General features: G+C 63.5%; 39 protein-coding genes and 6 pseudogenes (1 of these 45 running past the window's edge). 16 read left to right on the forward strand and 29 right to left on the reverse strand.

The genetic code is table 11. The annotated features are described in order from the left end of the window. Positions 1-148 precede the first annotated feature (148 nt). Entirely contained in the window at positions 149-2,839 is a 2,691-nt protein-coding gene (locus DC522_RS19150; protein WP_116530267.1) for a CARDB domain-containing protein, read from the reverse strand. Positions 2,840-3,456: 617 nt separating this feature from the next. On the opposite strand from DC522_RS19150, the gene DC522_RS19155 reads away from it, so the two are divergent. From DC522_RS19155 to DC522_RS19165, 3 genes are read left to right on the forward strand one after another with little or no spacing between them, the layout of a single operon-like run. Further along, positions 3,457-7,800, forward strand: coding sequence for a fibronectin type III domain-containing protein (locus DC522_RS19155; protein ID WP_116530268.1), 4,344 nt, complete (start codon positions 3,457-3,459; stop codon positions 7,798-7,800). A 13-nt stretch (positions 7,801-7,813) separates the two neighbouring features. Then, positions 7,814-10,435: a hypothetical protein gene (locus DC522_RS19160; protein WP_116530269.1), complete on the forward strand. Its 2,622-nt coding sequence runs from the start codon at positions 7,814-7,816 to the stop codon at positions 10,433-10,435. A gap of 18 nt (positions 10,436-10,453) precedes the next feature. Continuing rightward, positions 10,454-19,555 (forward strand): hypothetical protein, encoded by a 9,102-nt coding sequence (locus tag DC522_RS19165; RefSeq protein WP_116530270.1) that lies wholly within the window; start codon positions 10,454-10,456, stop codon positions 19,553-19,555. Positions 19,556-19,805: 250 nt separating this feature from the next. On the opposite strand, the pseudogene DC522_RS19175 reads toward DC522_RS19165, so the two are convergent. Further along, positions 19,806-20,515 (reverse strand): annotated as a pseudogene (locus tag DC522_RS19175) (IS6 family transposase). A 112-nt stretch (positions 20,516-20,627) separates the two neighbouring features. Beyond that, positions 20,628-20,849 (reverse strand): annotated as a pseudogene (locus DC522_RS37305) (GIY-YIG nuclease family protein); the annotation flags it as partial. A gap of 163 nt (positions 20,850-21,012) precedes the next feature. Here DC522_RS37305 and DC522_RS19185 point away from each other — a divergent pair. From DC522_RS19185 to DC522_RS19200, 4 genes and pseudogenes are all read left to right on the forward strand, one after another. Further along, positions 21,013-21,381: a DDE-type integrase/transposase/recombinase gene (locus DC522_RS19185; RefSeq protein WP_116530273.1), complete on the forward strand. Its 369-nt coding sequence runs from the start codon at positions 21,013-21,015 to the stop codon at positions 21,379-21,381. After that, positions 21,338-21,984 (forward strand): annotated as a pseudogene (locus DC522_RS36035) (IS5 family transposase); the annotation flags it as partial. The gene DC522_RS19185 and the pseudogene DC522_RS36035, both read left to right, overlap by 44 nt. A gap of 157 nt (positions 21,985-22,141) precedes the next feature. After that, complete coding sequence (locus DC522_RS19195) at positions 22,142-22,765, forward strand: TetR/AcrR family transcriptional regulator (protein WP_116530274.1); 624 nt, start codon at positions 22,142-22,144, stop codon at positions 22,763-22,765. 673 nt (positions 22,766-23,438) lie between these two features. Then, positions 23,439-23,723: a hypothetical protein gene (locus DC522_RS19200; RefSeq protein ID WP_116530275.1), complete on the forward strand. Its 285-nt coding sequence runs from the start codon at positions 23,439-23,441 to the stop codon at positions 23,721-23,723. An 89-nt stretch (positions 23,724-23,812) separates the two neighbouring features. On the opposite strand, the gene DC522_RS19205 is transcribed toward DC522_RS19200, so the two are convergent. The 15 genes from DC522_RS19205 to DC522_RS19275 form a co-directional block, all read right to left on the reverse strand. Further along, the gene (locus tag DC522_RS19205) at positions 23,813-24,577 is read right to left on the reverse strand and encodes a ZIP family metal transporter (protein ID WP_116530276.1); all 765 of its coding nucleotides are present in this window, start codon (positions 24,575-24,577) and stop codon (positions 23,813-23,815) included. Between the two features lie 87 nt (positions 24,578-24,664). After that, positions 24,665-24,931 carry a four-helix bundle copper-binding protein gene (locus DC522_RS19210; RefSeq protein ID WP_205769687.1) on the reverse strand — a complete coding sequence of 89 codons (267 nt, stop codon included), beginning with the start codon at positions 24,929-24,931 and terminating at the stop codon, positions 24,665-24,667. A gap of 192 nt (positions 24,932-25,123) precedes the next feature. Continuing rightward, a complete protein-coding gene (locus DC522_RS19215; protein ID WP_116530278.1) occupies positions 25,124-25,876 on the reverse strand; it encodes an FAD-binding oxidoreductase in 753 nt (250 codons plus the stop codon). 2 nt (positions 25,877-25,878) lie between these two features. Continuing rightward, positions 25,879-26,484 (reverse strand): sulfite oxidase-like oxidoreductase, encoded by a 606-nt coding sequence (locus DC522_RS19220; RefSeq protein ID WP_116530304.1) that lies wholly within the window; start codon positions 26,482-26,484, stop codon positions 25,879-25,881. A 25-nt stretch (positions 26,485-26,509) separates the two neighbouring features. Continuing rightward, the gene (msrA, locus tag DC522_RS19225; RefSeq protein ID WP_116530279.1) at positions 26,510-27,040 is read right to left on the reverse strand and encodes a peptide-methionine (S)-S-oxide reductase MsrA; all 531 of its coding nucleotides are present in this window, start codon (positions 27,038-27,040) and stop codon (positions 26,510-26,512) included. A gap of 156 nt (positions 27,041-27,196) precedes the next feature. Next, positions 27,197-27,898 (reverse strand): isochorismatase family protein, encoded by a 702-nt coding sequence (locus DC522_RS19230; RefSeq protein ID WP_116530305.1) that lies wholly within the window; start codon positions 27,896-27,898, stop codon positions 27,197-27,199. Positions 27,899-28,102: 204 nt separating this feature from the next. Further along, complete coding sequence (locus DC522_RS19235; RefSeq protein WP_116530280.1) at positions 28,103-28,357, reverse strand: DUF2171 domain-containing protein; 255 nt, start codon at positions 28,355-28,357, stop codon at positions 28,103-28,105. A 57-nt stretch (positions 28,358-28,414) separates the two neighbouring features. Beyond that, positions 28,415-29,095, reverse strand: coding sequence for an NAD(P)H:quinone oxidoreductase (wrbA, locus tag DC522_RS19240; protein WP_116530281.1), 681 nt, complete (start codon positions 29,093-29,095; stop codon positions 28,415-28,417). Positions 29,096-29,176: 81 nt separating this feature from the next. Continuing rightward, on the reverse strand, positions 29,177-29,551 hold the full coding sequence (locus DC522_RS19245; RefSeq protein ID WP_205769688.1) for a hypothetical protein: 375 nt from the start codon (positions 29,549-29,551) through the stop codon (positions 29,177-29,179). A gap of 14 nt (positions 29,552-29,565) precedes the next feature. After that, positions 29,566-31,452 (reverse strand): amidohydrolase, encoded by a 1,887-nt coding sequence (locus DC522_RS19250; RefSeq protein WP_116530306.1) that lies wholly within the window; start codon positions 31,450-31,452, stop codon positions 29,566-29,568. A gap of 136 nt (positions 31,453-31,588) precedes the next feature. Beyond that, positions 31,589-32,230 carry a pyridoxamine 5'-phosphate oxidase family protein gene (locus DC522_RS19255; protein WP_116530282.1) on the reverse strand — a complete coding sequence of 214 codons (642 nt, stop codon included), beginning with the start codon at positions 32,228-32,230 and terminating at the stop codon, positions 31,589-31,591. 49 nt (positions 32,231-32,279) lie between these two features. After that, positions 32,280-33,269 (reverse strand): MBL fold metallo-hydrolase, encoded by a 990-nt coding sequence (locus DC522_RS19260; protein WP_116530283.1) that lies wholly within the window; start codon positions 33,267-33,269, stop codon positions 32,280-32,282. Between the two features lie 15 nt (positions 33,270-33,284). Next, positions 33,285-33,752, reverse strand: a complete 468-nt coding sequence (locus DC522_RS19265; RefSeq protein ID WP_116530284.1) for a nuclear transport factor 2 family protein — start codon at positions 33,750-33,752, stop codon at positions 33,285-33,287. Between the two features lie 49 nt (positions 33,753-33,801). Beyond that, entirely contained in the window at positions 33,802-34,770 is a 969-nt protein-coding gene (locus DC522_RS19270; RefSeq protein ID WP_116530285.1) for an MBL fold metallo-hydrolase, read from the reverse strand. A 66-nt stretch (positions 34,771-34,836) separates the two neighbouring features. Then, positions 34,837-35,655 carry an alpha/beta fold hydrolase gene (locus DC522_RS19275; protein WP_116530286.1) on the reverse strand — a complete coding sequence of 273 codons (819 nt, stop codon included), beginning with the start codon at positions 35,653-35,655 and terminating at the stop codon, positions 34,837-34,839. A 967-nt stretch (positions 35,656-36,622) separates the two neighbouring features. On the opposite strand from DC522_RS19275, the gene msrB reads away from it, so the two are divergent. The 4 genes from msrB to DC522_RS19295 all read left to right on the forward strand — a co-directional run bounded on the left by msrB (position 36,623) and on the right by DC522_RS19295 (position 42,610). Continuing rightward, positions 36,623-37,081, forward strand: a complete 459-nt coding sequence (msrB, locus tag DC522_RS19280) for a peptide-methionine (R)-S-oxide reductase MsrB (RefSeq protein ID WP_116530287.1) — start codon at positions 36,623-36,625, stop codon at positions 37,079-37,081. Continuing rightward, on the forward strand, positions 37,078-37,593 hold the full coding sequence (gene msrA, locus DC522_RS19285) for a peptide-methionine (S)-S-oxide reductase MsrA (RefSeq protein WP_116530288.1): 516 nt from the start codon (positions 37,078-37,080) through the stop codon (positions 37,591-37,593). Before msrB ends, msrA (DC522_RS19285) begins: the two co-directional genes overlap by 4 nt. Before the next feature lie 312 nt (positions 37,594-37,905). Beyond that, the gene (leuS, locus tag DC522_RS19290) at positions 37,906-40,416 is read left to right on the forward strand and encodes a leucine--tRNA ligase (protein ID WP_116530307.1); all 2,511 of its coding nucleotides are present in this window, start codon (positions 37,906-37,908) and stop codon (positions 40,414-40,416) included. A 559-nt stretch (positions 40,417-40,975) separates the two neighbouring features. Further along, complete coding sequence (locus tag DC522_RS19295; RefSeq protein WP_245444318.1) at positions 40,976-42,610, forward strand: amidase; 1,635 nt, start codon at positions 40,976-40,978, stop codon at positions 42,608-42,610. A gap of 199 nt (positions 42,611-42,809) precedes the next feature. Here DC522_RS19295 and DC522_RS19300 read toward each other — a convergent pair. Then, positions 42,810-43,343 (reverse strand): annotated as a pseudogene (locus DC522_RS19300) (IS630 family transposase); the annotation flags it as partial. Between the two features lie 44 nt (positions 43,344-43,387). On the opposite strand from DC522_RS19300, the gene DC522_RS19305 reads away from it, so the two are divergent. Next, positions 43,388-44,571 (forward strand): IS3 family transposase gene (locus DC522_RS19305; protein ID WP_116530290.1). Its coding sequence is split into 2 segments (ribosomal slippage): positions 43,388-43,685 and positions 43,685-44,571, totalling 1,185 coding nucleotides; the frame shifts between segments, so codons are not numbered across the junction. A gap of 80 nt (positions 44,572-44,651) precedes the next feature. On the opposite strand, the gene DC522_RS19310 is transcribed toward DC522_RS19305, so the two are convergent. Beyond that, the gene (locus DC522_RS19310) at positions 44,652-45,035 is read right to left on the reverse strand and encodes a helix-turn-helix domain-containing protein (protein ID WP_165820215.1); all 384 of its coding nucleotides are present in this window, start codon (positions 45,033-45,035) and stop codon (positions 44,652-44,654) included. 300 nt (positions 45,036-45,335) lie between these two features. Between DC522_RS19310 and DC522_RS37310 the strand changes: the two genes are divergently transcribed. Both DC522_RS37310 and DC522_RS36045 read left to right on the forward strand, forming a co-directional pair. After that, entirely contained in the window at positions 45,336-45,569 is a 234-nt protein-coding gene (locus DC522_RS37310) for a hypothetical protein (RefSeq protein ID WP_371679996.1), read from the forward strand. A 176-nt stretch (positions 45,570-45,745) separates the two neighbouring features. After that, entirely contained in the window at positions 45,746-45,922 is a 177-nt protein-coding gene (locus DC522_RS36045) for an isochorismatase family protein (protein WP_256369876.1), read from the forward strand. Positions 45,923-46,212: 290 nt separating this feature from the next. Here the strand turns inward: DC522_RS36045 and DC522_RS19320 are convergent, their stop codons facing one another. The 6 genes and pseudogenes from DC522_RS19320 to DC522_RS19345 form a co-directional block, all read right to left on the reverse strand. Continuing rightward, a complete protein-coding gene (locus tag DC522_RS19320; protein ID WP_116530293.1) occupies positions 46,213-46,398 on the reverse strand; it encodes a hypothetical protein in 186 nt (61 codons plus the stop codon). Between the two features lie 69 nt (positions 46,399-46,467). Beyond that, complete coding sequence (locus tag DC522_RS19325) at positions 46,468-47,259, reverse strand: SDR family NAD(P)-dependent oxidoreductase (RefSeq protein WP_116530294.1); 792 nt, start codon at positions 47,257-47,259, stop codon at positions 46,468-46,470. 52 nt (positions 47,260-47,311) lie between these two features. Then, positions 47,312-47,773: a RidA family protein gene (locus DC522_RS19330; protein WP_116530295.1), complete on the reverse strand. Its 462-nt coding sequence runs from the start codon at positions 47,771-47,773 to the stop codon at positions 47,312-47,314. Between the two features lies 1 nt (position 47,774). Next, on the reverse strand, positions 47,775-48,809 hold the full coding sequence (locus DC522_RS19335; RefSeq protein ID WP_165820216.1) for a zinc-binding alcohol dehydrogenase family protein: 1,035 nt from the start codon (positions 48,807-48,809) through the stop codon (positions 47,775-47,777). Positions 48,810-48,867: 58 nt separating this feature from the next. Then, positions 48,868-49,474 (reverse strand): annotated as a pseudogene (locus tag DC522_RS19340) (NAD(P)-dependent oxidoreductase). A 43-nt stretch (positions 49,475-49,517) separates the two neighbouring features. After that, positions 49,518-50,483, reverse strand: a complete 966-nt coding sequence (locus DC522_RS19345; RefSeq protein ID WP_116530297.1) for an alpha/beta fold hydrolase — start codon at positions 50,481-50,483, stop codon at positions 49,518-49,520. A gap of 414 nt (positions 50,484-50,897) precedes the next feature. On the opposite strand from DC522_RS19345, the gene DC522_RS19350 reads away from it, so the two are divergent. Next, positions 50,898-51,680, forward strand: coding sequence for a winged helix-turn-helix domain-containing protein (locus DC522_RS19350; protein WP_245444322.1), 783 nt, complete (start codon positions 50,898-50,900; stop codon positions 51,678-51,680). Positions 51,681-51,716: 36 nt separating this feature from the next. On the opposite strand, the gene DC522_RS19355 is transcribed toward DC522_RS19350, so the two are convergent. Then, on the reverse strand, positions 51,717-52,415 hold the full coding sequence (locus DC522_RS19355; protein ID WP_116530299.1) for an IS6 family transposase: 699 nt from the start codon (positions 52,413-52,415) through the stop codon (positions 51,717-51,719). A 69-nt stretch (positions 52,416-52,484) separates the two neighbouring features. On the opposite strand from DC522_RS19355, the pseudogene DC522_RS19360 reads away from it, so the two are divergent. Next, positions 52,485-53,027 (forward strand): annotated as a pseudogene (locus DC522_RS19360) (IS6 family transposase); the annotation flags it as partial. A gap of 419 nt (positions 53,028-53,446) precedes the next feature. On the opposite strand, the gene DC522_RS19370 reads toward DC522_RS19360, so the two are convergent. Beyond that, positions 53,447-57,049 carry a hypothetical protein gene (locus tag DC522_RS19370; protein WP_116530301.1) on the reverse strand — a complete coding sequence of 1,201 codons (3,603 nt, stop codon included), beginning with the start codon at positions 57,047-57,049 and terminating at the stop codon, positions 53,447-53,449. A gap of 31 nt (positions 57,050-57,080) precedes the next feature. Continuing rightward, positions 57,081-57,671, reverse strand: the 3' end of a protein-coding gene (locus DC522_RS19375; protein ID WP_116530302.1) for a hypothetical protein. 4,164 nt of this gene lie beyond the right edge of the window; 591 of the gene's 4,755 nt are visible here — the last part of the coding sequence; its start codon lies off the right edge, out of view; it ends in the stop codon at positions 57,081-57,083.

Raw genomic sequence — 57,671 nt, forward strand, 5'->3', positions numbered from 1 at the left:
TCTCGTTGAGCCTGAGGCGTGCCGCAACTATTTCACCGCCGCCGGATACGGATTCGTCTGAATGCCCGATGCTCTAGACCAAGCTCGCCGATGCCATGGGGCTGACAACGGTTCATGTCAGAAGTTAACATGGTAACGTCCGAATATCTCACTGTAGGAAAATACAGCTTCCGAGCGCGGTGTTGTTCGACTCGTTTGACTCAGTCACTGTTCCGCCCTGGTCCACGGTGATCCGGAATGGACAACTCTCTAGGCCGCCTGTGCAGCCATTTGGCGGGAAAGCGAAATGGAGATCGATCTCGTTGCCCGGTGATAGGGGTGGAGTGGGCCGCACCACGGAGGCATTTACATGCGTAAACAGAACCTCCGCCACTGAAGCGTCCGCACTGGCTTCTCCCTGGTTCCTGACGGTAATTAAAAGGCCCCGGTCCTTAATGCGGCAGAAAGCCTCCGGAGGATACGGGCGGTCGGCTTTCGGCACAGGGATGAGATCTGGCAGTCTTGGATCGTCAGTCTCATCTGTGATTCGTCGCTCGTGGATCTGTTCCACATGGATGCCACTGTGGCTGCCTGGCATCATGGGCCTACCTCCGTTGGCCGGATGGTCCTGGGACCCGCAGCAATCGCCTTTGCCGCTACAGCAGCCCTTTCCATTCTGACTTTCACAGCATGTATGTACCGTCTGCGGACAGCAGGGGGCGTCGAGGCTGCGGGTGGTGTAAACCCCCGTCACATCGAGACTGGCGTTACTCTTGATGACGATGAAGCCCTTGATGTACTGCGTAGGCAGATTATTGTGGAAGAGGTTGCGTTTCAGATCTTCGCAGTCGACCTCCAGTGCCTCGTCAGGTTTCAACGTATCTGTACTGATGTTGTAAACCGCACCAGGTTCCTGTGCGTCTGGCGGATAAGTCAAAGACAACTTCTTGGTGAATTTGGCCGGCTTGCTGTTCGGATTGTGAATGTTGATGGCGGTGGCATAGAAACCGCGGGCAAGACGGAGATTTCCAGGCTCATCCTGAACGCCACAGACAATCTTCGCGGCATATTTGAAGGCCACGCGCGGCTTCCCACAATCGGGATGTTTGAAACTGGCCACGCGTGTTCGCCAGCCGGCAACTGAGGTGGTGGGATAGTACTCGCTTGTGTACCAAAAGGTGCAGTCATCAGTCGGGTCAAGATCCAGCGAGCTGTAATTGCCCCAGCGCCCACTGCCGTGCGTCTGAGCGCCGCTACCGGCAATAATCGTTGCTTCGCCTTGGCCCAAGGTGCCCGGAGGATCGCTCGGCACCCGCATAGCATAGCGGATACTGGGGAAGACCTCAGGACTCGACACGCTGTAGCCCAGCGCAATATTGCCTGTGCTGTCCATGGCGGCACTGCCCATCCAGCGATGCTCCCTGTCGGGAGCATGATTGCCTTGCTGGAAAATCGACCACGAACCGCCGCTGGTGCGTCGCAACTCGTACCATCGGATCCCAGCATGGTCCTGACCATTCTCGTCAACCGTGTGATTTACCACGAGGCTCTCGTGCGATCCAAAGTTGCGATACTGGAGCCGCCACATCAACCAGACAGTCAACGACTCCAACCTGACGTCAGTGGCCGGCTGCGGAATGCAGCGCCCAATAAGGCTCGGCTCGCAGAGTACTGTATCGAAGGGTGCCGTCGGCAGTGTTGCCGTAAGCGCAAAAGTCGAGTTCGCCGGATTGCCCCAGTCGACGCGAAAGTCGAAAAGCTCCAGGCGATCACCACCACCGAACCGTTCACCATCGACATGACGGGCAAAGGTGTTGGGAGTGTTGGTTGGCGGAGCAGGGCCATTCAGGTCACTGGGGATCAGGATCAGGGAGGGCGGCCGGACATGGAATTGGATTTGGCCCGCTGGCTGACCAGCGAGCATGCGCTGCCGGTCAAAGGCCCAGACATCCAGGCCGCCATTCGGGAATCCACGCTGCGTGCCCATATAGTATGCATCCGGCCAAACCCCGATCTTCGGGTAGTCGGGAAACACAAACCCGCCAGTGCTCGTATCGATGGTGGGGAAGTCGTAGAGAAACCACCCGCCCGTTACAGGATCGCCAGTACGGGAGATAGCAATGCACTCGTGCAGATCTGGTCCGGGAAGCGCGAACTGACTGATCAGCCAGCGATCGGCCAAACGATCGTAGCGGACAATTGGATCACCATTGTTTTCGCTCTCGCACGCACCACCAAAGCCAGTCCACAAGGCGTTGATCGGCAGCGGCCCGGCGAGGAGATTGCCCGCTTTATCGAAGATCGCAAAGGCCGTGTTGACCATCTGGATATAATGGTTGCGGCCAACATCGCCGACTGTGTCAGGGGGCAGGAAGCCTGTAGCCGGGATGCCGTCGAACGTGACCTGAACAGGTGGCGGCGCCGCTGTGGCCGGGGACAGAGGCATGATGGCTCCTCGCGGGGGCAGCCCTGGAGGTGCCGCGGCGGGAGGAGTTGCCTGGATAGGCGGCAGGCGCGTTCCGCCACTCTGGTCCGAGGGAGTGCCTTGGAGCTGCTCCCTCTCCGCCTCACCACCGCCGGGCTGGAGACGTTCCTTCATGTCTTCGATGACTTTGACCGGGTCCCCGGGACGCCATTGCTGCACCCGGGAGCGAGGGGTCAAGGCATTCAGGTTTTCTTGTCTGACCTGCGGCGTAACCGGGGTGCGAACCACAGGGCCGGCGATTTCTGGAGGCTTGCTCGGCCCCGGCTGAGCCGAAGCTGCTTGGGACAAACCGCTCAGGAAAGTGGCAACAAAAAGGGATAAGGCATAGAGACCGCAACGCTCGATTCCGCGTTTGTGCTGAACTCGCATATTCATCGTTACCTCCCTCAAAGAGACAACGTTGAACTCCTCAACTGACCCGATGCACGGGCTACGCCATCAGCTTAGAAGCTTGGATGCCTTCTCTCATCGAGAGGTATTCCGGTGATGCACCGTCCGAAGGCAGTGTCACATGCTGGCCCTGACACCCACTATTCCATGCTGCACTGTGCCTAGGCCATGTATAGGAGGCAACCTTACTTATTATAGTATATACTTGGTTGAACGATGTGCCAAACGTGATTTTACCTGACATAACTTCAGGTGTTGTCACGTTCGTCCCGATTGAGAGCGAGCCGTGTAGATGGGCGGTGTTCTGAACCCACCTTACCATTATGTCTCTTATGTCTCTGAGCAGCGAGACTGACGATCTCTGATTTGGGATCGTTTTGTGTCGATGGTTGACCATATGCTTGAGCCGCCCCGGCCCGTACCGACGGTTTATATGCCAGCCTTCACGTTCGTGCGTATGCACCTTGCATCTGAGCGGCGAGAAGGAGATAATCGACTAATGAATCCGCGCCGGGGCATCCACGAAGTCAGGCCGTGAAGTCAGGCCGTTTCCCGAGAAGTCCTCAGGCTGGCGTCAAGCTTATCCATGGAGCGGGCGCTACATGGCACTGCAGACGGACCGCCTGGTGTTGGCTGCCCTGGGGGTTCTCGGCGACATCCCGCCGAACGCCATCCAGCCGCCCCTTAGCGACGGCATTCATCTCCGGTGGAGCTTCCGCACCGACGTTGGCTTTCCGTGGTACGGGTTCTTTCTGTTCCGGCGTCCACACTGGCCGAGCCGCCCAGTGTGCTTCGGACAGATCCTTCCCAACATGCCGCCCGGTCCGTGGCCGTCCGCAGTGCTCAACACGCCGTTTGGCCAGGTCCGCAGCGACCGGCCGCTCGTCTTCACGGACGACTTCCCCGCGGGCGGCGTCGCGGAGTTCGATCTCCGGGCGCGCGCGTACATCCGCTTCGCTCTCGATCCTGTGCACTCGGCCTACCGGGTGGAGGCACGCATCGGTTTTCGCAGGCGGCAATGCGGGCAAAGCTGCATTGACTTCCGCCCACGTGCCGGTTTCGTCGGAACGAATCCCCTGGTCGAAGCGGGGGCGACGTTCGAAGTCTACAGGCATGACGGCACCCTGGCGCCGCACACGCAAGTCATCCAGATGGGCAATCTCGTTGGGCTCAACTGCGGGCACCGCCTGGATATGTCGCTGCCATGCAAGGCAAGCGCGGTCGAGCTGACCCTCGCGCACTTCTCGAGCCCCGGCAGGGTTCGCGCCCTCGATTCGGCCGGCGGTGTGGTGGCCACGGCGAGCATACCGGTTCAGCAGGGCGTCTCGCACCTGCTCAAGCTGCCCGGGCAGGACATCGTCCGCATCGTCGTCGATGCGCCGCAGGATGAAACGCTGCTGCAACAGCTCTGCTTCAGCTGCGGTACGGCCGATTGCGGTGCCGCCGACGTGGTCACCGTCAAGGTGCTGCACGGCGATCTCGTCCTCACCCAGACCACCGCGCAGGCGGCGCCTGGACAGGTTCTCACGGTGACGCTGGACGCAGACACGATCACGGCGGTCGAGCTGAGTGGGGGAGAGGCGGCGCTGATCGAACTCTGCTTCTACTTCGTGTCGCAGAATGCGGGCAGGGGATGGGAACCAGTACCGGATTGCGAGGCGCCGATGTGCCTGCCGGTCATGCACCCGCAGTATCCATGCAGCCCGCAGCCGACGAGCGAGGCGGCCTCAGAGGCGCTGGCGCTCGGCCGCATCGGGTATGGACCGGCGGCTGCATGGGCGGGCGAACCGTTCTCCGAGCTTCATGCGCAATTGCTCGATCTGGTGGAGGACGGACCGGCTGGCGTCCCCATGGCCCTGCAGCAATCAGCCGTCGAGGGCACCGCCACCCCGCCTGATCCGGACGTCGGCCCGCCGGAGATGCTGCAGCAGTACCCGCTTCAGCTCGTCCTGTTCGCCTCGCTGCACCCTGCGGTCGCGCAGATGCTTGGACTCTACTGGGCCGATAAGCTTGTGCAGCAGAACCAGCCTTACGACTACCTCATCGTGGCCGACCACACAGGCGTGGGCAACAGGGATGCGGCAACGGTGCTCGGTGTCATCGAGGCAAGTGGGTTCGTGGACCTCGACGGCTATATCGTCTTCAACAAACGACTCGAGCCGGCGCCGCCGTTCAATCCGCCCAGTGACGTGCGCGCCTACGCGCTGCCGGGCGCGGCCATTGGCGCGTTGGACGGCAGCTCCGTGGATGGTACGAACAACGCTGGCCTGCGCTGGGACCTCGATCTGCTTGCGCCGGGTGTCCTCGCGCCTGGCGCGGCGCTCATGTACCACGTCTGGCGTGACAACCGCGGGAACGCGGCGGCCCCCGCACCGTCCGGATCCTACGCACTCGTCACGACCGAGCCGGTGCTCGTTGCCGAGCCGGAGCTGCTACCCGGGGTCGAGCCGGTCCGCCCGCTCGACTGGCCGCCGTTCCCTATGCATCATATCGACCGCGCGCTGGGGGAGGGTTGGTACAGCTACCGGATCAGCGGCATCGACATCTTTGGTCGGCACACCCCGGCGAGTCTGGATGCGCGCTGGTTCCAGTGGGCCCCGGCGCCAAAGCCGCGTCCGTGGTATTACCAGGATCCGCCCGCCGACAGCGCGATCCACCCCTCCGCGCTTCGCCTGCTCGACAAGTCCGGCCCGCCGCCGCCTTACGCGGTCGAAGCCTCAGCGCTCGATCCGGCCGATCCGACGCTGCTCAAAGACGCTCCCTACAATACGTGGTTCGACGCGCTCAGCGCTGCGGAGCAGCAGGACCTAGTGGGGCTACGCGTCCGCTGGCAGTGGACCGACGCACACATGCGGCAGGCGCCCGATACGCGCGAGTTCAGGATCTACCTTCAGTCCGGCTTCTTGAACGCGCTTCCGGGCCGCATCACTGCCGTCGCTCCGGCCGGCGCCACCGAGAGCGATGTACAGACCGATCTCGCGAACGTCCACGGCGCCGATGCCTGGGTGGGCGCCTGGCTGCGCGTGGGCGCGAACGCCTTCCGGGTGACCGGGAGCGCGGCCGGGACGCCGCTCGCGCTGCGGGTGAGGAACATCGGCGCGGCCGAAGAGATCGCGCCAGCCTCCGGCTCGGCATGCACCTTAACGGTGCCGCAGGTCTACAACACCGGCACCGTGTCCGTGACGAGGGGGCTGCCGCTGGTCACGGGGACGAACACGCACTGGACCGCGCACCTGGTCGGTATGACGTTCAAGGTCGTCGGCCCGTTCGACACGTTCGTCATTGCGGCCGTCAACTCGCCGACCGAGCTCGTGCTCGACAGGGCGTACGAGGCGCCTGACAAGGCCGCGGCGCCATACGGAATCCGCTTTCCCCTTTATGTCGATTTCCTGAGGTCGGCCTCGTGGCGTGACCGCTTCTACGTTGTCCCCTTCGGCGATCACGTCACGCTCGCAACTGACGACGCCGGGCGCCCCCTGCGCAAGTACGACGTCATCATCCCCGCCGCGGGCGACGCGGTGCGCACTGGCTTGCAGCTGGCCACGTCCCTGGAACAGCCCGTCGCATACGCGCACGTCGGCATCAGTGCGGCCGACGACAAGCAGCACACGGCTGACGACCCGAAATGGGCAACCGGCGACTGGGGCGGCCGTTTCGGTAACGAAGGGCCGGTCAGCGCACCGGCCAAGATCTTCGTCGTGCGCCGCACGCCGCCACCGGCACCAGTGGCGCCGCCGGATTCCGAGCGCGTCTTCGCCTCGGCGGCGGACTACCACGGCCGCTCGTTCTACACCTTCCGCTGGGTGCCTTCCGCGGGTCTCAGGACGCACGTGTTCCGGGCGCTCGACGACGCGCTGTTCAAGACCGACTGGGAGCGCCGCGGCACGGACAACGCTGCGCTTGATCCGAACCAGGCGGAACGCTTCCCGTCGGAGTGGAACGCTGCCAAGCGTCAGCAGGTCGCAGCGGAGCTGAATGCGCTAACCGACTTCGTCCACGACAGCGGCAAGGCTGCGGCGATGGAATACTACCGCGCGCTGTCGAACGACAGCTTGCGTGCCCTGGCCGGGTTGCCCGGCAACGAGCGTGCGTTCACCCAGCTGACAATCGAGCCGCTCGACCCCGCCGATCCTGGCAACGCCAACCGGCTCGGCCCCGACAATCCCCCGGACTTCGTGATCGATCCCGGGCTGCGCGCCACGATCGACACACTCGACGGCCGCTCCCGCAATCGCTACTTCTATCGCGCTGCCTACGTGGATGGGGCGCACAATCGCGGCCCGCTCGGCTTGGCGAGTCCTCCGGTCCACTGCCCCAAGGTCGTGCCACCGCGCACGCCGGCGATCGCCAAGGTCCTCGGCGGGGACCGCCAGGTCACGCTCAAGTGGAGCTCCAACCGTGAGCCCGACCTGGCCGACTACCGCGTGTTCCGCGTCGAGGGCGCTGCGCTGGCGCGCGATTTGCGTTTGATGACGCTGGTGCACGTCGAGACCGTCGCGACGGGCGATCCAGCCGCACGGCCGGCGCAAGTCGTCTGGATCGATCGTGATGTGCCTGCGGCAGTCGACCTGTCGTACCGGGTCACGGCGCGCGACGACGTGGGCAACGAGTCGGTGGCTTCACCGCCCGTGACCGCGCGCGCGTACCGCGCCGGCGCGGCGGCCCCGCCATATTCTGTGGTCGCCTCGCGCGAAACACACGGCGCGGATTCGTTGGTGCGCGTCACGTGGGAAACCGCCGAGGCGCTGGAGATCCTCGTCCAGCGGCGCCAGGCGGGCCGCACGATCTGGGTCAATCTCGGCGACTGGCTACCGGCCGGGACCGCAGCGTTCGAAGACGCCACGGCGCAAGCGAGCGTGGGCTACGACTACCGGCTCAAGGGGCGCGATCGTTCTGGCCGGCAGAGCGCCGCCAGCGAGGTCGTCTCCGTTCCAACAGGTGTTTAACTGGAGTGATGTCATGGGCGATACTTTCGCGACGCCGATCGCGCACCAGACGGCCGGCCCCTATCCGGCTTTCACCAACGCCCTGGTGGTGGGCCGGCCGTTCCGGCAGCCGTTGCAGACGGCCGCTAACCCAGCCAGTTTCTCGCGCGGCCTGGAATTGTTCATGTCGTCCGCGGGAGACGTGGCAAACATTTTCTGCTGGCTGGACGGCAAGTTGCGATGGGAACGCCTGACCTTGGCCGGAACGGTCTCCGTGACGAATGGCTCGGACACGGTCAACGGGGCCGGGACCGCGTGGGACGCCACGCTCGAAGGGCGGACCTTGCAAGTGACCGGCACGGCCGACGCCTTCATGATCCTGCGGGTCGACAGCACGACCCGGCTGACGCTCGCGCGCACCTTCACCGGGACCACCGCGGCCGGCCGGACCTATTCGGTGACGCCATCTGAACGCCTGGCGTTGCAGACCGAGCAGGCGGGGGGCGTAACCCGTGTGCGGATGATCGAGGCGCTGCCGCACTTTGCCTTCTACGAGAACGTCGAGCGGACCGCGGTGCAGACGGCGCTCGAGGCGCTGTTGACCAACGCCTATGCCCATGCGACGACGACCAATGTCCGGCGCAACTGGCACCGTTCGATGCGGATGGTTGTCGGCCCGGGCACGCGCACGCTGAAGGCCCACCTGGACCGTCATCTTCCGGTGGCGGCCGAGGTGACCCGGCTCGTGACCGACTTCTTCAGCGCCACGCCGGCGGCGCAGCTGCGCGGCGGACTGGACGTGAGCGCGGGCGACGCCATCGGGCGCGCCGCGCCTTTCCTGGCCTCCGATCCGCTGCCCGCTGCCGCGCCGTTCGACCTGAAGACGGCGGCCGATGCCGATCGCGCCAGGCGCTTGACCTTCCACGTGCAGGACCGCTGCGAGCAAACCATCAATCCCGTCTATTACCTGCATCGCTTCATGCGGCAGATGCTGCTTCCCGCCGCCGACCGCAGGATCACCTCGGTGACCGACGTGGTCAGCGGCGCCGCGCTGACGCACCCGCTGGCGATCTTGTTCCCCGCGCTCGCGGCGGCGGCCCTTCCGCGCGCGCGCGAGCAGATCGCGGCGCAGTCGCGCATCCCACTGGGCCGGCTCGCCAATTTTCACGGTCATCCGCACACCGCGCCGGTCTCGCAGCGCGAGTGGCACTACACCGACGACAGCGTGTTCGAGGCGCGCGCGCGCGGGGGCGGGGCGGCGGTGAACCTCGGCCCCAGCCCGGCGCAGCAAGCCGCCGTGAACGCCTTCTGGGCAGCCGAGGGCGCGACCGTCGCGCCAGCTTGCGACGCGCTCCAGGTGCCATGCGAGCTGATGATTTTCTTCGCTGGCGCCGAGAGCGTGAACTTCGACCCGCGCTTCACCCGGCTCGAGCCGTTACGCCCGCAGAACCGAATCGGGCTGCGCGCGGGCGGTGTCAGTGCGGCCCTGGAGCTCGAGTACGATCACGCCACGGGCATCGGCGGGACGGTCACCGCCGTCGCTCTCAACGCGAACAATACGTCGCGCATCAGCGTCACGCTGAACAACCCGAGAACGTTTCGCCAGGATTTCCTGACGCGAGTCAACTCCTCTGTGCTGGTGGAAGATGTCGATCGTCTGCGCGTCGTGGGCCACACCTCTTCGGCGGCGGCCATCACCAACTACGACATCACGGTCAACGACTTGCCGCTGGCGGGCGGCTTCCCGAACGGCGGCGTGCAGGCGCCGGCGGTGACGCGGTTCTATTCCGCTGCGACGCGCGCCGCGGGGGCCGGGACGCACGGAGCCGTGGCGCATGCGGCGACGCGGGCGGGAACCCTGCGGCATTTGGGGGTTGCCGCCGCGGCAAATACGCTGGACGGCGCCACCACCGTCACCGTGTTTCTCAACGGGGCCGCGAGCACGTTGAGCGTGACGCTGGCCTCCGGGGGCAGGAACGGCGTGAACAACGCCGCCACCGTTGCCGTCGCATCGGGCGATACCATCAGTGTCCAGGTGCAAACCGCTGGCGCGGCCGGAGACATCCGCAACCTGACGTGCTCACTCCAATTCGCGCCGGCCAATCACGCGGCGGTGTTCGTCCTCGACGGGTTCTCGCGTTCCGTTCCCAATCCGTGGAACGGTGCCGCCGCAGTGCGCGCCGCCACCAGCACGCTGACTTGGGACCAGCTGGTGACGATCGTGGACGCCACGGGCGGCGCGCGCATCAGCCCGGGCCTGACCCAGAACCTGATCAGTTCGGCGATGGAAGCGGTCACGCGGCTCGGCTTACGCGACCATCTCGCCGCCGCCGGCCTGCCGGCCCTGCCGGCCAACGCGGGTGGCTACCTGAACGACTGGCTGCTGCATGCGGCGCACTCCATTTTCCTGTCGGGAGGGGAGATCCGGGACAGCTACAAGTCCGACATCACTTTCCTCGACCTGCCGCTCGTCGGCTGCGCCTACAACACCGGCGGGTACCGGGCGAGAGCGGGCACGCCCTGGGGACTACGAGGACCGAGGGGCGGCCCGTTTGACAATGCCTACGTTCCGCGCGGCGCGCCGTTTCTCAACGCCGCGGCGACCCTGTTCAGCGGCGCGCCGGCGACCGCGGCGAGCGTGCGCTTCATGCGCTAGGAAAGCAAAAGTGAGAGCATGCCTGATCCTGTTTTCTACACGCCGCTGAGCGAGTACCTGTCGCAGGAGTTGTGGCCCTCCGACCTGTTCGTGCCGAGCGACGGATCGTTCCTCGATCGCATCGCGTACGAGGACGGGATGATCCTGGCGGAAGAGGGAACGTTCTCGGCTCAGCTTGCGATGCGCATTATGGACGAGGTGGTTTTCCAGCTGCCCCTGGGCTTCGCCTTCGTGCTCGGCTCGGGGCCGGTCATCGCGTCCGCGCACAGCGGCGAGGACGGCCTGCTGGTCGAACTCTTCGCGGAAGTGCTCAAGCTGCGGCTGCCGCGAACGCTGTTCAAGCCGGTCATCGAGCAGGACGGCAAGCCGGTGGCGGATCCCGATCCCGAACATTTCGTCGACATCCCACTGCCGTTGGCGATCTCGGTCGACGGCGACTTCAACATCGACGTCGAGTGGCCGGGAGAGTCGCCGGGCCAACTCAACCTGCCGCGCTGCATGGTCGGCGACAGCGGCGTGATCATCTCGGCCGAGAACATCGTGCTGCGCCTCTCCAGCAACCAGGAACTGCCGGAAGCGGCGGCCGCGATCGGGCTCGACACCGACTGGAAGGGCGTGTTCATCGGCGCGGCGACGGTCGAGCTGCCTGAAGGCCTCGGGTCGGCCGTACCAAGCGACATCAAGTTCAGCAATGCCTTCATCGGCGACGGTGGATTTTCCGGCGAAATCGATGCAGATTGGACGCCGGCCTTTGCCGGCGAAGTCTTCGGCGTGACGTTCGGCCTCGAACATCTCGGATTGACCTTCGTCCAGAACAGCCTCGAAGATTCCGAACTCGCCGGCACCCTCACGCTTCCGTACTTCGACGAGGAGGTCAAGGTCGCGATCGGCCTCAATCTCGACGGCACGTTCAGCGCCGCGTTGAGCGGCGAGAGCGGCCTCGTCACGCTGACCAAAGCGGGCGTTCTGCGCCTCGACCTGGACAGTATTGGCTTCGAATACACCGGCGGCACCTTCATCGTAAAGCTGAGCGGCCAGGTGACGCCGCTCTTTGGCGGTCTCGACTGGCCGGCCTTCCAGGTCAAGGAGCTCGCGATCGACTCGAGCGGCAACGTCCGCTTCGAAGGCGGGTGGATGGACCTGCGCGACCAATACAGCCTCGACTTCCACGGCTTCAAGCTCGAGATCACCAAACTCGGCTTTGGCAAGACGGACGACGGAACGGGCAAGTGGATCGGCTTTTCCGGCGCGATCAAGCTGGTCGACGGGCTGAGCGCCGGGGCATCCGTCGAGGGACTGCGCTTGAGCTGGTACGACAACGGCGACGTCAAGGTATCGCTCAACGGGATCGCGGTCGAGCTCGCGATCCCTGATGTGCTCTACTTCAAGGGCGAAGTGTCCTACCGCGAGTTGCCTGGAGACATCCACCGCTTCGATGGCGACATCACGCTCGATCTCATCTCGCTCGACATGCGGGTCGACGCCCAGCTCGTCATCGGCACCGCCGGCAGCGGGGTGGACCGGTACAGCTTCATGGCCATCTACCTCGGCCTCGAGCTTCCCGCCGGCATTCCGCTCGGCGCGACCGGACTTGCGCTGTACGGCATGGCCGGCCTGTTCGCGCTGGAGATGGAGCCGGACAAGCTGCCCGAGGAAGCGTGGTTCGAGAACGACGATGCATCGCCCGGCTGGTACCTGCGGCCGACGGAAGGCGTGTCCGATCTCAGCACGAAATGGCGGCCGGCCGAGGGAAGCCTGGCGCTGGGCGCCGGCGTGACCCTGGGCACGCTCTCGGACAACGGCTACACTTTCTCGGGAAAGCTGCTGCTCGTCATCGTCTTCCCGGGCCCGGTCCTGCTGATCGAGGGGCGCGCCAACCTGCTCAAGGAGCGCGCCAAGCTGGGCGAGGAGGCGATGTTCCGGGCGCTCGCCGTTCTCGACGGGCGCGAGGGCACCTTCCTGCTGAACGTCGCCGCGCGGTACAAGTATGGCAGCAGCGCGGAGCTGATCGACATTCGCGCCAACGCGGAAGCGTTCTTCGACTTCAGCGACGCCGATGCATGGCATCTGTATCTCGGCGAGAACGAGCCGCGCGAGCGCCGCATCTGGGCGGAGATATTCCAGCTGTTCGAGGCCAACAGCTACTTCATGCTCGATGCGCGCCAGCTGGCGATGGGCGCGTGGGTCGGCTACGACAAGAACTGGAAGTTCGGTCCCTTGCGGGTCACGGTCGAAGCCTGGATCGAAGGGAATGTCGTGGTCAGCTGGAAACCGGTCTACCTGCATGGCGACCTCTGGCTACACGGCAAGGCGGGCCTGAAGGCCTTCGGCTTCGGGCTCACGCTCGGCGTCGACGCGCAGTTTGCGGCCAACGTCTTCGATCCGTTCCACCTGCTCGCCACGTTCAGCGTCAAGATCGGGCTGCCGTGGCCGCTGAGCGACATCAAGAAGACCATCAAACTCGAATGGGGGCCCGAGGGGGACGTGCCAGCGCTGCCGATGCCGCTCAAGGAGATCGCGATCGAGCACTTCAAGACAACGGTCAGTTGGCCGTTGCCGCGCGCCGCCGTTCTCCTGCCAAACTGGGACCCGGACGGCGACGGCTTTGTCAACGAAGGCGCGGTCACGGCGGCGGATATCGTGGCGCTCGATACCGCGCTGCCGCCGGCCGGCGTGCCCGTCGTGCCGCTCGACTGCCGGCCCCACATCACGTTCGGACGCGCGGTCCACGACAAGCCGCTCGTCGGCAGCAACGTCAACTTCGTCGAGCCGCCGCGCGAGCGGATCGGCGATCCGGCGACGAACGAAGGCCCGCTCGAAGTCGAATATGCGCTGCGCAGCATCGAGCTGCACAAGCTGGCGGGCGGCACGTGGTCGCTCGTTGCGCGCAGGAGCGATGCTGGCCCGCCGGTAGGCGACCTGTACGGCTCGTGGGCCCCAGTGGCCGGGGCGGGCACGGGCGGCATCGCCCAGGTCAAGCTCTGGCTGTGGTCGAAGAGCGCGTTCGACTACACGCGCCACAGCGGCGGGGCCTGGGACGAGTGGTTCACCGACCAGTTCGACGACTACCCATGCGTCCCTCAACCGCCTGACCGGGTGATCTGCTGCGATTTCGAGTCGGTTCCCGCCGGCCAGGTACTTAGCCCGCCGTACCACTGTCCCGCCCACGACTGGCTGGCGATCTCCTGGCTGTATCCGCCGCAGACCACGGTGACGGTGCTCGAGCCCGCGTTCCGCACCTTCAAGCATGCCTTGTGCGTGCCCGCCACGATCCCGGTCGGCGCGGCCGGGCCACAGCCCAACAGCATCCTTGTCAGCCTGCGCAAACCGGCGAGGGCGGTTCGCATCCTGGTCGCCGGGCGCGAGGGGGTGGGCGACCGGGTCGGCACCTGCATCGACTTCCGCGACCGGCCGGGGAGCCGGTCCTCGAATCCCCGTACCGAAGAACAGGTCGTTTTTGAGCTCCAGGATGCGGCTGGACACCGTCCGCCCGAGACGACGGTGGATACGCGCGGTGGCGCCGCAGGCCTGCACTGCGGCCACACGCTCGACGTGTCACTGCCGCTTGCCGTGGCCTGCGTCGACCTGTCCGTCTCGCTGTTCTCGCAGGGTGCGACCATCGTCGCATATAGCCAGGACGGGAGTTTTGCCAGCCAGGCGCGCCTACCCCATGCCGTCAATGGCGCGCCGCAGACGATCCGGCTCACCGGTCGCTCGATCAAGCATGTGCGGCTCACCGCGCCGCAGGACGAGATGCTGCTGCACACGCTGTGCTTCCCCCTTGCCGATGGAGTCGCGGATGCGCAGTCGCAGGTCACCGGCATGGGCTTTACGACGGATGGCCAGGTAATCGGCCCGGTGGCGCCGGTCGCTGGTGTCATCGATATCCAGGGTCCCGGCCTGGTCCGTATCCTGGTGAGGGGACAGGCCTGCATCGTCCAGGTGTGCGTCAACATCGGTCCCGACCCCGCGCAGGTGGAGCTGCAGCAAGAGATGGCACAGCACCTAAGCGACGAAATGGCCCGCTGGTCGCGCCAGGGCGACGTGCTCGAGCCGCACACCGACTACCGGCTCAAGCTGGTGACGCACATCTCGGCCAGTGGCATCGCGTCCAAGGACATCGACCTCACCGAGTTCGCCTACTTCCGCACCGAGGGGCCGCCGGGACTGACGGCGCTCTCAACGCCCGCCGGCCAGGACGCGGCCACCTTCGACAGTGGCCTCGACGATCTGGCCCGCTACGTTGCCTACACGGTGCCATCCACCGTTCCGGCGGCCGGCGAGAAGCCGCCGCTGCCGCGGCCGGTCTACCGTGCCTACGACATCGGCGTCGCGTTCAACGAAAACTACGTCGACCTGATGTACCGGATAGCCGGGCGCGATCTCGGGCTTTACCTCTACGACAACAACAACCGGCCCGTGCGTGACGTCAGCGGCCGCCTGATTGATGTCAAAAATCGCTGGGGTGTGACCGAGGACCTGACGCTGACAGAAAGCGACAACTACTGGGTCACTACCGTCAACGGTAGCGACTGCGCCGTCATCGATACGACGCTCATCCCTCACAACAGTACGCTCGGCGCAGCCGACGCGGGCCAGGTGCTCGACGGCGACACGCTGTACGAGGCGCGCCTCGTCCCGCTGCTCCTGCACGAGGCCTTCGCCGCGCATCTCGTCGGGGATGCGGCGACAGGCTCCGGGGCGGCCCTGGGGCGCTGGACCGTGTTCGACGAAGGCGCCAACGGTGGGCCCTCGCACTGGGAGGTGCGCGAGGAGGGCACGCCGCCCAGCCGTTACGTCATCCAGACGTCGAACATCTGGGGAGGTACGGTCAATGCGAACGACCCGGTCAAGCCGGGAACGCTGCTGGTCTGCGCGGACACGCCGCTGCTTGCCCCCGACCATCCGGAGCAGCCTTCGAACTGGACCGACTACCGCGTGAGCGTGTACCTGCGGTCCGGGGACGACGACGCCATCGGCGTCGCCGTCCGGTACGCCGACCCGGGCCATCACTACCGATTCGTCATGGACAGGGAACGCAGGTATCGCCGCTTGCTGAAGGTCTACGAAGGCGTCACGAACGTCCTGGCCGGCGATGAGTTCACCTACACACAGGGTCGCGACTATTTGCTCACGGTCGAAGCCGTGGGGACCTCGCTGCGGGTCTACCAGGATGGCGAACTCGTGTTCGACGCGAGCGACGAGTCCATGTCCGGGGGAACCGTCGGGCTGTATTGCTGGGCGAATACCGGGGCACGCTTCAGCGACGTGCGCGTCGACGACTTCAGCCTTGCCGCCTCCGTCGTCTACCGCTTCCAGTTCACGACCTCCAGGTACGTGAACTTCTTCCACCACTTGCACAGCTACCGTGACGAGACCTGGCGCGCCGCCCTGTCCGACGCGGTCGCCGTCGCCGCAGCAGTGGGCGCAGCCGTGGCGCCGGCCGCTGCGCCGTCAGCCGACGAGGGGCGCGCATTCGAACAGCTTGCCGCCCTGGCCGGTGTGGGCTCGCAACCGCCGCCGGCGGAAGTCCAGGTAACCCGTCTCGAGATCGCCCAGCCGTTCGCGCTGCTCGTGCACAGCCCCGAACCGATCGCGTGGAGCCGCACCGCAATCGAACTGCTGCGGGCAACCAGGCCCGGCGCGCCGGTCGTGGCGCCACGCAGGGCCAAGCTCACCGACGTTTCCTTTGCGACCGCCGAGCCGAACGAGGAGTCGGTCACGCTGCTGCTGCAGGAACCGGGCAGCACCACCGGCTTGCGTATCGACTACAGGACATTCCCGGGGGCGCTTGCTTCCTCTGGCCCCAGCAATGTCCTGTTCGCCGAGGCGTTCGAGGTCACGGCCGGCCTGCTCATGCGCGAGGACTTCGGCCCCAACGCGCTTGACCACTACACGATTGTCGACGAGGGCATCTCGTCAGGTCCGTCCGCCTGGTCGGTCCTCGCTGGAGCCATTGTGCAGACGAGCAACATCTACGGTGGCAGCACAGCGGGCGCGGCGCCGGAGAAACCGGGTACGCTGGCAATCGCCAAGGACGCGCAAGGATGGACGAATGTCCGTATCCGCGCCAGGTTCAGCACCGTCGACGACGATGCCATCGGAGTGGTATTCCGCTTCGTCGACCGGGACAACTACTATCGCGTCTCGCTGGATCGGGAGCTCAGTTACCGGCGACTCGTTAAGAAAGCCGGCGGGGTCGTCACCGTGCTGTGGGAGGACGGCGGGAACTACGACATCGGGCGGTCGTATGAACTTTCCATCGACGCTCACGGTGAGCACCTGATCGGCTATCTCGACGGCGTCCCGCTGTTCAATGTGCGGGACACGGCCCTTGCCCGTGGCGCGGTCGGCTTTTACTGCTGGGCCAACACCGGCGCGCGCTTCGAGGCGCTGGAAGTCGAATCGCTCGACACCGACCCGGTACTCTGGGCGCCGGCCTTCACGGGCCTAGACGAGGTCGGGATCGTCGACAGCGGCGGCGCTGTCGCCGGGCCGTCACTGTGGGAGGTGGACGGCGGCACGCTGCGCCAGACCTCCGACATCAACGCGCCGGAGGATGGCGTGCACTTCCCGGGCACCTATGCATACGCCGGCAATCCGGAGTGGCGCGATGTGCAGATCCACGCGCGGCTGCGCTCCGATGACGACGACGCCATCGGCGTCATGTTCCGCTACGTGGACGACGACAACTACTACCGCTTCTCCATGGACTCCGAACGCGGCTACCGCCGCTTGATCAGGAAAGTGGCGGGCGTAGTGAGCACCCTCTGGCAGGATCCGGTGGGCTATACAGTCGGCCAGGGTTACGACCTCTCGATACGCGCGCTCGGTACAGAACTGCGCGCGCACTTGGACGGCACGCCGCTCTTCACGGTCCATGACAGCGCGTTGCGCGCGGGCGGGATCGGGTTCTACTGCTGGAACAATACCGGCGCGCACTTCGACCGCGTGCTCGTGAGCGACGCGACACGGCGCATTGGCGCGTGGACCGTGACCGACGAGGCGAGCGCATCAAGTCCTTCGGTCTGGGCACTCGGCGGCGGAGCGCTCGTTCAACAGTCCGGCATCGGCGACGACGCCGGTCCCGACTATCCTGGAACCTTCGTTGTCGCCCGCGGGCAGTCGTGGATGGACTCCCGCCTGCGCGTGACGGTGCGCGCCGACGCCAGCGGAGCGGTCGGCGTCATGTTCCGCTATACAGACGAGGACAACTACTATCGCCTGACGCTGGATCACCAGCACAATCGGCGCAGGCTGGTCCGCAAGCAGGGCGGGGCGACCACGATCCTGTTCGACGCGGCCGGCAGTTACGCAATCGGGGGGCAAACCGTCCTCACGGTCGACGCGGTCGGCTCCCATCTTGTCGGGTACATCGGGGCCGAGCGGCTCTTCGACGTCAACGACACCGCCCACCCCGGCGGGCAAATGGGTCTCTACTGCTGGAGGAACACCGGTGCACGCTTCGAAGGTGTCGAGGTCCGCGTGCCGCCCATCGAGGCACACGCGCTGCTGTCCGACCGGTTTGCCGAAGGGGACACCAGCGGCTGGACTTTCATCGACGAAGGCACATCAGACGCACCATCGGTATGGAGCACCGTCGGCGGTGCGTTGCGCCAGACCAGCAACATCTTCGAGTTGCCGATCGACAGGGACACGCTCGGCAAGCGCGGCACCCAGGCCCTCGCGGGCGACCCGGCCTGGACCGATGTCGTCGTGAGCGCGCGGCTCCAGTCTTTCGACGACGGCGCCATCGGCCTCCTGTTCCGGTATGCCGACGACGCGAACTTCTATCGCTTCTCGATGGATGCGCAGCACGGATACCGTCGCCTCGTCAAGGCAGTCGCAGGCGTATTCACCCTGCTGTGGGAGGATGCGGTCGCTTACGAGCTCGGGCGCCCGTACGAGATGACGCTGACCCTTGTCGGCAACACGCTGCGCGGCCACCTGGACGGGATCCCGCTGTTCGTGGTCGAGGACGCCGACGTGCCGGCCGGCCGCATCGGACTGTATTGCTGGGGGAATACCGACGCGCGGTTCTCCCGCGTCCACGTCTACCCGGCGCAAATGGCATTTGACGAATGGCTGCTCGACGAACCGTTCAACGCCCTGGCGCCGGCCACCTGGACCATCGTCGACGACGGGACGGTGGACGGGCCATCGGACTGGCAGGCGACCGGCGGATTGCTGCGCCAGGCGGGCGCCATTCACGATGGGGATCTCTCCGCCGCGGCGCCGGAGAAATTCGGCACGTTTGCGGCTGCCGGTTCGCCATCCTGGACGGACTACCGGCTGAGCGTACGACTCGTTTCAGGCGAGGACGACGCGATCGGCGTAATGTTCCGCTATGCCGATGCGGACAACTACTATCGTCTTTCAATGGACGCGCAGCGCGGGTACCGCCGTCTGGTCAAGAAGGTGGGAGGTGCCGTATCGGTGCTGTGGGAAGCGAACGCGTCCTACGAGGTAGGGCGCGAGTACCTGATGACGGTCGAGTGCACGGGAACCCACCTGAGCGGCTATCTCGACGGTGTCCGCCTGTTCGCGCTGGACGATCCCGATCTCGCCATGGGCGGGATTGGCCTGTACTGCTGGGGTAACGTGGACGCGCGCTTCGCCGAAGTGCGCGTCGCCCCGATGACCTGGGAAACCTACCATGCTTTTGCGGCCGGCGATCTGCTGCCGGCGGGAACACGCGTGCAGGTATTCTCGGGCAACGAAGCGCAGGCCCCCTCGGCAGCGGGGCAGGCGGGACTGGTACGGCACTTTGTCGCGATGCTCGCCGACCGCGGAACGATCCGGCTGCCCGCCACGGGCGTGGCACTACGACTCGTCTCCGGGCGTGACGATGTTGTCCACGCGCGCTCGTTCCTGCCCGAGGCGGCGTATCAGTCTATCGATGATGTTCGCGTGCTGCGCAAGGATGATGGCACGGCCTTTGCCGTGATCGTTCCGACAGCCGCCGCCCCAGGTTCGCATCTCGAGCCCGCCGATTACCGGCTGCGCCTGACCTATCGGCGGGATAACCAGGCCCTCGATCCTGGCAGCCTGGTGTTCAGCCAGGCAGGCGTGACTGCGGACGAATTGGTGACGCTTGACGTACCGTGGAGCAGCCATTGAGGGCATTGGCCGCAGCACGGACCCGGAGGGATGCGATGTTCATGGAGGACATCTTCGGGAACTGCACCGCCTTGTTGCAGGGATCGACGATTTGGCAGCCGAAGCTGGATGGCATAGGAGGACTGCGGGCTTTGTCGCAAACACTTTGTTTCAGAGTTTCAGCTATCGTGACAGAGGTCTCGATAGCGGAGGATGGAGGGCACCGTCAATTTAACGAGCTGAAGGCAAAGCGCCTCCCTGGGTCGACAGATCAGGCGGCACTCGCGATGCCAGTCACATCAGTCCAGACATGAAAGGCCTGAGCGCGGGCATGGCGATAAACTGCAGCATCGGTCTTGGCAGGACGGCGGAAGAGATTTGCGACCTGATCGTGGACTGAGAGAAAGCGCTGGGCTGCCCTACTGACTTGAAGCGCTTCATGATGCGCTCGCGTCGTCGGGTGGGCTGGTGACTGTTCTCCGCACGATTATTCAAACCCCTATGCTGGCGATGCTCAACACCGGGCATGATCTCTCGCTTGGCCGCGCCGTAGCTGGCCAGCTTGTCCGTGATCATCACACGCGGAGCGATGCCCTGCTTCTTGAGCAGCTTCCGCAGCAGGCGTTTGGCGGCTTTCGCATTGCGGCGGCTCTGAACCAGGATGTCGAGCACGACCCCATGCTGATCCACGGCTCGCCAGAGCCAGTGCTTCCTGCCCACGATGCTGATGACAACCTCATCGAGATGCCACTTGTCTCCGGATGCCGGAAGACGGCGGCGGATCTGGTTGGCAAAGCTCTGGCCGAACTTCAGCGCCCACTGCCGGACCGTCTCGTGGCTGACCTCAATCCCTCGGGCCGCCAGCATCTCCTCCACCATCCGGAGGCTGAGCGGAAACCGGAAGTAGAGCCATACGGCGTGGCTGATCACTTCAGGCGGGAACCGGTGGCGGGCGTAGCGGGAATGGCGAGGCGGTTTCATCCCTTATGTGTGCCCCGATCCGATCACCCCCTGGTTAATTTGACGGTGCCGCTAGACCTGCCACGACCCGCTCCTCCGAAGATACTGAGTACGGAGCCACATACGTTTTGGATCATTCCAATGATCCATTCTGTACGGCGTCCCTCATACTTGTCGCTTCCGCAACGCAGGCTCTTCGAAAACGCTGGACCAGCGGCTTCTCAGGGTTCTTCCAGCCCTTGAGGTTCAAAGGAGGGCTGAGAGCCTTGATCAGAGCCGCCTCAGTCCGCTCAACATCACCGACTAACGGCACGTGTCCGTACCGCAGATTCTGGCGCATCCAATCCGTTAACCGAGCCTCTCCGTCCGGTTCTGTCGCAAACTCGAAGTATTACCATTTCCAGCGCCATTTTGGCATTACAGCAGCGGCGCTAAGCCGTTGATTCCACAGCACAGGGCCACAGCAGGCCCACTAGTATAGGCAAGTAAAAAACGAGTTTGCGACAGAACCAACTTATGTGCGGGTCGGTGGGCGATGGAAATACCTGTTCAGGGCCGTCGACAAGCATGGGCAGTTGGTCGACTTCATGCTGTCAGACCGCCGTAACACCAAGGCCGCCTATCGCTTTCTGCGCAAAGCCCTGAAGACGATGAGCGACTATCCGCCATCCTCAATTACAACCGACAAACTGGCGTCGTATCCCAAGGCAATTCGGCGCCTGCAGCAGGAGAGCCTGCTGTCGGAAAATGTTGAGCATCGGACTTCGAAATATTTGAATAACATCATTGAGGCCGACCATGGGGCGCTCAAGCGCGTGATCCGGCCGACGCGCGGCTTGGAGCGTCTATGTGATCCGCAACGGCCTGCAATGGAAGGATGCGCCTAAGGCGTACGGGCCCCACAAGACGCTCTACAATCGGTTCATGCGATGGAGCCGGCTGGGCGTGTTCGACCGCATCTTCGCGGCGCTGGCCAGCGAGGGGCCCAAGCCCGAGCGGATCATGATTGATGCCACTCACCTGAAGGCGCACCGCACGGCGGCGAGCCTGCTCAAAAAGGGGATGTTCCCCGCCACATCGGGAGCACGAAAGGCGGGCTGAACTCCAAGTTGCATGCCGTCTGCGACGAGGTTGGCAGGCCCATCATCCTCCTGCTGTCGGAAGGACAGATGAGCGACCATAAGGGCGCACGGCTCGTCTTGGAGGCGCTGCCGGCGGGCTCCACGCTGATTGCAGACCGAGGCTACGACAGCAACTGGTTCCGGGAGGCTCTTGCTGACAAGGACATCACACCCTGCATTCCGCCGACCCGGAACCGCAAGGTGCCGATTGCCTATGACAAGACGCTCTATCGCCAGCGCCACAAGATCGAGAACATGTTCGCCAAGCTCAAGGACTGGTGCCGAATTGCCACCCGCTATGACCGCTGCGCTCACACCTTCTTCTCGGCCATCTGCATCGCGGCTGCCGTAGCTTTCTACCTCAATTAACGAGTCCTGAGCCTAGTTTGGAGGCAAGACGTCCCGGGCGCCGGCTTCATGCGCCGCGCCCACGATCATCTCGACAGCGGCAGCCAGCTCGTTCTCGTCAAACTCGTAGCACCCGACACTATCAACGGAGGCCTGCTGCGGCCAGTCGAAGACCTCGATCCAAAACGGCGGCAGACCAAGAGAAATCCGGGATCACCTGCTCGAGACCGCGCTCCGGCTGTTCAACCAGCACGGCTATCATGCGGCCGGCATCGACCTGATCATTGCCGAGGCCGGCGTCGCCAAGACGACGCTGTACCGACACTTCGAGACGAAGGAGGACCTGATCCTGGCCGCCCTCGAACGGCGCGACGAGGAGGCCCGTGACGCCATGCGGGCCTTTGTCGAGCAGCGCGCGAGCGATCCGGTCGAGCGCCTGCTGGTGACCTTCGACTGCCTCGAGGCTTGGTTCCGCGATGAGGGGTTCCGCGGCTGCCTGTTCGCAAGTGCGGCCGGGGAGCATAAGGACACCGCCAATCCCGTGTTCCGCGCGGCGGTGCTGCATAAGCGCCTGACGCTGGCGTATTTTGAGGAGCTCGCTCATGCGGCCCGGTTTGCCGAGCCGAAGCGGATCGCGGCTGAGATCAACCTGCTGCACGAGGGCGCGATCGCCGTCGCCCAGATGAGCCGCACCGCCGAGCCTGCCTGGCAGGCCAGGCGCATGGCGGCCCAGCTTCTCGCGGCGGAAGAGCAGGGCGCCGAGAAACCTCCCCTGCACCGGCAGCCAGGAGAAGGGGCATGAGCCGTCGCGCACATGTGTCGTGAACCTCGCCTGTGATCAGACAATGAGGGGAGGCAACTCGATGTTTCGAAAAGGACCGCCGCCAGTAGATCCAAACCCCGGTCCAGCACAGGCCGGTTCCGGACCCTGCCGAGAGAAACATGTTCGTGATCCGAGTGGCGCCATGATGGTATGAATGCAATGACGTCATTGCGCCCGTCGGGTTGGGTTCGGGCTGTCCAATCACCACATAATGATCAACACTCAATGACAGGAAGGGCTGAATGGGGCTCAACGAAGTTGTTGCTTTTGTCGGACGTCACCTGATCAATTGCGTCACCGTGCAGGAGTTGAGGGAGGCAATCCATGAACTCCGAAGCGAGGCAGCAGAAAGTCGCCGCTCTTGAGACCTGGTGCAGACGTATGCGCCGTGAACTGTCTCTTCAGCTGGAGATGGCATAACCTCCCGCCGATCAACGGGGAGCTGTCGTCTCCGACATAAGGCGGATAGGTAGGAGCTGGCTCTGATCCAGGCCATGCATCCTGTTAGCGAATTGGTGGGCTGAACGGCGACGAGGGCTTACCTGAGGGAGTTCCCCTCATCCGACTCTCCTAAGTAAGGCACATTTGCATAACAGCCTCGGGGATTGAGGAGAGGTGTTCGTTCTGCAAAAATAGAAGATCTGGTGGGGCAATGAACGAGCTTGATCGATTTCTTGAACGGTTGGAGCTGCTTCCGCTCGGGTACAGCGCGGGTCACTATCATCGGCGGCGCTATGGGACGACCTTGCAGGTCTCTGAGGATGGGCGGAGAGTCCAGCTTTATGCCCGAGAGCTGGGCGGTCGCGACTTCATCAGTTTCAATTTGTTCCGCCTGCATTCCGGGGAGACACGGCTGAAGCCCTGCGAAATGGCAGACCAGAAAGTGGTCGCCTTCGTAAACGGCTACATACCGGAGTCCACGGTTCTGCCAGGTTAGATGACCAAACCCTCTTTGCCATAGCCCGAGAGTGGCTGTTGCCGTTGGAATGCCCGACCTGACGCGATGCATATCCGATAGCACCAGCCTCACCTGGCGAATTCACTGAGAAGGATCAGGGCCGCAAAGCCCGCAGCGGCGAGAACACCGGAATAGCGGGGTCCATTGTGGAAGGCCTCAGGGATCATGGTTTCGGCAGTCATGGCGATGAGCGCCCCGGCTCCATAGGCCTTAAGGATGGCCGTCGCGTCAGGGCCAAGGTCGCTCAGGAAGTAGAAGGCAAGAGCCGTCGTCGCCGCAGTGCCGAACGTAGTGCCGCTCCATAGGCTCAGCACGTAAGTCGATGAGCGCGATGCAAGGCGCATTCCGGCCGTCCCGGAAATGGCCTCCGGCAGGTTCGCGAGCGCGAGCGCCATGACCAGTGCCAGATCGGGACCACCGGTCCGCAGAGAGACGCCCAGGACCAGCGCCTCCGGCACCGCATCGAGCGCGGTGCCGAGCGCAATCGCGGTGCCGCTGCCCGGCGCGTCGGCTTCGGAGGGCTGCGACTTGCATTCCCCGCAGCGCTTGCGGTCCCTGGCGGTTACGAGCGCTGCGTTCGCGATGCTGAACGTAGCGGCACCGGCGAGGATGCCACCTACCGTGGATGCTGCGCTGGCCAGAATGAGCGCCTCGGACGCGACCTTGAACGAGGCGGCTGAGAGCAGCACGCCCGCGCCAAGTGACATGAAGGCGGCGATGGACCGGTGCCGGAGGTTGGTTATGAGTCCCAGAATAGCCCCGACAAGCGAGCCGGACGCAGCAGCCACTCCCCAGCAGAACGCCCACACTGCTCCCATGACCCCTTCGGGCATTGCGTGCTCCTCATCGTCATAACCCAAGGCCATCCGGGCGCACGGATTGGCACCGCATGACGGATGCGGCCATCGCCGTGCGGTCTCTCACATCAAGGACGCGCCATGGAGCAGTGCACGGCACGCCTGCTCGCAGCTACGGCAGGCCTCGGCGCAGACACGACAGTATTCATGCATGGCGGCATGATTCTCACATTCATCTGCGCAGATGCGACAGGCCTCGGCGCAGGCCATCAGCTGCGCCTCCACCAGCATCGGGCTCGGCTGCGTGAGACGTGAGATGATGCGGGCCGTGGCGAGGCACACGTCCGAGCAGTCGAGGCAGGTTCGGATGCAGCAGACGAAGTCGGCCACGTGAGCCTCGCCCAGACATGCGTCGGAACAGCTGACACACAGGCTACAGCATTCATAGCAGGCCGTAGCGCACGCCTCGATCAGTGATGGGTTGGGAGGACGCTGAGGGTGAGTTGAGAAGAGTGCGTCGATGCTTTCCATGATCTCCTCCACAATCAGTCGTTCAAATGTCCAAAGCGGCAGTCGATGCCGTTAGCCGCCAAACCGCTCGGTTCGGATGGTCTGCGGGTCCAGACCCAGATCCAGAAGATGACCGGTAACGGCCTCGACGAAAGCGTTCGAGCCGCACACGAAGATCAGTCGCGGCGCAGCGCCAAGCCTCGCCAGCGTGTCTTCGAGCAGGGGCGCATCGACCCTGCGCCCAACATCTTGCGGACGGCGCGCCGTGTCCCTGGACAGGCTCAGCAGAAGAGTGAAATCGGCCTCGGCTGCATCCCGTGCGATCAACTCTTCCCGGAAAATCACGTCATCCCAGGTTCGGGCGGCGTAAAGAAGAATGGTAGAGATTTCGCCACCGACCGCAGCGCGATGGCGCAGGATCGACATGAGCGGTGCAACCCCGGACCCGCCGCCGACGAGCAGGAGAGGTCCGCCGTCCTCAGGACCCCACGCGAAGTGGCCCCCGATCGGGCCGCGGATCTCGATCACATCGCCGACCTCGGCCACATCGTGGAAGAATGGGGATACCTCGCCGTCCTCGAGGCGCTCGACGACGAGTTCGTAGAGCCCCTCCAGCTCGGGCGCAGACGCAACCGAGTAGCTTCGCTGGACCTGATAGCCATCCGGTGCCGTGAGCCGGACATCGAGGTGCTGGCCGGCCCGGAAGGAGCGCCAGTCCTGGGGACGAAGCAGGAAGCTCTTCACTCCTGCCGTTTGGCGCTCGACTCGTTCGATCACAGCCTCCTGCCAGTGTACGTGATCTGCCGGTAGGGTCGCGTCCGTCATGGTCAGTCGCCTCTGTAGCGCTGCTCGCGCCAAGGATCACCATAGATGTGATAGCCCCGCAGCTCCCAGAAACCGACCTCTTCGCGTTCGAGAAACTGGAGCGCGTTGATCCACTTCGCCGATTTCCAGAAGTAGAGATGCGGCACGAGGAGCCTTGCCGGGCCGCCATGCTCGGGCGTCAGAGGCTTGCCTTCATAATGGGTAGCGACCATGGCTTTGCCGCCGATGAGGTCGGCCGTGGGCACGTTCGTCGAGTAGCCATCAAAGGAGTGCGCCAGTGTATAGGCTGGTGGAGACTCGATACCGGCCTCGGCGAGGATGTCGTCGATCAGCACACCGGTCCACGGCGTGTTCAGTTTCGACCACTTGGTCACGCAGTGAATGTCCCGGGTCATCTTGGTCTGCGGCAGGGCTGTGAACTCGGCCCAAGTCCAACGCATCACCGGGCGTGGACCGATCTTGAGGGTGAACGACCAGTCCGCGAGCGAGACCCGAGGCGTCGGGCCGGCGGTGAGGACCGGGAAGCCCTCGGTGAGGGATTGTCCAGGCGGGATACGATCCGCGTAATCTGCGGATGACGTTTTACGGGTGAAACCACGTGTCGCCATGATCATGCTCCTTTGTCTCAGCCTGTTACGTTTGCCTGCTTTCGGGCGGTAGCCGCTTAGCTGGAAGCTTCCAGCCAAGCCGGACGGAGTGGCAAGTGTACCCGCCCGGATATCGTTCAAGATAATCCTGATGCTCGGGTTCGGCCTCCCAGAAGTCGCTCGCTGGAGCGACTTCGGTCACCACCTTGCCCGGCCATAACCCTGAGGCATCCACATCGGCGATCGTGTCTTCGGCAACCCGCTTCTGTTCATCGCTGGTGTAGAAGATCGCTGATCGATAGCTCTCTCCGATGTCGTCTCCTTGGCGGTTCCGCGTGGTCGGATCGTGGATCTGAAAGAAGAATTCGAGAATCTTCCGGTAACTGATGGTGGCGGGATCAAAGATGATCTCGATGGCTTCTGCGTGGCTTCCATGATTACGGTAGGTGGCGTACGGCACGTCGCCTCCCGTGTAGCCGACGCACGTGGAAACCACGCCCGGATAGCGGCGGATCAGATCCTGCATTCCCCGAAAGCATCCCCCGGCAAGGACCGCACGTTCGGTTGATGTCGTCATGCTCTTCCTCCTTCAAATTTCTTCGACTGGTCCCGGCTGCAGGGATATTCGTTGGAGAGGCCGCCTGATGGCTGCTGCTTTCCCACATGGATCGGCCTCCTCCACACGTGTCTCTGTAGCTTATCCATGGTTGCAAAGCCGAACGTTACGCCGACCTCACTTGGTCTGCTTAGCCACGTCCTGGGCCTTCTGGTAGCTCTCGGCAACAGCCTGGAAGTTGGGCGCCACGAGAGCATACAGTTTTGCGAGTTCGGCTGCTTCAGGCCGGTTCCACGTGCGGTGGGTCTCGGATAGCACAGCGTTCGTCGATGTAGGAATGACACCACCCTGCACGAAGCGAGCGATGGTTGCTCGCGATGCCAGTTCGCCCGGGTCGCCCGAGGCATCAATGACCGCATAGACTTTGAACCCTGCGGCTTTGGCATCCAGCGCCGGGAACATCACGCAGACGCTGGTCCAGACGCCGGCGATGATCAGCGTCTTTCGACCCGTGGTGCGCACGGCTTTGACAAAGTCTTCGTTGTCCCAGGCGTTCACTTCACCTTTTCGCGGCACGTAGGTCGCATGGAGCGCAAATTGCTGGATCTCCGGCATGAGCGGTCCATTCGGGCCGTTCGGCTCGGAGGCGCTCGTGATGACGGGGATCTTCAGAAGGGACGCCAGCTTCGCAAGCATGATGGTATTCGACCGTAATTCGGAGATACTGATGTCTTTGACGGTCTGAAGCAGACCTGTTTGATGATCAAGCAGCAGGATCAAGCTATCGTTGGTATCGAGCAGAGTCTGCCCGCCACCTGTGGGCAGCACGCTTGAAGGAGGAGTGCCTGCCGTCTGAGCTATGGCGCTCAAATTGGGCATGCAGACGCCAATCGCCAGAACGGTGGCAAGACAACGGAAGGCTCTCTTCAACATGTTCAAAGTTCGGTTGCCGTTCATGATAATCTCCATCGGAATAATCTCCATCGGATTGAATGGCTGCCCTCTCGCGGGACGGCGGAGGGCCTAGGCAGTTCAAGTGGAGGGATGGCCACCGGCGTCCCTCCAATCTGATGACGATGGTGTCTAGGTGCTGCCATCCGCCTCCTCTTCGAAGGTGACGGCAACATCGGCATTCGCCGACAATCGCACCTTGTCGCCCTCAACCTGTGCAACGAGGGCCGTTGGAATGTAGTGATGGTGGCCTTGATGAGAGCCTTGGCCGCTGTCCTTCTTCGTCAGCTTGATGCGGTTTCCCTCCAGTTGGTCGACAGTGCCGATGTGAGCACCATCAGCCCCGATCACCTCCATGTGCTCTCTGATTGCGCTAGTACCTGTCATGTGCCTTCTCCTGCTTTTATCGTGATCACAGCATTAAGAGCCCCGCGTCCTGTTTCTCTACGGCTGACCGGCGGTGCCGCCCGTCGTCTCGGTCGGGTTCCGCAACTCCGGTGGCACTGGTCCCCGCTCACCGGCACCTCGTTCCAGCCGGCCTGCGATCTCGGCCACATGCCGGCCTTGGAAGCGGGCGCCCTCGAGCTCGTTCTGGCTCGGTCGGCGGGAGCCGTCGCCGCCCGCGATCGTGGTGGCGCCATACGGGGCGCCGCCGGTGATCTCGTCCATCCTGGTCTGGCCTGCAAAGGAATAGGGCAGGCCGACGACGACCATGCCGTGGTGGAGAAGGGTGGTGTGGAACGACGTGATCGTGGTCTCCTGCCCGCCGTGCTGGGTTGCGGTGGAGGCGAAGACGCTGCCGACCTTGCCCACCAGCGCGCCTTTCACCCAGAGCCCGCCGGTCTGGTCGAGGAAGTTGCGCATCTGGGCCGCCATGCCGCCGTAGCGGGTCGGCGTGCCGAAAATGACGGCATCGTAGTCGCCGAGCTCGTTCGGGCTCGCGATCGGCGCCTCTTGGTCGAGCTTCATGCCAGCTTCGCGGGCGATGTCCTCGGGCACGAGCTCCGCAACCCGCTTGATGGTGACGTTTGCTCCGGCGACCGAGCGAGCGCCGTCCGCAACCGCCTGGGCCATCTGCTCGATATGTCCGTAGGAGGAGTAGTAAACGACCAGGATCTTGGCCATAGAACGCTTCCTTTCACTTGATGCGGCTAGCGCGGGACTCCATGCAGCGTACTCACATTCAGAACTTCACATCCTCCGAGCCTAGTAGAGGGTTGCAAGCGCCTCCCGCGTGATGTCGCGCAGATGCTCGCAGCGGCCTTCGCGAACTTTTGTCGGCCATTGCGGATCGGACAGCACCACCCGACCCACAGCCACCAAGTCGAAGTCGCCGCGCGCGAACCGGCGCAGCAACTCGTCGAGGGAGCTCGGATGCGAGCTTTCGCCCTGGAACAAGGCAATGAACTCGCCCAAGAGCCCCACCGAGCCCACCGTGATCGTCGCCTTCCCGGTCAGCTTCTTGGCCCAGCCGGCGAAGTTCAAATCCGGTCCTTCGAACTCCTGCTGCCAGAAACGGCGCTGCGAGGCCGGCAGCGCCAGGATCTGGGCTATCAGCCAGAGGACTGCAATGTCGCTCATGTCGGCCTCCCTTGTCAGAAAGCCCAGCACGAGCAGCCGAGCGAGCCCCAGAACGACCGTGCGTCCGAGGTCGGCACGTTGGCCGCCAGGGCCGCGGCGTGCGCGTGGCCGTGGACGTCGCACGAGTTGGTGCAGCCGCAGCCGGCGGCCGCGAAGGCGTACTTGCGCTCCGCGCCGTTGTCGGCGCGCTTCTGGTAGCCACCATAGGTCCGCACCGGCGACCAGTCCGGCATCGGCGGCGGCAGCGGCGGGGCCAGGTCCTTGAAGTCGCCGTCGCCATGGACGGGATTGCCGCCGAGCAGGGTGAGCACGGACGTGATGTCCTGGATCGCATCCTCCGGCACGGAGAAGTAGTCGTCGGACAGCACCGCCAGGTCGGCCAACTGGCCTTCCTTGATCTGGCCCTTCTTGCCCGGCTCGTTGGAGAACCAGGTGTTGGCCTCGGTCCACAGCCGCGGGGCACTCTCCCGGTCGAGGCGGTTGCTGCTCGGGTACAGGGTCAAGCCGCCCAGTGTCTTGCCGCCCAGTGTCTTGCCGGTTACCAGCCACGACAACGACACCCAGGGATTGTAGGAAGCAACACGTGTGGCGTCCGTGCCGGCGCCCACCGGCACACCTGCTTCCATCATGCGCCGGATCGGCGGCGTTTGTTCGGCCGCCTTGGCCCCGTAGCGCTCGACGAAGTCCTCGCCCTGGTAGGCCATGCGGTGCTGGACCGCGATGCCGCCCCCGAGCTTGGCAATGCGGTCGATGTTACGCTCGTCGACGGTCTCGGCGTGGTCGATGAACCAGTGCAGGCCGTTGAAGGGCACGTCCCTATTCACCTTCTCGAACACGTCGAGCGCCCGCGTGATCGTCTCGTTGTAGGTGGCGTGCAGCCGCCATGGCCAGCGGTTCTCGACCAGCAGGCGAACGACGGGCTCCATGTCGTTCTCCATCGAGCGCGGCATGTCGGGGCGTTCGACGCGGAAGTCCTCGAAGTCGGCGGCGGTGTAGACCAGCATCTCGCCGGCGCCGTTGTGGCGGTAGAGGTCGTCGCCCTGGCCCGGCTTCACCTGTTTGGCCCAGGACTTGAAGTCGTTGAGCTCTTCCTTCGGTTTCTGGGTGAACAGGTTATAGGCAAGACGCACCGTGAGCTGACCTTCCCGGTGCAGCTCCTCAATGATCTGGTAATCGTCCGGATAGTTCTGGAAGCCGCCGCCTGCATCGATCACGCCGGTCACCCCGAGCCGGTTCACCTCGCGCATGAAGTGGCGCGACGAGTTCTTCTGGTACTCGGGTGGGAGCTTCGGACCCTTCGCCAGTGTTGCATAGAGAATCGTCGCATTGGGCTTGGCGATGAGAAGACCAGTCGGATTGCCCTGGGCATCGCGCTGGATCTCGCCACCGGGCGGGTTCGGCGTATCCTTGCTGTAACCAACAGCCCGCAAAGCGGCCGCATTCAGGAGTGCCCGGTTATACAGGTGCAGGATGAACACCGGCGTGTCCGGCGCGACCGCATTGATCTCGTCCAGCGTCGGCAGGCGCTTTTCGGCGAACTGGTGCTCGGTGAAGCCGCCGACGACGCGCACCCATTGCGGGGCGGGCGTGCGGTCAACCTGCTCCTTGAGCACGCGCATGGCATCGGCAAGGGAGCGAATGCCGTCCCAGCGCAATTCCATGTTGTAGTTCAGGCCGCCGCGGATAATGTGCATGTGGCTGTCGATCAGGCCAGGGATGACGCGTCGTCCTTTGAGATCGATCCGCTGCGTGGCGGGCCCGGCGAGCGCCATCACCTCCCGCTCGTCTCCGACGGCGACGAAGCGGCCGTCGCGCATTGCAACGGCGTCGGCCTGTGGGTTCTGCCGGTCGAGGGTGGTGATCCTGCCGTTGAACAGGATGAGGTCGGCGGTCGTGTTCATCGACTGCGCCTCCACGTGTGAAGGTTTGATACCCCATCCTGTGACAAGCGCACCCAGTCCTTTCATGACGGTTCGGCGGTTGGCGCTTGCCATGATCACCTCCTCCGGGTGCTTTGCAGATGACCGGTGACTGTATTCATTTGCCGAGCCCTTGGTGGCATGCATTAACCTGTCGCCTCAGGCGCTCGTTCTCAGCCTGTAGCGAGGCCATTTCCTGGCGGATGGGGGCGAGCCCCTCAACGAGTTCGTCTTGCGTGAACCGCGGCGTGATGTACTGCGGGCAGTTCCAGTCGAAGGCCTTCACCGTGATCAGCACGGCCCGCTCGACCCGGGCCTGATAATTTGGCACCACGAGCTGCTCCAGGAGTTCCGGATTGTCCTTGGCGTCCGTGACGGCCATATGCCCCAGTATCTTGAGGCGCTCGCGATGGGCATAGTCCATCAGGAACAGCGACACGCGGTCATTCCCGATCACGTTGCCGGTGGTGATGTACTGCTTGTTGCCGCGGAAGTCGGCATAGCCGAGCAGGCGCTCATCGAGCACCCGCAGAAAACCCGGCGGGCCGCCGCGGAATTGCACGTAGGGCCAGCCGGTCTCGGAGACGGACGCGAGATAGAAGCTGTCGCGTGCGGCGATGAACGCGGCCTCGGCCGGGCCAAGCCGGTCGTTCATATCGGGCCCAGCCTCGCGGCGGGCGTAGGCGGCCCGGCTGCCCATCCGCTGCTGCACCGATTTAACAGTGTTGGTGAAGGCAATCTCCGAATACTTGTGGCCCATCGCGCATCTTCCCTCCTATGGCGCAGATCGAGCGGATCGCCTCATGGGCTCAGTCCTGATACGCCCATTCGGCTGTCATCCAGCGCATCTTGCCGCCGTCGGACATGATCCGGCCCAGTCCGGGGAACGGCATGTGGGTGGCGGCGATCAGAACCTTCTCCTCGGCAGCCCGGGGGAAGAACTTGGCCCGCATGGCCTTGGCCGCCTCCCGGTCCTGCTCGAACACGAAGTTGATGTCGGTGGCAGCCGGATGCACCACTGGGAAGAGCATGTCGGAGACCATGATCAGACTCTGTCCGCCATCCTCGATGCGCACCCCGATGTGCCCCGGCGTGTGGCCGGTCAGGTCGACGATGGAAACACCGCGCGTGATCTGACGTTCGCCGTCGGTCTGCTGCAGCTTGGGATAAAGCCGCATCATCTCGGCCGAGATGTCGAAGCTGGCTTTCAAGTAATCCGGGGCGGAGGCCCGCTTGGCCGGATCGGTCCAGTAGGCGACGTCGCGCCGGTCCACGTAGACCTCGGCCTTGGGGAAGTTCTGCCGTCCGCCTGCGACCAGACCGCCCATGTGGTCCTGGTGCATGTGGGTGACGATCACCGCATCGATGCTGTCCGGGCGGACGCCAATCGCCTCCATGGCACTGGGCAGATGCCCCGTCTTGCCGAGCGTGCCCGCGGGGCCGGTGTCGATCAGGATCAGGCGCTCGCCGTCATCGACAAGGTACTGGTTGAACACGAAGCGGATGCCGCCGGGCTTGGTCGCCGCCATGGCGTTGGCCATCTCCTCGACCTGTTGTGCGCTACGACCCGGGAAGTACCCGAACGGCATGTCGGCATAGCCGTCGGCCAGGGCCGTGATGGTGAAGCGGCCGACCTTGAACTGGGCGGCCGGAGGCAGCGGCTTGGCATGGGCTCCCTGCTGGGGCGTGCTGCTCGTCTGGCCCTGCGCGGAGGCGGCGCGGGAAGACGGACCATAAGCGACCGCTGCAGAGGTCACGGGAAGTCCGAAGGTAAACGCACGGCGTGACAGGGTAAGCATGGCTTCCTCCTGGAGTTATAGGCCGAGGTCATCGAGGCCCGGGTGGTCGTCCGGGCGGCGGCCCAGCGGCCAGTGGAACTTGCGGTCGGCTTCCTTGATCGGCAGGTCGTTGATGCAGGCGAAGCGCCTCCGCATCAGGCCGTGCTCGTCGTACTCCCAGTTCTCGTTGCCGTAGGAGCGGTACCAATGACCGCTGTCATCATGCCACTCATAGGCGTAGCGCACCGCAATCCGGTTTTCGTGGAAGGCCCACAGTTCCTTGATCAGCCGGTAATCAAGCTCGCGGTCCCACTTGCGGCGCAGGAATTCGACCACCTGCTGTCGGCCTTGGAGGAACTCGGCCCGGTTACGCCAGTAGGTGTCCTCTGTGTAGGCGAGCGAGACCTTCTCGGGGTCGCGGCTGTTCCAGCCATCCTCGGCCAGGCGGGCCTTCTCGATCGCGGACTCGCGGGTGAACGGGGGTAAGGGTGAACGGTCTGTCATTGGATTTCTCCTGATTGACTGGCATGGTCCTGTTCCGTGCTCCCGCGGATCAGATGCCCATGTAGACGAGCTTGGTGAACAGGGTGGGGTTCACGGCGAACTGGCCCCATTTGGCGTCGTAGGAGGCGGTCGGCTTGGCCGCGACGGTATCGTCCAGCGACCGGCCCTGCTTCTTGAGCGCCGCCACCTTCTCGCGGATGTCGACGAGCATGTCGCGGTAAGCCTTGAGCTCAGTCTTGTTGCTGACCGGGCCATGACCCGGGATTACGATCATCCTGTCGGTGGCGGCGGCGAGATTGGTCTCGGTCGCCCGGATCGTTCCGTCGAGGCTGCCTCCGGTCGAGTAGTCGATGAACGGATAAAAGCCGTTCCAGTACGTATCGCCGGTATGCAGGATATCGGCTTCCGTGAAGGTGACAGAGAGGTCGCCATCCGTATGGCACGGCCCGTAATACTTCAGCGCAAGCGTCGCTCCGTTCACCCTCATGGTCTTGTCCGTGGCGAAGACCTCGCTCGGAACGGCACCGGGAGGCGAGGGCGGGAAGTTGAAGTTCCAGTCCTCGACCCTCGTGGCTGTTGCAAGATGCTTGCGAGTGTTTTCGTGGGCAATAATGGTTGCCCCTTCCTTCTGTAGCCACTCGTTACCGTCGGAATGATCGAAGTGCCAGTGGGTGTTGATCACATGCCGGATTGGCCCCTTGTCGAGGCCCGACAGGGCTTCCAGGATGCGGGGACGCGAGGCGGTGATGCCGGCATCTACCAGCACCAAGCCATCCGAACCGGTGAGCACACCGATGTTGCCACCCGAACCCTCGAGCATGCTGATGTTGCTCCGCAGATTATGGACCTTGATTGGCGCGTCGGCAGCCGCAGCCCGCATACTGTCAACTACGTTGCGGGATTGCGCGAAGACCTCGCGTGGCGTCAGCCAGCCGCCCGTAGCCGCAATGGTTGTGGCGCCGAGGCAGCACAGGCAGAAGCCGCGGCGTGAGAGATGGGGTTGATGGCCATAGGGCATGAGAGCCTCAAAGATTCCGTGTGGGACAGGGTAGTTTGACAGACACGACTGACATGATGACTCAGCTCACTCCTTGATGAACGTGAGCAGGTCCTGGTTAAGTCGAACTTTGTGGGTCATGGCAATCCCGTGCGACCCGCCTTCGTAGATCTTGAGCGTTGCATTCGGGATCATCTTTTCGGACCGCAGGGCCGAGTTGGCGATCGGCACGATCTCATCGTCGGCGCCGTGGATGATGAGCGTTGAAACGTTGAACTTCTTCAGATCTTCGGTGAGGTCCGTCTCCGAAAACGCCTTGATGCCAAAGTACGACGCCGGAAAGCCAGCCATCATGCTCTGGTGCACGAACTGCTCGGGTACGCCCTCCGAGATCTTGGCGCCTGGTCGGTTGTAGCCGAAGAAAGGCAGGCTCAAGTCCCGCCAGAGCTGGGTTCGGTTGGCGAGAACCCCAGCGCGGAGCTGATCGAAGCTCTCCTTTGGCAGGCCCGCGGGATTGGACTCCGTCTTGAGCATCAACGGCGGAATGGCGCTGACCAGCACCGCCTTGGCGACCCGCGAGGTGCCGTGCCGGCCGATGTAGCGGGAGACCTCGCCGCCGGTGGAATGGCCGACATGGATCGCATCCAGCAACTCGAGCGCCTGAACCGGTTCGGCAAAGTCGTCGGCATAAGTGTCGAGGTCGTTGCTGCCCCACGTCTGGCTGGACCGGCCGTGGCCGCGACGGTCATGGCCGATCACGCGGTAGCCATTGTTGGCGAGGAAGAACATCTGGTCCTCCCACGCGTCAGTGGTGAGCGGCCAACCATGGCTGAACACGACTGGCTGTCCTTGGCCCCAATCCTTGAAGTAGATCTGAGTGCCGTCCTTAGTCGCGAACGTTGTCATCGGTGTTCCTATCGATGGCCGGGCGGATAGGGGTTGCGCTGCCCCATGGTCGGAAGCGGCGACGAAGAATGAATTGACTACGGTTGGAGTTGCGAGCAGGCCACCGGTACCGGCAAGTACGACCCGGCGTGACGAGTTGACGGGACTAGTGGGGAATTCAGCCTGTGTCGGCAACATGTTCACTCTCTGAAGACATGGGCGAGCGGAACCGCGCGATGAGCCTACACCGCCGACCTTCATCGCAGTAGAGATCTGATCGTATTTCGGACCGGAGGCTTTGGTGCTTTTGTTTCTAACACCGCGGAAAGAAAGTACCGCCGGTTGCCGGCTGAGCGTTAGAACGCAATTGCCGAAACGGGCCCGCAATTGCGGAATTTTGCGGTTTCGCCTGTAGAATCGGAACTTCAAGCCGCTTCGCTCGTCGACTAAAAGAGTTTTAGTCTACCACTTCGTGAACACCTGAGGTTCACTGCTCAGGCGGTTTAGACATTATCGCAGGCTGCCCTCCCTCAAATACGATGCGAAGTGCTGCCGAGCGTTCAAGGAAGCCGTTGGCGAGCCGTCGCATTGAGCATACTAAGACTTTGCTGGCCGGGCCGTCCCTATCCATCAGCGATGTCGCAGCGGTGGTCGGGTACAGCAGCGCCAGCCAGTTCCCGACCCTACTCGTAAGGGTGCCCGGCCTCTCGCGGGTCTAGCGTCGAAGATGATCGATGGTTCGCAGGAGATGCGCCTGAGCCACTCCTTACGGGTCCGGGATGTGCAGGTGGAGCCGCAATGTGGGCTCCTGCGTCGCGTTCGGGCCTTTGTAGGAGTATCGGAAGGTACAGCATGGGGCGCCGGCCATGATCGTTTGGTCGCGCTGCAGCGTAGTGTTCGGATTATACCGATGCAGGCGCTCACTCGTATGATGTCGCGTCAACCGCTTCCTGAACCCATCTTCCTCACAACGGAAGGAGAACAGCCGATGAAGACCTATCACAAAAACCCCGAGGCCCTGTCGCTGCTGACCCCGGAGCAGTACCGGGTAACGCAGACGGATGGGACCGAGCGGCCCTTCGAGAACGAGTACTGGGACAACAAGGAGCCCGGGCTCTATGTTGATGTCGTGTCGGGCGAGCCGCTCTTCGCCTCGTTCGACAAGTTCGACAGCGGCAGCGGCTGGCCCAGCTTCGTCAAGCCAGTCGATGCCGGCCATATCATCGAGCGCCGTGATACGAGTCACGGCATGGTGCGAACAGAGGTGCGTTCGACCCACGGCAACAGCCATCTGGGGCATGTGTTTCCGGATGGACCGCAAGAGGCAGGCGGATTGCGCTACTGCATCAACTCGGCTTCGCTGCGGTTCATCCACTACGACGATTTGGAAAACGAGGGCTATGGCGAGTTTCGCAAGCTCTTTGCAGAGAAAGGAGACAGATTATGACTGGTGTGACTGAGCGGGCCATCCTGGCCGGAGGCTGCTTCTGGGGCATGCAGGATCTCATCCGACGCCGCCCCGGTGTCGTCTCCACCCGCGTGGGGTATTCTGGCGGCGATGTGCCGAACGCGACCTACCGCAACCACGGCACGCACGCCGAGGCGATCGAGATCGTTTTCGAGCCGGAGAAGACGAGCTTCCGCGACCTGCTGGAGTTCTTCTTCCAGATTCACGACCCTACCACCAAGAACCGGCAGGGGAATGACCTCGGCCTGAGCTACCGTTCGGCGATCTTCTACACCTCGGACGAGCAGCGCCAGGTGGCCGAGGACACGATCGCCGATGTGGATGCCTCGGGCCTGTGGCCGGGCAAGGTCGTCACGGAACTCGCGCCGGCGGGTGACTTCTGGGAGGCGGAGCCAGAGCATCAGGACTATCTCGAGCGGCTTCCGAATGGCTACACCTGCCACTTTGTCCGCCCTGGCTGGAAGCTGCCACGCCGCAGCAGCGCCGCCTAGGACGGCAAGCATCGGGCGTCCCGGACTTCGGGACGCCCTCAACATGCCCTGCCGATGAACTCAGCAAGCCGCCTGTTGGCCCCCTTTTCTGGGTCGCTACTGTCGATGGACAAGATATTTTGCCAGACGCCAATCGTGAGCTTCCCACCCGCTATAATGCTCTGACGCGGCTCAGAGCGGTGTCCTATGCGCGTCGGCTTCGTTGCGGCTGTCGGAGACCGGAGCGCCGGCAGTCGTACCTGCTCCAGAGCCATCAAAACGGACCACGCTTCGGATCACGCCACCAATGCAGGCAGGAGTGAGGAGCAACGCATGCCTTATAATCCACGTGCCACAGAGCCCAAATGGCAGGCCTACTGGGCCAAACACCAAACCTTCCGGGCCGAGATCGACCCCGACAAGCCAAAGTTCTACGCGCTCGACATGTTTCCCTACCCTTCCGGGGCAGGTCTCCATGTTGGCCATCCTCTGGGCTACACCGCAACCGATATCCTGTCCCGTTATAAGCGGATGTGTGGCTTCAGCGTGCTGCATCCCATGGGGTGGGGCAGTTTCGGCCTGCCCGCCGAGCGTCACGCCATGCGCACCGGCATTCATCCTGCCCTTACGACGAAACGCAACATCGAGGCCTTCCGCGGGCAGGTGCAGCGGTTGGGCTTCTCGTACGACTGGAGCCGTGAGATCGCCACCACTGACCCCAGTTACGTGCGCTGGACGCAATGGATCTTCCTGAAACTGTTCGAGCGAGGACTCGCCTATCAGGCTGAGGTGCCCGTGAACTGGTGCCCTGCTCAGAATACCGTGCTCGCCGACGAGGAGGTCAAGGATGGCCGCTACGTCGAGACGGGTGACCTTGTCGTGCGTCGCAGGATGCGACAGTGGATGCTGCGCATCACAGCCTATGCCGATCGACTCCTGGAGGGTCTGGACGGGCTTGACTGGCCCGAGGGCCTGAAAGCTATGCAACGCAATTGGATTGGTCGATCAGAGGGGGCTGAGATCACATTCCCGATCGAGGGGAGCAATGGGCTTGTCGTCTTCACCACGCGTCCTGAGACACTGTTTGGGGCAACCTACCTTGTGGTTGCCCCCGAGCACCCATTGCTGGCAACCATCGTAACGCCCGGGGCAGGTGCGGTGGTGGAGGCTTATGTTGCGCAGGCGCAAGCACTGGACGAGGCGGTACGCGCCGATGCTGGGCGGACGAAGACGGGCGTCTTCACCGGCGCATACGGGGTCAATCCCGCCACCGGCAGCCGCTTGCCGATCTGGGTCGCTGACTATGTTCTGGGTGGCTATGGCACCGGTGCAATGATGGGGGTACCCGCTCACGACACTCGTGATCACGCCTTTGCCAGCGCATTCAACCTGCCGCTCATTCAGGTGGTCGAAGGCGAGGGGAATGTGCCGCAGGCGTCTCACGATGGCGATGGTCGGATGATAAACTCCGATTTCCTCAATGGCCTAGATGTCGCCGAAGCCAGGCAGACCATGATTGCGTGGCTTCACGAGAGGGGCACAGGCACATCGAAGGTCATCTATCGCCTCCGCGACTGGCTCTTCTCTCGCCAGCGCTACTGGGGCGAGCCAATCCCGGTATTGCATCTGGCCGATGGATCGGTGGTGCCGTTCGCTGAGGACGCCCTGCCGCTTCTGCCGCCAGAATTGGAGGATTATGCCCCCACGGCGGACGGTGAGCCGCCGCTCGCTCGCGCGACGGAGTGGGTGCTTACGACGTTGCCTGGGACTGACATCCCGGCGCGACGTGAGACCAACACGATGCCGCAATGGGCCGGCTCCTGCTGGTACTACCTTCGTTTCCTGGATCCTGGCAACAACCGTGAACCCGTCGGGGTTGAGGCTGAGCAGTACTGGATGCCGGTCAACCTCTACGTTGGCGGTGCCGAGCATGCCGTGCTTCACCTGCTCTACGCACGGTTCTGTCACAAAGTCCTTTACGATATCGGGATCGTGTCCACCGAGGAGCCGTTCCAGAGGCTGTTTAACCAAGGCATGATCCTGTCCCATTCCTATCGTGATGCGGCGGGCCGTTATTACGAGCCGTCCGGCGTGGTCGAGCGAGACAGTCGATGGTTTGTAGGATCGCTGGAGGTGAGCCGACACCTCGAAAAGATGTCCAAGTCGCGCCTCAATGTTGTCAACCCCGATGACGTGGTGGATGAGTACGGCGCGGATGCGGTGCGGCTCTACGAGATGTTCATGGGCCCCCTGGATGGGACGAAGCCTTGGGACACGGCGGGCGTCGGCGGCGTACGGCGCTTTCTGGACCGCTCCTGGCGGATTGTCTGCAATGAGGATGACGGTCTTCACCCGGCCGTGCGGGATGATTCAGCACCCCAAGCTCTGCTGCGACTGCGTCACAGGACGGTAGCTGCCGTCACGGAAGACATCAAGGCAATGCGCTTCAACACGGCCATCGCCCGGCTCATGGAGTTGGCGAATGCCCTGACAGCGGCGGCCATGCGCCCGCGTGATGTCGTGGAGACTTTCGTGCTGCTGATTTCGCCCTTTGCTCCGCATATCGCAGAGGAATTATGGGGCAAGCTAGGTCACGAAGAAACGCTCACATACGCTTCCTGGCCGGGTTTCGATCCTGCGCTGGCGCAGGACGAGAGTCGGGAGTACGTCGTGCAGGTGAATGGCAAGGTGCGTCACCGTTTCCGGGCCGCTGCACGGCTCGGGGCGGCGGTGCTTGCCGCAGCACGATCGGAACCCGAGGTGATGGCGTTGCTGGAGGGCAGGGTTGTGATCAAGGAGATCGTCATTCCAGGACGATTGGTCAACTTTGTTTTGCAGGAGTGACAATACCGTATCAGGCGTCGGACGTAACTTCCCGCACAGGGCATCTCCGAAAGCGAAAGGCCCGGAGCGATCCGAGCCTTTCTGTTTGTCCGGTTGCGGCAATGAACAGTCGTCATCAGGAAGACGTTTGACATGGTCACTGCCCGAGAGCTTCACAAAGCACTGGTCATTGGGTGTGAAGCGCCAGCGCAGACTGTCAGAATACAATCCGCGCTCCTATTCCCGCAAGCTCCGAACAGCTCCCGCAATAGCGAGATAGTCGCTGACTAGTCGTCAGTGAGCATAGGGCGCATGATGAAGCCCTAGAAGACTTGCATGCGCTGTCCACCCGCATGCAGCAAGGATAGCAGCGATGGATCGAAACAGGCAGGTCATCCGATCGGCATGACGTGCTGACAAAACTCGAAGCGTCTGTTGAGCATCAAGCTCTACGTCATGGAGATGAGAGCACAGACGATCATGAGGTGACCTTACGATGACGTCCGGCGACTGGGCCGGTGAGTTCTAACCTTGCTGCGTACGCTACTCAACCCCAAGGAATGAGGAGAAGGACGAAGCGATGACCAACACAGATGCCAATTCCCCTTCGACCGCATCACGCCGCACCCTGCTGACTGCAGCAACCGGCGTCGCGGCATCCTCGATGCTTGGTATCCCGCCTCTGTCGGCTCAGCCGAGGAACACGACCACAAAAGGTGAACTCATGACGCAGTCGGACGAACTGGCCTACACGAGTGCCGCGGAGCTGGCGCGGCGTATTCGCAGCCGCGACCTGTCGCCCGTTGAGGTGGTGGACACCTTCATTCGGCGCATTGAGGTCCGCAACCCGAGCCTCAACGCCCTTGTCTATCTCGGCTTCGACGATGCCCGTGCACGTGCCAAGGAGGCCGAGCGGACACTGATGGCCGGCGAGGAACTCGGGCCGCTGCACGGCGTGCCCACGGCGATCAAGGACCTGTTCGACTTCAAGCCGGGCTGGCCCGCCACATTGGGCGGCATTCGCGCGCTCAAGACCAACGTCGTCGATGCCTACTGCGCCTTCGCCGAGCGCATGGAGCGCCGCGGCGGGGCGATCCTGATGGGTAAGACCAACAGCTCGCTCATGGGCTTCCGCGGCACCTGCGATAATTACCTGTTCGGGCCAACACGCAACCCGTTCGACCTCACCAAAAACACCGGCGGTTCCTCGGGCGGCAGCGCGGCCGCGGTTGCAGACGGTCTGCTGCCACTGGCCGAGGGAACCGACGCTGGTGGCTCGATCCGCATTCCGTCCGCGTGGTGCGGCACCTACGGGTACAAGGCCTCGTTCGGGCGGGTGCCGTTCCTGGTGAGTCCCAATGTCTTCGGCAATGTCGACTCGCCGTTCCTGTTCGAGGGACCGATCACCCGCACAGTCGAGGACGCGGCGCTCGCGCTCAACGTGCTCGCCGGCTACGATCCGCGTGACCCCTTTACGCTGAACGATCCAGCGACCGACTTCACTGCGGCCACCCGCCGCTCGATCCGTGGCATGCGGATCGCCTACAGCCCCGACTTCGACGTGTTCCCGATCGATCGCCGCGTGGCGGACGTGGTCGGCCGGGCGGTGCGGGCATTCGAAGAGGCCGGAGCGCGGGTTGAGGAGGTCAAGGTCGGCATCACGCGCCCGCAGAAGGAGTTGAGCGATCTCTGGTCCAGGATGTACATGCTGATCAACCTGCACGCCCTCGAGAACATGAAGAAGGGCGGGATGGACCTGCTCAAGGATCACCGCGACGACTTCCCGCCGGAATACCTATATTGGGTCGAGGTAGGTCAGCGCATGACGGCGCTCGACTTCTTCCGCGATCAGGCGATGCGGGCCGAGGTTTACAATGCCATCCAGGGCGTGCTGAACACCTACGACCTGCTGATTACGCCGACGCTGGCCTCGATGCCAGTAGACAACACCAGTGACGGCAACACCGCCGGGCCGAAGATGATCAATGGAGAGGAAGTGGATCCGCTGATCGGGTGGTGCCTGACCTACTTCGTCAACTTCACGGGCCACCCAGCCGCATCGATTCCTGCTGGCCTGTCTGACGGCCTCCCGGTCGGGATGCAGATCATTGGCCGGCGGTATGCCGACGCCGATGTACTGGCGGCCAGTGCGGCGTTCGAGCGTCTGCGGCCGTGGCACGGGTCGTACCGGGTCCCCGCGCAAAGGAGCATTTAGACCCCTGGTCTCGGACCTTCTCGGTCCCCCACGACCGGCTCTGCGGCTTCTGCGATAATGTCGTCGCAGAAGCCGGCGGGGTCGGCAGGTGGCAGTCCAAGTTGGTGCCGTTTAGCGGAATGGATCTGATCTGATGTTGAAAGTTGCTATGACGCTTCTCGTGCTTCTAATTGCAACTGAGGCCTAGAGCAGATTCGATTTAAACGGGCTCATATCCGCAGTTCCTGAGATAGTTCCGACACTCCTCGGCCGAGAAGGCATCGAGCAGTTCTCCGATGGTTGCCCAGAGGGCCTCCCTGGTGCGTGCGCCCGCTTTGCGTAGAAGCGCCTTGAGCTTGGAAAAGAGCTGTTCGATCGGATTGAGGTCGGGACTGTAGGGCGGCAGATACAGCAAGCTGGCTCCGGCCGCTCGGATCGCCTCCGCGACACCCGCCACTTTATGAGCGGCCAGATTGTCGAGCACGACGACATCGCCCGGTGAGAGCGCCGGCGCCAGCATCTGCTCGACATAGGCGCGGAAGATCTCGCCCCGCATTGGCCCGTCGACCACGAGCGGAGCGATGATCCCGTTGTCGCGCAGGCCCGCCACAAAGGTGGTGGTGAGCCAATGTCCGTGCGGCACCGCATCAGCCACCCGCTGTCCGCGCGGCGCCCTGCCGTACCGCCGGGTCATGTTGGTGGCGGTTCCCGTCTCGTCCAGGAACACGAAGCGGCTTGATCCTCCCTCGCGTTGGTGGACACCTTTGCTAAGCTCCTGCGGGAGCGGGAAGGTGTTTGATGACGAAGACGAGACGGGAATTCACCCCAGAGTTCAAACGAGAGGCCGTCGCCCTGCTGGAGAGTAGCGGCCGACCCCTGATGCAGATTGCGACTGAGCTGGGGATTTCACCCTCAATGCTGCGCAACTGGCGGAGCGTCGTGCATGGCGGCATCCCGCGGTCGAGGGCTGGCTCGAAGGTTGCGCCGACCAGTTCTGCTGCAATGGCGTCTCCAGCCGATCAGGCGGCCGAGATTGCGCGGCTGCGGCGTGAGCTCGATCGCACGCGCATGGAGCGCGACGTTTTAAAAAAAGCGATCGGCATCTTCGCGGAGATGCCCAAATGAGGTTTCGTTTCATCGAGCAGCATGCCCGCACCTTTCCGGTGCGGCTCATGTGCCGCGTGCTCAAGGTCTCGCCCAGCGGCTACTATGCTTGGCGCTCCCGGCCGGAGAGCCAAAGGGCGATAGCGAACCGGCGCCTGCTGCAGGAGGTGCAGAGGCTTCATCGGCAGCATCACGGCCGCTACGGCAGCCCGAGGATGCATGCGGCGCTCAGAGCCGAGGGCCATCGGGTCAGCCGCGGCCGGGTCGAACGGCTGATGCGCCGGCATGGCATTCGCGCTCTGGCCCGTCGGCGCTTCCGGCCGACCACCACAGACAGTCGTCACTCCTTGCCGATCGCGCCCAACCTGCTGCAGCAGAAGTTCACGGCCTCTATGCCAAACCGGGTGTGGCTGGCCGACATGACCTATATTCCAACTGGTGAGGGCTGGCTCCATCTGGCCGCGGTGCTGGATCTGGCGACCCGGAAGGTGGTGGGTTGGGCCATGCGCGATCACCTGCGCACGGAGCTGACCCTCGGAGCTCTGATCATGGCAGCCCAGCGCCAACGACCAGGCCCTGGTCTTATTCACCATTCCGATCGTGGAAGCCAATACGCCGCTGAGGCGTATGCCCAGCAGCTTGCTGCGATGGATGCCAAAGCGTCCATGAGCCGGACGGGCTGCTGCTATGACACCGCCCCGATGGAATCCTTCTTCCATTCCCTGAAAGTGGAGTTGGTTCACCAGCGGCGCTGGACCACCCGCGAGGAGGCGCGGCGAGATCTGTTCGGCTACATTGAGGCCTACTATAATCGGCAGCGCATCCACTCGGCCCTCGGGTATCTCACACCCGAGCAAGCTGAGAGAAAAACGAGCTAACCTGGTGTCCACGCAATCGGCGGAAGATCAGCTGGCATCCATAAAGCGCTGCCAGATCCGAAAGCGGCGGCGCTCCTGGGCTACGTCCGGCCGGTCCTGTTCGGCCGCCCGGAGCGTCTTTTTTTGTGCGTCAGGTCCATGCGCTTGAGCATCAGATGAATGGTCGAGAGCGCCTGCACTACGATCCCGCGGGTGCGCAGTTCGGCTTGGATCTCGGCGAGCGTGATGCCGGACTTGGCGTCCACCAGGGAGCGCAGCAGATCCTGATGCGGCTCGAGCACCGGGCGACGGTGGCCGCCGATGCGCTCTGGCGTCACCAAGCCAGTCTGGCGCAGCCGCCGCATGAGCTTCACGGCCGCTGAGGGGCTCACTTCGTAACGAGCGGCCGCCTGGCGGATCGAGCTACCTTTCTCAACAGCCCGGACAATGCGCCGGCGTAAGTCCTGGGACAACGGTGTGGTCATGGCGAGCCTCTGTGCCCACGCCCCTGACCACATCGAGTCAGACTTCCCGATTCCGTTCAACCCCAAACCGCTCTAGTCTCAGAGCAGACCCATCAGTATGACGATCACCTGTTCGCGAGCCGCTCGTCTGGTGGCCTCACGAGGGGCGGTCGTCCTTGGCACCAGGGTTTATACCTATGATCGGTATGTCAGCGTCCCGAATTTCTGCGCATTGGGTGTCGGACCTAGCATTCGGAGCCGGAGGTTTCTGGTTGGATCGCCACATGGATCGGACAGAGACTTGCAGCCGTTGAGGCACTGATCGGCGATGAAGGCTTCTGCTTTGGACGGGAGCCGGGCTTGGCCGACGTCTACCTCGTGCCGCAACTCTACGCGGCGCACCGGCTCGAAGTGGCTTTAGACACGTATTCGCGCATTCTCCGGGTGGAGCAGTTTTCACCGAGGACCACGAAGCGTTCCGTAGTACCTATCCCGCCACGCAGCTGGATGCGGAGTAGGATTCCCGGGCTGGTTCTCACAGGCGCAGCCCTCTGAGGTGGAGCGCTCCACAGGTTATGGCGATAAAGATTTACGTGCAACCGCTGGTAGGATTCATAGTGATGGCGCAGCGATATCAGGTCTGGTGATGGGAAGATTACGAGGGCCGACCATTCCCTCGCTACCAATCCTGCCTGAGTAGCCGCCCGCGATCGGACGATCGCGATTGGTGCATTGAAGGCAAGGCCCGCGCAGCCCATGACAATGGCAACTTGCCGATCGTCCTTGGAGACGCGATGGCAACCCAAAAACCTGAGCTACAGGCAGCGGCATACGAGCGGATCGACAACTTCTTTACCGTTGTTATCTCAGCGGACAATTTCGAGAGACTGCTGTCGCAACCGGCTTAAACTCTGGGTGGGACGCGAGCAATCCTCGAATCCCATGTGTGTGGCTTATTTTTAACCGCAGCTTCGAGAGTTCCGAATTTTGCCAAACAAGTCCCCAACCTCCCGCCCACAGGAGATCCTGTTCTACGCCGTGCCACCGCCGTATCTGTGAGTTAGAGCACGATCCAGGACGCATCAGCGTAAAAACAGCGGCAAATGATAAAGCAGGATGACTGCAGAACTCAGCGCGAGCATAGCCGCAATTGTTGCTCTATGGGAGCCTCTATCCTTGTAGCGATCCATCGCTCTGCTCACCTACAGACACCCGATGCAGATTGTTCGAATTGCCCTGTCACTTCGTTCCTGGGCACGCCATTCGATCTCGGTTTGGCCATAGAGCTCAAGATGTCGATGACGCTCGGGCCGATGATGCCTTCTTTTACCGGCAGTTCCACGGGCTTGTTGTCGACTGTGCCTGTGCTGGTGCTTTCAGTCATGCATAGCTTCTATTCAGCTGGAAGCTTTGCCATCTCGGAAACCGCTCTACCGCATTCGTCCGGTTGACGCTATGCGAGCGAGTTGATGAGGCCGCCTTCGGCACGGATCGCTGCGCCGTTGGTTGCCGCCGAGAGCGGACTGGCCAGGAAAGCGACCACGTTGGCGATCTCCTCCGGCTCGATCAGCCGCTGAAGCAGCGATCCGGAGCGGGCGGTCGCAAAAAACTCCGCCTCAGCCTCCTCGACGGTTGCGTTCGGATCGCTGGCGACGCTTCGCAGGAAATCGCCGATGCCCTCCGAGCGTGTCGGTCCCGGCATCACCGCATTGACCGTCACGGCCGTGCCCTTCGTGAGGCCCGCCAGCCCCCGCGCGATTGACAGCTGCGCGGTCTTGGTCATGGCATAGTGGATCATGCCAGGATCGACCGCCAAGCCGGTTTCGCTGGAGACGAAGATGACGCGGCCCGCCTTCTTCTCCAGCATGCGCGGGAAATAGCGGCGGGTCAGGCGAACCCCGCTCATCACGTTCACGTCGAAGTAGCGCTGCCAGTCGGCGTCCGAGATCTCGGCAAAGGGCTTGCTCTCGTAGATGCCGAGATTGTTCACCAGGATGTCGACCTCGGGAAGCTTCCGGAACAGGAAGTCTGCGCCGTCCGGTGTCGTGATGTCGGCCACGATCCCGGCGATCTCCGACGCACCAGACTGACGGATGCTGTCCACCGCCTGCTCGAGTTTGGCCTGATCCCGGCCGGAGACGATGACATTGGCCCCCTCGGTGGCGAGCTTGCGGGCGATCTCAAGCCCGATACCAGCGCTTGAGCCAGTGACGAATGCCTTCTTGCCTTTGATCCGCAGATCCATGACGAACTCCGTCGGTTTCTGGGCCGTTTGTTCCACGCAACCGCAACTCGCTCTAAGCTCGTTTGCCGGAAACCCCGAAGGTGACGACCAGTTCGACCGGTGCGTTCAGCGGAAGGCACGGCACAGCGAACGCGGCACGGGCATGCCGCCCCCTGTCGCCCAGCATTCGACGAAACGCCTCTGAAGCCCCGTCGAGCACCCAAGGCTGGCGCTCGAACCCCTCCGCGCTCGCGACGTAGCCGTCAACCCGCAGCAACGAGGCAAGGCAGGAAAGGTCGCCTTCCAGCAACGCGCGAATCCCGGCGATCGCATTCAGGGCCGCGATCTCCGCCGCCTGACGGCCCTCGGCCTCGGTGAGCTCTGAGCCCACCCGTCCGATGTGGACCAACTTACCATCCCGGAGCGGGAACTGCCCGGACAGGAAGCCGATGCCACCGTGGACCATCCCGCGCTCGTAGGCACCCACGGGAGCAGGCGGCTCCGGCAGATCGAGGTCCTTCAGCGGATCCGCCATCTCATGCTTCCCAGGGCAGGAACACGATACTCCCGCCCGCCGTCCCGGCCGCCAGATGCGTGTGCGCCGCGGCTGCGTCCGACAGGCGGAACGTGCGGTCGAGGATGGGCCGGATCTTGCCCTGGCGCACCTGCTCCAGGCCCCATTCCAGATCTTCGACGTCGCCCATCAGCGTGCCGCGGATCTGCTTTTGTGCAAAGAAGAAGGGCCGGATCTGGATGGTCGCTTCCAATCCCGCGACAAAGCCCATCGACACCAGCCGGCCAAGTGGGGCCAGGCAGTCGAGGCTGCGCGTCAGGATCTTGCCACCCAGGTTGTCGATCACGGTGCTCACGCCGCGACCTTCCGACCAGTCCCGCACGGCCTCGACGAAGTCGCCGTCGTTCAAGGCAATCACCACCTCCGCCCCTAACTCCCGCACCAAGTCGGCCTTCTCAGGGGTGCGGACCGTTGCCGCGACCCGAGCGCCGAGCGCGCGGGCGATTTGGATATTGGTGCTGCCGGTGCCCGACGCCCCGGCATGCACGAGCACGAGATCGCCCGCCTTGACCTCGCCCACGACCTTCACGGCGCGAACCCCGGTAACCACGGCCATCGGAAGGGTGGCTACCTCCTCGGGCGTTAGCCCGGTGTCGTCGTGAAGCAGCCAGCGCTCCGGCACGACCATGTACTGGGCGTACGAGCCCCACTCGGCGATGCCGCGAATGACATAGCTCGGCGCCGCACTGATCGGATGAAAATCAGCCTCTTGCGGGTTCAAAGGATAGCCGGGCATGGGGATGACGCGGTCACCCGGGCCGAACTTTGCGACGCCTGAGCCGACCGCTTCGACAACGCCGGCGGCGTCCGAGCCCAGCACGTGCGGCAGCTTCAGGTCGCGCGTGACCGAGCCCTCACGCAAGTAATGGTCAAGACGGTTCAGCCCCGCCGCCAGCACACGCACCAGAACCTCACCTTGTTTCGGCTCTGGCGTGGGCAGGTCGCCGTAGTCGAGCACTTGCGGGTCACCGTATTCGCGCAGGATTGCGGCTTTCATCGTACTCTCCTTCATGTTGACCCGCGAACCGGAAGTCCGCGTCAATCTCGAGTAAAAGCTAGTACCCGACCGTGAACCGCTCCCGTGAGTGGGCAGATTTCTCCAGCTCGTCCACCAGCTCCATGGCATAATCCTCGAACGAGGTGCTGCTGCCCTGCTCCAGTTCGGAGCTGATCCTTACCAAGGCGGAACGCGCCCGTGCGCTCGCCTGCGACAAACATCGAGGACGGCGACAGGAACTTCCAATCCAGCTCCTTCGCGTCCCGCAGCAGGTCGAGGAACATGCCGCCGCGTGCCGCTTCAGCCTTGTATTGCTCGGGAAAGTTCGGGGCGGCGCTGACATTCACCCTCGGAGCAACCTCGAGGCTGCCTGCGCCGACGACGACGAGATATCGCGTCACACCAGAGGCTTTTACTACTTCGATCAGCTTGCGTGGGTCGCTGTCGGTGAAGTGCACCGCGCTGATGACAGCGTCGTGTCCTTTCAAAAGATCCGCAAGGCTTCCCGGATCCGATGCGTCGCCCTTCCTTGCCGCCACCCCGGAACGGGCTGCGACACGCTCTGGGTTTCTCATGATCGCTGTGACCGTGTGCCCACGCCGAGCGAGTTCAGCCGGGAAGCGGGAACCAGCATTGCGAGTGGCACCGATGAGCGCGACGTCCATGGCGGTTTCCCTTTCAAGTAGTCCAAGCGGCCCTGATGAGGGCTCACCGCTGCCCGTTGGCGAAGACCCTCCTGTCGAGGAAGTCCAGCATCAATTCCGCAATCCTGGGCGCCTCCTCCTCAAGGGCGAAGTGCCCGGTGTCGAGGATGTGCGTTTCCGTGCTCGGCATGTCTCGGGCATAGGCCTCGGCGCCTTCTACGGTGAAGAAGGGATCATTCTTGCCCCAGGCTACGAGCGTCGGCGGCTGATGGGCCCGGAAATACGCCTGCCATTCCGGATAGCGCTTCAGATTGCTGCCGTAGTCTTGGAGGATGGCCAGCTGGATGTCGGCATTGCCGGGGCGGTCCAGCAGGGCTTGCGCATGCGTCCAAGCATCCGGGCTGATGCGGCTCGGGTCGCGTGCCCCGTGAAGATATTGAAAGCGGGTGGTGTCGAGGGTCAAAAGGGCCCGCATGGGCGCCTCGGTTTCCGGGGTACGCTTGGCCCAGTACGGCCGGGCAGCATCCATGGAGGGCGCGAGACCTTCTTCATGCGCCACGGCGTTCTGCACCACCAAGCCCGCCACGCGTTCGGGATGTTTGGCCGCCAGGCGGAACCCGACCGGCCCTCCGAAATCCTGGGCATAGAGCACATAGCGCTGGGCTCCCACCGCCTGCACGAATCGGTCCATCACCTCGGCGAGATGGTCGAAGGTGTAGGTGAAAGTGGCCGGAGACGGCGCGTCGCTGAAGCCGTAGCCCGGATAGTCCGGCGCGATCACCTGGTAGCGGCCGGCAAGCCGCGGGATGAGGTCCCTGTACATATGAGACGAGGTCGGGAAGCCATGCAGCAGCAGGATGACCGGCGCGTCGGCCGGCCCGGCTTGGCGATAGAAAATGCGTAGGCCATCCACTTTCTGCGTTTTGTAGCTTGGTTGCGCGAGATCGGCAGCAACAGCCGAACCTGCCACCACGGCGGCCGCTGCGACACCGGAGATCGAGCCTCGAAGGCCAGGAACAACAGGACTCATCACTTGCCTCCGTTCCCACGCTGAAGCTCGCGGGCATTGGTCGATTGTGCTGTCTAGCGTCCCGAGGGCTCCGCTTACCGCCGGCTCGAGGGTTCTAGCATGCTGTCCAGCCCGGTTTCCTTGGGACTATGCTGAACAGTCGTGAAAAGCCTCCGACTCGATTTGGCCGTGCTGGTTGTGTGTTGCCCGTCTGCAAAGAATCCTCAGCACCATGGCGTGGAGGTCTATCACATCGAGGTCGCATTTTGCAGGGTCATGGCGAGGAATCAGGTGTCCGGACGAGTGATGCCATAGTGATTTGAGCAGGATCGGCACAACCGGCGCAAAAGACGGCAACTTGAGGGGGGTGTTCACTCTAGTCACGGAATGCGACAATCCTGGACAATCCTGAATTTTTTGAATCAGGGTGCGCTGGTGTCATTACAGGACCGACGGGTCTACGAATCCGGACAATGGGCGATCGACCTGGGCCGGCGCGAGTTGCGGGCGCATGGCGTCCCGGTCCCGATCGGCGGCCGTGCGTTCGAGATCCTCGAGGCTCTGGTTCGCTCCGCGGGCGAGCTGGTCAGCAAAGACGACCTCATGCGCCAAGTGTGGCCCGGCGCGATCGTCGAGGACAACACCCTCCAAGTGCACATCTCGGCGCTTCGCAGGGCCCTTGGCCCGGACCGAGGACTGCTGAAGACGGCGTCCGGGCGGGGCTACCGCCTTCTTGGCCGCTGGGAGCTGCGGGAGGAGAGCGCGTCGGTGGCCTCTGTCGCGAGCAACGGGCTGCCGCCGCCCTTGCAACCTCTCCGGAACAGCTTGCCCCATGCCGGTTCCGACCTGATCGGCCGGGCTGCCGCGCTGCGAGACCTGCGCGACCGGATCTCGGCCTATCGGGTGGTCACTCTCACCGGACCTGGAGGTATCGGCAAGACCCGGCTGGCCCTGGAGGTCGCCCGCAGCCTGATGCCGAGCTTTGAGGGAGATATTGCCCTTGTGGAGCTCGTGTCGCTGGCCGATCCCAGACTCGTGCCTTCGGCGGTTAAAGGAGCTCTCGGCCTGAGTTTAAAGGAGGGCGAGATCTCCGCCTCCTCCGTCGCCCGGGCGATCGGACAACGACCGCTCCTGCTTGTGCTCGACAATTGCGAGCACGTCATCGAGGCGGCAGCCGAGTTCGCCGAGGAGGTTGTGCGGTTGCGTCGCAAATTCTAAACAGATCAAAAGGGGAGCTAGAGTTCTGTGAAGCGCTCATGCGGCGAGCAGCTCGAATTGCTCCGCAATTGATAGCTTCGAATTGCGGGCGTACTTCGCCTGTCCTTTCCGCATCATGTGGACCATTTCGATCCCGCCGACGATGACGCGGGCAGTGGCAAGAGACTTGAAACCAAGCATGGGTCGGACCCGCCGCTTGATGGCACGGTGATCCTGCTCAATACGATTATTCAGGTAGGCACTTTGCCGGATCCGGATCGGCTTCAGCTCGCGCCTCGATCGATCTTGGAGCCGATCGGTGGTATCACAGGACAGGATCGCCTCGCGGTTCGTCTGGCTGCCGTCGATCACAATCCGCTCAGGTCGACCGTGCCGCTTCAGTGCCTTGCGCAGGAAGCGCTTGGCAGCAGTGAGGTTGCGCCGCTCGCTGAACCAGAACTCAACGGTGTCGCCATTGCTGTCGATCGCCCGATAGAGATACATCCAGCGTCCGCGGACCTTGATGTAAGTTTCGTCCATGTGCCACTTGGCCGTCGTGGCCCGCTTGCGCCGATTGAACTGCTCCAGCAGGAACGGGGCATAGTGAATAGTCCAGCGGTGGACGGTGGCATGGTCAACGGAGATGCCGCGTTCGGCCATCATCTCCTCGAGATTCCGAAGGCTAAGATTGTAGGCCAGATACCAGCGGACGCAGAGCAGGATCACGGAACGATCGAAGTGACGGCCTTTGAACATCATGCACCTCCGGAACTTGCCGGAGGAAATATGCCGGATCAGGTTACCGGCGGGTTTGCGACGGAACCTGCTCCGCTGCTGCTGGAGCAATTCAATCAACGCAAGCGGCCCGTCACCGGCAGCTGGCATGTGGACGAGACATACATCAAAGTTCGAGGTGAGTGGAAATATCTCTATCGCGCGATCGACAGCAATGGCGGCACCATCGAGTTCTGGTTCAGCGATCGACGTAATTTGACTGCCGCCAAACGGTTCCTGAACAAGGCCCTCAAGCGGCATGGCCGACCCGAGAGGATCGTGATCGACGGCAGCCAGACGAACCGGGAAGCCATCCTGTCCTGCGATACCGCAGACCGGCTCCGGGATCGATCGAGACGTCATCTGAAGCCCATTCGCATCCGGCAAAGTGCCTACTTGAATAATCGTATCGAGCAGGATCATCGGGCCATCAAAAGGCGGATCAAACCGATGCTCGGTTTCCAGGTCGTGGCCAGTGCCCGCGCGATCTTGGGTGGTATCGAGATGATCCACATGATGCGGAAAGGACAGGCGAAGTACGCCTGCAATCCGCAGCCGTCACTGGCTAAGCAGTTTGATCTGCTCACCGCATAAGAGTCGAGCACGGGATCAGCCACTCCCGCGTCTGCCTTTGAATTTGCGACGGATCCGATGCGAGAGCATGAGGTTTTGTGGGGCAACTCTGAGCCTTGAGGGCAGCCGTCATTGATGGGCAGGCAAGCCCGTTGAGATGGCGGGCTCCTAAAACTGATTCACAAGTCGGTGCCCCACAGATGCTTATGCTCCCCTCCGGTCGCAACACCGATGCCGACCTCGCAGCCCGCATCTTCAATAGCGGGAAGGTCCCGCTCAAGGCGGCGTACGAGCGCGAGCTGATCAGAGGAGTCCAGAATCCATGGTTGGGCTCCGGAGGCGATTCCGGCCATCTCCTTCACCGGCCCGTCCGGATCCGGGGCGTGCGCGGCAAGCAATACCCGCGCAAGCTCATTAAGAGAATCCTTAGCGATCCTTCTTCAGCACCGCGCCTCGACTGCCACCAGCGGCGACGAGCGCAGGATTCTGACCTCGCCGAGATCTCCACCGAGCGGGTCATCGAACGCGGCGTTGGGCTCGGGAAGCATCTCCACCGCGAGCACGCTCAACGGCATGTCCTCGGGCAGCCCGAGCGTTGTGAGCTGGTGCCTGATCTCATTCTCAGACCAGCTCGTGTACCCAGCGGGCCAACGCGGAGTGCCTTCGACACGAAGCGCACGCTCGCGGCGCCGGAGCTGAACCCGCTTCCTGCCGAGCAGAATGTTCCGATGCGCGGCTCCATCGGCTTGCAGCACCTGGCAGTAGAGCATCATCCAGACCTCAGTGTTCGGAGGATCGGCTGTGACACGCCCGCTACCGATGACGGCTTCCGCGAACGTCGACGAGCCGACGAGGTCGTCGCCGATCCAGCGAGCCTCGCAATCACTGTGCGGCGGGGGATGCTGCACGCCTTCCAGCATCAGGGACGCACCGAATCGCCCGCGAGCCGTAGACCAGAACGGCGAGCCGGGCGTGCGCGCGCGATGCCCGACACAGATCTCGTATGTGAAGAAACCAAACAGCTCGCCAGCGTCGGGCGGCAGGTTGGGCGGCAGCGGCACGAGGAAGTGGCGGCACGTGCCTGAGCTTTCGAGTGGCTGCATCGCATGCAGGCCGGCAAAGTCATCGGACTGGCCCGGCCGGATCACGCGCACCAGCTCCGGATCGAGTGCAGGCGAATTGAACGCGATGGCCTGGTCCGCTGGCTGCGAGCTCCGCAAGAGCATCGGATCGGGCGCGTGCGACACGACTCGAACAAAATACCCATCGCGCGGGTCGATCGGTGGCTCGGCGAACTCGATCCAGAGACGTCTCAAGCGGTGGCCGGTGTGCGAGTAGTTCTCGCCGATCTGGTAGTCGCTGAACGCGTGCCCCACTGAGACGACCTTCGGCGTTTGCGCGGGCGGCGTAGCGACGGGCAAGCGGTTGGCAAGCATCGCGTTCTCCGTGCGGCCGTCTGCGAGTCGGGCCTCCACTTCGTAGGTGACCTCGATCTCGTACGGTAGGCCTGCTACCAGCAAAGGCTCGAATGCATCGACGACGATCACGTCCGTCGACTCGCGGTCCACCTCGCCACGCGTGGCTTGTCCGTTCACCGCGTGCTGCATGACTACTGTCATGAGCTGTTCTGAGAGAGGAGGCGTGCCGGCCGCGCCGACCGCGCGCAAGGTTCTGCGGACCACGAGCGCCGGCGCATCCAGCCCCTGCCAGGTCCAGTCCCGATCGATCGACAGCCGTATCACATTCAGCCAGCGTCCCGGCAGCTCGGCGGGTGTCGTAATTGTGAGGCTGGATCGATCCGGCGGCAGGTGATGCTTGAGCCCCGAGCAGCCGAACACCGCGCGCCGACCGGAATTCGAAAGCAGCGTGCCGCGATCTTCCACCACCGACGCCGCGGCCGCGAAGCGTGACGCGAGTTGTGCCCAGGGCACTGCCTGCGGAGCTGCATCCGCATTCGGTGCGAGCAGCGACGAGTCGGGCTGCAGGAAGATGCTCGCGAGAGCGTCCTCCTGAATCACCGGCGCGAAGAGCGGCGGTTCGGCGGTTGCCTGCGCGCGCACGGGTGGGCTCAGATCGCTCCACGCACCGGTGCGTGCCGCATCGTTGCCGAAGTACTCGGGATCGTTCCGAGCGACGCACCGAACGCGAATGCGTACGTCGCGCGCAGTCGGTATCTCGATCGCTCCCGCTGCGGGTCCCGGAAACGCTGGCATCGCTTCCCATGATCTGCCGCTCAGGCGGGCGCAATCCACGAAGGAAAGTCCCAGCGACAACGGCGCGGATGCGCTGGACGGGAATGCGCGATATGTGGAGTACAGCAATCTGAATCCATCGCGATCACCCGATGGATCGAAGCCGGGTGCGCGAACGAATACCGCGATCTCCAGCGCTTCCGCGTCCGAATCGGGAAGCCTGGGCCGCACGGCCTCGCCTGCGGCAATGGCAGCCTGCATCTGCGCGACCAACGTATCGAATGCATTCGGGATGGCGGTGAACGTCGCCTCCGGGAAGCCGAGCGTCGGGCGGCTGATGGAGAACTGCGTGAGCGGCACGACGTTACCCGATGCAACGATGCGAGGCGCTCCGGGCGGAACGAATCGGCGGAAATGCCAGCGCGCAACCTGGGTCTGCACGGGACTGTCCGGTTCGTCGTTTTCACCGGGCCCGCCGCCGCTCAGGTCGGCGAGCCGGACGCGGAGGCGGTAGTGCTCACCCCAACGCAGCCGCACGTTCTCCAACCCCGCGGGATGATTGCCCGAGGTAGGGTCCTTGTCGATGCCCTGCAAACGCCGCTCTTCCTGCGACGAGGCCACGAGCGAGCGGCCGCGCCACTGCGCAAACATGATTGGCAGATACAGCTGCTCGTTCACCTTGCGCGGGTGGACCTCGAACGGCAGCTCCCAATCCAGATCTCCGAGCGTCACAGGCCCGAATGTTTGTGTCGGCGCATGAACGCGGCACAGTGAGCGCCACGTCGGATCATCATCGCGCGAGACGTCGACACGATAGCCGACGACCGCATGCGGAGCAGGTGCGGGCGTCGATCCATCCGGCTCCAGGCCGATCGCCCGGTTCTGCGCGAGAAGGATGTCCTCATCGTCCCAGCCCACCGCGAGGCCGAGATCTTCGACGGGCGGCGTTCCGTCCTCGCTTTCCTCGATGGGATCCCGCGTTCGCGGCTGGCTCGCGTGCACGATGCGCGTGAAGCCATCGTCGTAAACAGCTGCCTCGCGTAGCGCTTGATCGAAGTTGCCGAGCCCGGCGATCGCAGCCGCGTTTGGCATCACCGGAAAGAGCGTCGGCGTGAAGACCGCGCGGGCCTCGCCTGGCACGAGCTTCGGCACACGCGTGGCATATGTGCGCACGAATTCCCCATCCGCGGCCAGCTGATCGGTAAACGTGCTTCCCGCCCCAAGCGGAAGGCACAGCCAGCCGCCGTTCTCGAAGGTCGTGCCGACGGGCACCGTAACGCTGTGAATGAGGCCCAGCGATCGCGCGAGCTTCGGGTGGCGGAGCGCGAAGGCGATCGCTTCCGGCCAGCTCAGTGCCGGAGTTCTTGGCACCGGCGGCGGCCCTTTCGGCCGGCAGCGCAGGGCGCAGTGATAACGGTCGTCCACGAACGCGAGCGATGTCCTCGGAGAAACGAACGCGAACGCCCCGCGATAACTTTCCGGGAGATATTTTCCGAGACGGGTCGCCGCGCTAGGAACATGCGCCTTCGGCGGCAACGTGATCGGGAAGCGCGTCTCCAGTTCGTCGAGGATCGCTTCCTGCTCCGCGGGCGGCTGCAACGAGAACCTGTGCGCGGTAAGGTCGATGGCAATGAGTGTTGGCAATGTGTCCAGGTCCGAGGAGAAGCCGGCCTGCAGCGACAGCGTCGCACCTTCGAACGACGGCGCCGGCGGAATGGGCGTGCCCCATCCATCGCTCAGCGGTTTGCGCGGATGCGTATCCGGCAGCAGGAGCACGTTCACGCGTAGCGAAGCTGTCGCAGGCTCCCAGGCCTGCAGCAGCGGTAGGATCAGCAGTCTCGGTCTTGCCATGTGTCGTGCGCCTTCTTAAACCCGTTTCTTCTTAAACAGATTTATCGAACTCGAGGTCCCAGCTTGCTTCCAGGCTGAGGAACAGGAAGGTGATATTCACCTCCACCACGCCTTCGTACTCCGTCACCGTGTGATCGCCTTCGCGGTGGCCGATGCCGGTGAACTCACCACCGATCGAGATCTCGACGTAATCGATGATCTCCATCTCCGCCTTGATGAGTCCGAGCCCACCGAAGTGCCAGCCGGACTTGTCCCGCTCGATGATGAGCCCGCCGCCGATGTAGCCCAGCAGCTTGTAGACGCCTGGCACCTCCGTGCCGACGCCGAAGCCCACGTAGGCCTTGATCTCGATGAAGACCTTGCCCTTCTGCTGGAATCCGGTCTTGATGCGCTTCGTGCCGACCTCGAATTCGAGCCCGAGGATGAGATAGAAGAAAGGCGGGATCGGAATCTGGCCTTCGAACTCGAACCCGATGAGCACGCCGTAGTAGCTCACCGGTGGCCCGAGCCCTCCGTTCGCCGGGTCTTCGCGGCCCGAGAAGAACGAGCCGTAGCACTTGAAGTCGAACGGCCCGAGGTGCTTCACCTCGTGGAAGAACTGCGCCTCGAATTTGTCCGCGCC

The organism is Microvirga sp. KLBC 81, from assembly GCF_003075415.1.
Taxonomy (GTDB): Bacteria; Pseudomonadota; Alphaproteobacteria; order Rhizobiales; family Beijerinckiaceae; genus Microvirga.

Excerpts from the sequence above, each read along its gene's own strand:
- DC522_RS19205 (WP_116530276.1), bottom strand. The coding sequence starts at position 24,577 with ATGCCCGAAGGGGTCATGGGAGCAGTGTGGGCGTTCTGCTGGGGAGTG.
- DC522_RS19215 (WP_116530278.1), bottom strand. The coding sequence starts at position 25,876 with ATGACGGACGCGACCCTACCGGCAGATCACGTACACTGGCAGGAGGCT.
- msrB (WP_116530287.1), top strand. The coding sequence starts at position 36,623 with ATGAAGACCTATCACAAAAACCCCGAGGCCCTGTCGCTGCTGACCCCG.
- DC522_RS19155 (WP_116530268.1), top strand. The coding sequence starts at position 3,457 with ATGGCACTGCAGACGGACCGCCTGGTGTTGGCTGCCCTGGGGGTTCTC.
- DC522_RS19330 (WP_116530295.1), bottom strand. The coding sequence starts at position 47,773 with ATGGCGGATCCGCTGAAGGACCTCGATCTGCCGGAGCCGCCTGCTCCC.
- DC522_RS19265 (WP_116530284.1), bottom strand. The coding sequence starts at position 33,752 with ATGACAGACCGTTCACCCTTACCCCCGTTCACCCGCGAGTCCGCGATC.
- msrA (WP_116530279.1), bottom strand. The coding sequence starts at position 27,040 with ATGACGACATCAACCGAACGTGCGGTCCTTGCCGGGGGATGCTTTCGG.
- DC522_RS19150 (WP_116530267.1), bottom strand. The coding sequence starts at position 2,839 with ATGAATATGCGAGTTCAGCACAAACGCGGAATCGAGCGTTGCGGTCTC.
- DC522_RS19295 (WP_245444318.1), top strand. The coding sequence starts at position 40,976 with ATGACCAACACAGATGCCAATTCCCCTTCGACCGCATCACGCCGCACC.
- DC522_RS19270 (WP_116530285.1), bottom strand. The coding sequence starts at position 34,770 with ATGCCCTATGGCCATCAACCCCATCTCTCACGCCGCGGCTTCTGCCTG.
- DC522_RS19255 (WP_116530282.1), bottom strand. The coding sequence starts at position 32,230 with ATGGGCCACAAGTATTCGGAGATTGCCTTCACCAACACTGTTAAATCG.
- DC522_RS19310 (WP_165820215.1), bottom strand. The coding sequence starts at position 45,035 with ATGACCACACCGTTGTCCCAGGACTTACGCCGGCGCATTGTCCGGGCT.
- DC522_RS19335 (WP_165820216.1), bottom strand. The coding sequence starts at position 48,809 with ATGAAAGCCGCAATCCTGCGCGAATACGGTGACCCGCAAGTGCTCGAC.
- DC522_RS19355 (WP_116530299.1), bottom strand. The coding sequence starts at position 52,415 with ATGTTCAAAGGCCGTCACTTCGATCGTTCCGTGATCCTGCTCTGCGTC.
- msrA (WP_116530288.1), top strand. The coding sequence starts at position 37,078 with ATGACTGGTGTGACTGAGCGGGCCATCCTGGCCGGAGGCTGCTTCTGG.
- wrbA (WP_116530281.1), bottom strand. The coding sequence starts at position 29,095 with ATGGCCAAGATCCTGGTCGTTTACTACTCCTCCTACGGACATATCGAG.
- DC522_RS19200 (WP_116530275.1), top strand. The coding sequence starts at position 23,439 with ATGAACGAGCTTGATCGATTTCTTGAACGGTTGGAGCTGCTTCCGCTC.
- DC522_RS19260 (WP_116530283.1), bottom strand. The coding sequence starts at position 33,269 with ATGCTTACCCTGTCACGCCGTGCGTTTACCTTCGGACTTCCCGTGACC.
- DC522_RS19250 (WP_116530306.1), bottom strand. The coding sequence starts at position 31,452 with ATGAACACGACCGCCGACCTCATCCTGTTCAACGGCAGGATCACCACC.
- DC522_RS19325 (WP_116530294.1), bottom strand. The coding sequence starts at position 47,259 with ATGGATCTGCGGATCAAAGGCAAGAAGGCATTCGTCACTGGCTCAAGC.
- DC522_RS19275 (WP_116530286.1), bottom strand. The coding sequence starts at position 35,655 with ATGACAACGTTCGCGACTAAGGACGGCACTCAGATCTACTTCAAGGAT.
- DC522_RS19165 (WP_116530270.1), top strand. The coding sequence starts at position 10,454 with ATGCCTGATCCTGTTTTCTACACGCCGCTGAGCGAGTACCTGTCGCAG.
- DC522_RS19160 (WP_116530269.1), top strand. The coding sequence starts at position 7,814 with ATGGGCGATACTTTCGCGACGCCGATCGCGCACCAGACGGCCGGCCCC.
- leuS (WP_116530307.1), top strand. The coding sequence starts at position 37,906 with ATGCCTTATAATCCACGTGCCACAGAGCCCAAATGGCAGGCCTACTGG.
- DC522_RS19220 (WP_116530304.1), bottom strand. The coding sequence starts at position 26,484 with ATGGCGACACGTGGTTTCACCCGTAAAACGTCATCCGCAGATTACGCG.
- DC522_RS19230 (WP_116530305.1), bottom strand. The coding sequence starts at position 27,898 with ATGCCCAATTTGAGCGCCATAGCTCAGACGGCAGGCACTCCTCCTTCA.
- DC522_RS19320 (WP_116530293.1), bottom strand. The coding sequence starts at position 46,398 with ATGACTGAAAGCACCAGCACAGGCACAGTCGACAACAAGCCCGTGGAA.
- DC522_RS19235 (WP_116530280.1), bottom strand. The coding sequence starts at position 28,357 with ATGACAGGTACTAGCGCAATCAGAGAGCACATGGAGGTGATCGGGGCT.
- DC522_RS19245 (WP_205769688.1), bottom strand. The coding sequence starts at position 29,551 with ATGAGCGACATTGCAGTCCTCTGGCTGATAGCCCAGATCCTGGCGCTG.
- DC522_RS19370 (WP_116530301.1), bottom strand. The coding sequence starts at position 57,049 with ATGGCAAGACCGAGACTGCTGATCCTACCGCTGCTGCAGGCCTGGGAG.
- DC522_RS19345 (WP_116530297.1), bottom strand. The coding sequence starts at position 50,483 with ATGAGTCCTGTTGTTCCTGGCCTTCGAGGCTCGATCTCCGGTGTCGCA.